This is a genomic window from Actinophytocola oryzae, assembly GCF_004364325.1.
GTDB classification, from domain to species: Bacteria; Actinomycetota; Actinomycetes; order Mycobacteriales; family Pseudonocardiaceae; genus Actinophytocola; species Actinophytocola oryzae.
Genome location: NZ_SOCP01000001.1, coordinates 859,488 through 917,158 on the forward strand (window position 1 = coordinate 859,488; position 57,671 = coordinate 917,158).

At 71.4% G+C, this 57,671-nt stretch carries 48 protein-coding genes (2 of these 48 cut by a window edge); 29 read left to right on the forward strand and 19 right to left on the reverse strand.

From position 1 onward, the window contains the following. Window positions 1-919 carry the 3' portion of a glycerol kinase GlpK gene (glpK, locus tag CLV71_RS03660; protein ID WP_133901088.1) on the forward strand. It extends 596 nt beyond the left edge of the window, so the window shows 919 of its 1,515 coding nt (coding positions 597-1,515); its start codon lies beyond the left edge, outside the window; the stop codon is at window positions 917-919. A gap of 185 nt (window positions 920-1,104) precedes the next feature. Then, window positions 1,105-2,502 (forward strand): FAD-dependent oxidoreductase, encoded by a 1,398-nt coding sequence (locus CLV71_RS03665; RefSeq protein ID WP_133901089.1) that lies wholly within the window; start codon window positions 1,105-1,107, stop codon window positions 2,500-2,502. A 6-nt stretch (window positions 2,503-2,508) separates the two neighbouring features. Here CLV71_RS03665 and CLV71_RS03670 read toward each other — a convergent pair whose 3' ends face one another. Beyond that, entirely contained in the window at window positions 2,509-2,925 is a 417-nt protein-coding gene (locus CLV71_RS03670) for a nuclear transport factor 2 family protein (RefSeq protein ID WP_133901090.1), read from the reverse strand. Window positions 2,926-3,012: 87 nt separating this feature from the next. On the opposite strand from CLV71_RS03670, the gene CLV71_RS03675 reads away from it, so the two are divergent. Both CLV71_RS03675 and CLV71_RS03680 read left to right on the forward strand, forming a co-directional pair. Beyond that, window positions 3,013-5,148 carry an ATP-binding protein gene (locus tag CLV71_RS03675; protein ID WP_166663909.1) on the forward strand — a complete coding sequence of 712 codons (2,136 nt, stop codon included), beginning with the start codon at window positions 3,013-3,015 and terminating at the stop codon, window positions 5,146-5,148. 93 nt (window positions 5,149-5,241) lie between these two features. Beyond that, window positions 5,242-6,405 (forward strand): AI-2E family transporter, encoded by a 1,164-nt coding sequence (locus CLV71_RS03680; protein ID WP_133901092.1) that lies wholly within the window; start codon window positions 5,242-5,244, stop codon window positions 6,403-6,405. An 89-nt stretch (window positions 6,406-6,494) separates the two neighbouring features. Here CLV71_RS03680 and CLV71_RS47460 read toward each other — a convergent pair whose 3' ends face one another. Continuing rightward, complete coding sequence (locus tag CLV71_RS47460; RefSeq protein WP_166663910.1) at window positions 6,495-6,650, reverse strand: DUF6131 family protein; 156 nt, start codon at window positions 6,648-6,650, stop codon at window positions 6,495-6,497. 178 nt (window positions 6,651-6,828) lie between these two features. On the opposite strand from CLV71_RS47460, the gene CLV71_RS03685 reads away from it, so the two are divergent. Continuing rightward, the gene (locus tag CLV71_RS03685; RefSeq protein ID WP_166663911.1) at window positions 6,829-7,269 is read left to right on the forward strand and encodes an ATP-binding protein; all 441 of its coding nucleotides are present in this window, start codon (window positions 6,829-6,831) and stop codon (window positions 7,267-7,269) included. A gap of 91 nt (window positions 7,270-7,360) precedes the next feature. Here the strand turns inward: CLV71_RS03685 and CLV71_RS03690 are convergent, their stop codons facing one another. Further along, window positions 7,361-7,756 carry a low affinity iron permease family protein gene (locus tag CLV71_RS03690; protein ID WP_133901094.1) on the reverse strand — a complete coding sequence of 132 codons (396 nt, stop codon included), beginning with the start codon at window positions 7,754-7,756 and terminating at the stop codon, window positions 7,361-7,363. A 330-nt stretch (window positions 7,757-8,086) separates the two neighbouring features. Between CLV71_RS03690 and CLV71_RS03695 the strand changes: the two genes are divergently transcribed. Together CLV71_RS03695 and CLV71_RS03700 are read left to right on the forward strand one after the other, a co-directional pair. Then, entirely contained in the window at window positions 8,087-8,455 is a 369-nt protein-coding gene (locus tag CLV71_RS03695) for an STAS domain-containing protein (protein ID WP_133901095.1), read from the forward strand. 119 nt (window positions 8,456-8,574) lie between these two features. Further along, window positions 8,575-9,036: an ATP-binding protein gene (locus CLV71_RS03700; protein ID WP_243866201.1), complete on the forward strand. Its 462-nt coding sequence runs from the start codon at window positions 8,575-8,577 to the stop codon at window positions 9,034-9,036. On the opposite strand, the gene CLV71_RS03705 is transcribed toward CLV71_RS03700, so the two are convergent. The 5 genes from CLV71_RS03705 to CLV71_RS03725 all read right to left on the reverse strand — a co-directional run bounded on the left by CLV71_RS03705 (window position 8,942) and on the right by CLV71_RS03725 (window position 12,821). Further along, on the reverse strand, window positions 8,942-10,312 hold the full coding sequence (locus CLV71_RS03705) for an MFS transporter (RefSeq protein ID WP_133901096.1): 1,371 nt from the start codon (window positions 10,310-10,312) through the stop codon (window positions 8,942-8,944). The two genes, CLV71_RS03700 and CLV71_RS03705, sit on opposite strands and share 95 nt — an antisense overlap. Before the next feature lie 52 nt (window positions 10,313-10,364). Continuing rightward, a complete protein-coding gene (locus tag CLV71_RS03710; RefSeq protein ID WP_133901097.1) occupies window positions 10,365-10,748 on the reverse strand; it encodes a PPOX class F420-dependent oxidoreductase in 384 nt (127 codons plus the stop codon). A gap of 12 nt (window positions 10,749-10,760) precedes the next feature. Continuing rightward, a complete protein-coding gene (locus CLV71_RS03715; RefSeq protein WP_243866203.1) occupies window positions 10,761-10,946 on the reverse strand; it encodes an NAD-dependent epimerase/dehydratase family protein in 186 nt (61 codons plus the stop codon). Then, window positions 10,943-11,548, reverse strand: a complete 606-nt coding sequence (locus tag CLV71_RS03720; protein ID WP_133901098.1) for a dihydrofolate reductase family protein — start codon at window positions 11,546-11,548, stop codon at window positions 10,943-10,945. The genes CLV71_RS03715 and CLV71_RS03720 overlap by 4 nt, the downstream gene beginning before the upstream one ends. An 88-nt stretch (window positions 11,549-11,636) precedes the next feature. Continuing rightward, window positions 11,637-12,821: a zinc-dependent alcohol dehydrogenase gene (locus CLV71_RS03725; RefSeq protein WP_133901099.1), complete on the reverse strand. Its 1,185-nt coding sequence runs from the start codon at window positions 12,819-12,821 to the stop codon at window positions 11,637-11,639. Between the two features lie 278 nt (window positions 12,822-13,099). On the opposite strand from CLV71_RS03725, the gene CLV71_RS03730 reads away from it, so the two are divergent. Further along, complete coding sequence (locus CLV71_RS03730; protein ID WP_133901100.1) at window positions 13,100-19,915, forward strand: type I polyketide synthase; 6,816 nt, start codon at window positions 13,100-13,102, stop codon at window positions 19,913-19,915. A 16-nt stretch (window positions 19,916-19,931) separates the two neighbouring features. On the opposite strand, the gene CLV71_RS03735 is transcribed toward CLV71_RS03730, so the two are convergent. From CLV71_RS03735 to CLV71_RS03745, 3 genes are all read right to left on the reverse strand, one after another. Further along, a complete protein-coding gene (locus CLV71_RS03735; protein WP_133901101.1) occupies window positions 19,932-21,635 on the reverse strand; it encodes a DEAD/DEAH box helicase in 1,704 nt (567 codons plus the stop codon). A gap of 339 nt (window positions 21,636-21,974) precedes the next feature. Next, window positions 21,975-22,679: a signal peptidase II gene (locus CLV71_RS03740; RefSeq protein WP_166663912.1), complete on the reverse strand. Its 705-nt coding sequence runs from the start codon at window positions 22,677-22,679 to the stop codon at window positions 21,975-21,977. 158 nt (window positions 22,680-22,837) lie between these two features. Next, a complete protein-coding gene (locus CLV71_RS03745; protein WP_243866204.1) occupies window positions 22,838-23,515 on the reverse strand; it encodes a GntR family transcriptional regulator in 678 nt (225 codons plus the stop codon). Between the two features lie 124 nt (window positions 23,516-23,639). Between CLV71_RS03745 and CLV71_RS03750 the strand changes: the two genes are divergently transcribed. The 4 genes from CLV71_RS03750 to CLV71_RS03765 all read left to right on the forward strand — a co-directional run bounded on the left by CLV71_RS03750 (window position 23,640) and on the right by CLV71_RS03765 (window position 26,881). Next, window positions 23,640-24,899, forward strand: coding sequence for an MFS transporter (locus CLV71_RS03750; protein WP_133901104.1), 1,260 nt, complete (start codon window positions 23,640-23,642; stop codon window positions 24,897-24,899). 25 nt (window positions 24,900-24,924) lie between these two features. Next, the gene (locus CLV71_RS03755) at window positions 24,925-26,298 is read left to right on the forward strand and encodes an acyclic terpene utilization AtuA family protein (protein ID WP_341771427.1); all 1,374 of its coding nucleotides are present in this window, start codon (window positions 24,925-24,927) and stop codon (window positions 26,296-26,298) included. Further along, window positions 26,291-26,605, forward strand: coding sequence for a DUF4387 domain-containing protein (locus CLV71_RS03760; RefSeq protein WP_133901105.1), 315 nt, complete (start codon window positions 26,291-26,293; stop codon window positions 26,603-26,605). Before CLV71_RS03755 ends, CLV71_RS03760 begins: the two co-directional genes overlap by 8 nt. Window positions 26,606-26,704: 99 nt before the next feature. Then, window positions 26,705-26,881 carry a PspC domain-containing protein gene (locus CLV71_RS03765; protein ID WP_208297379.1) on the forward strand — a complete coding sequence of 59 codons (177 nt, stop codon included), beginning with the start codon at window positions 26,705-26,707 and terminating at the stop codon, window positions 26,879-26,881. Here the strand turns inward: CLV71_RS03765 and CLV71_RS03770 are convergent, their stop codons facing one another. From CLV71_RS03770 to CLV71_RS03790, 5 genes are all read right to left on the reverse strand, one after another. Beyond that, complete coding sequence (locus CLV71_RS03770) at window positions 26,882-27,292, reverse strand: hypothetical protein (protein WP_133901107.1); 411 nt, start codon at window positions 27,290-27,292, stop codon at window positions 26,882-26,884. Between the two features lie 65 nt (window positions 27,293-27,357). Continuing rightward, complete coding sequence (locus CLV71_RS03775) at window positions 27,358-28,953, reverse strand: serine/threonine-protein kinase (protein WP_133901108.1); 1,596 nt, start codon at window positions 28,951-28,953, stop codon at window positions 27,358-27,360. 72 nt (window positions 28,954-29,025) lie between these two features. Continuing rightward, window positions 29,026-30,771 (reverse strand): glyoxylate carboligase, encoded by a 1,746-nt coding sequence (gene gcl, locus CLV71_RS03780; RefSeq protein ID WP_133901109.1) that lies wholly within the window; start codon window positions 30,769-30,771, stop codon window positions 29,026-29,028. A gap of 3 nt (window positions 30,772-30,774) precedes the next feature. Further along, complete coding sequence (locus CLV71_RS03785) at window positions 30,775-31,662, reverse strand: NAD(P)-dependent oxidoreductase (RefSeq protein WP_133901110.1); 888 nt, start codon at window positions 31,660-31,662, stop codon at window positions 30,775-30,777. Next, complete coding sequence (locus CLV71_RS03790; RefSeq protein WP_133901111.1) at window positions 31,659-32,480, reverse strand: hydroxypyruvate isomerase family protein; 822 nt, start codon at window positions 32,478-32,480, stop codon at window positions 31,659-31,661. The genes CLV71_RS03785 and CLV71_RS03790 overlap by 4 nt, the downstream gene beginning before the upstream one ends. A gap of 160 nt (window positions 32,481-32,640) precedes the next feature. On the opposite strand from CLV71_RS03790, the gene CLV71_RS03795 reads away from it, so the two are divergent. The 7 genes from CLV71_RS03795 (at window position 32,641) to CLV71_RS03825 (ending at window position 41,270) form a co-directional block, all read left to right on the forward strand. Beyond that, a complete protein-coding gene (locus CLV71_RS03795; RefSeq protein WP_133901248.1) occupies window positions 32,641-33,405 on the forward strand; it encodes an IclR family transcriptional regulator in 765 nt (254 codons plus the stop codon). Between the two features lie 257 nt (window positions 33,406-33,662). Then, a complete protein-coding gene (locus CLV71_RS03800) occupies window positions 33,663-34,676 on the forward strand; it encodes an MBL fold metallo-hydrolase (protein ID WP_166663913.1) in 1,014 nt (337 codons plus the stop codon). Between the two features lie 129 nt (window positions 34,677-34,805). After that, on the forward strand, window positions 34,806-36,284 hold the full coding sequence (locus CLV71_RS03805) for an FAD-linked oxidase C-terminal domain-containing protein (protein WP_133901113.1): 1,479 nt from the start codon (window positions 34,806-34,808) through the stop codon (window positions 36,282-36,284). 10 nt (window positions 36,285-36,294) lie between these two features. Then, complete coding sequence (locus CLV71_RS03810) at window positions 36,295-37,416, forward strand: FAD-binding oxidoreductase (RefSeq protein ID WP_166663914.1); 1,122 nt, start codon at window positions 36,295-36,297, stop codon at window positions 37,414-37,416. 149 nt (window positions 37,417-37,565) lie between these two features. Then, window positions 37,566-38,993 carry a (Fe-S)-binding protein gene (locus CLV71_RS03815; protein ID WP_208297380.1) on the forward strand — a complete coding sequence of 476 codons (1,428 nt, stop codon included), beginning with the start codon at window positions 37,566-37,568 and terminating at the stop codon, window positions 38,991-38,993. 13 nt (window positions 38,994-39,006) lie between these two features. Further along, window positions 39,007-40,770: an L-lactate permease gene (locus tag CLV71_RS03820; protein WP_133901116.1), complete on the forward strand. Its 1,764-nt coding sequence runs from the start codon at window positions 39,007-39,009 to the stop codon at window positions 40,768-40,770. A 137-nt stretch (window positions 40,771-40,907) separates the two neighbouring features. Next, entirely contained in the window at window positions 40,908-41,270 is a 363-nt protein-coding gene (locus CLV71_RS03825; RefSeq protein ID WP_133901117.1) for a hypothetical protein, read from the forward strand. Here CLV71_RS03825 and CLV71_RS03830 read toward each other — a convergent pair. Next, complete coding sequence (locus CLV71_RS03830; protein WP_243866206.1) at window positions 41,267-42,496, reverse strand: GAF domain-containing protein; 1,230 nt, start codon at window positions 42,494-42,496, stop codon at window positions 41,267-41,269. The two genes, CLV71_RS03825 and CLV71_RS03830, sit on opposite strands and share 4 nt — an antisense overlap. A gap of 130 nt (window positions 42,497-42,626) precedes the next feature. Here CLV71_RS03830 and CLV71_RS03835 point away from each other — a divergent pair, with 130 nt between their 5' ends. Then, window positions 42,627-44,456 (forward strand): NAD(P)/FAD-dependent oxidoreductase, encoded by a 1,830-nt coding sequence (locus tag CLV71_RS03835; RefSeq protein ID WP_133901118.1) that lies wholly within the window; start codon window positions 42,627-42,629, stop codon window positions 44,454-44,456. Here the strand turns inward: CLV71_RS03835 and CLV71_RS03840 are convergent, their stop codons facing one another. Beyond that, a complete protein-coding gene (locus tag CLV71_RS03840) occupies window positions 44,457-45,653 on the reverse strand; it encodes an MFS transporter (RefSeq protein ID WP_133901119.1) in 1,197 nt (398 codons plus the stop codon). Window positions 45,654-45,711: 58 nt separating this feature from the next. On the opposite strand from CLV71_RS03840, the gene CLV71_RS03845 reads away from it, so the two are divergent. The 5 genes from CLV71_RS03845 to CLV71_RS03865 all read left to right on the forward strand — a co-directional run bounded on the left by CLV71_RS03845 (window position 45,712) and on the right by CLV71_RS03865 (window position 52,581). After that, window positions 45,712-46,710 (forward strand): ArsR/SmtB family transcription factor, encoded by a 999-nt coding sequence (locus tag CLV71_RS03845; protein WP_133901120.1) that lies wholly within the window; start codon window positions 45,712-45,714, stop codon window positions 46,708-46,710. 89 nt (window positions 46,711-46,799) lie between these two features. After that, on the forward strand, window positions 46,800-49,622 hold the full coding sequence (locus CLV71_RS03850) for a PQQ-dependent sugar dehydrogenase (RefSeq protein WP_133901121.1): 2,823 nt from the start codon (window positions 46,800-46,802) through the stop codon (window positions 49,620-49,622). Window positions 49,623-49,633: 11 nt separating this feature from the next. After that, window positions 49,634-51,337: a ThuA domain-containing protein gene (locus CLV71_RS03855; RefSeq protein ID WP_133901122.1), complete on the forward strand. Its 1,704-nt coding sequence runs from the start codon at window positions 49,634-49,636 to the stop codon at window positions 51,335-51,337. Window positions 51,338-51,430: 93 nt separating this feature from the next. Continuing rightward, window positions 51,431-51,829: a RidA family protein gene (locus CLV71_RS03860; protein WP_208297358.1), complete on the forward strand. Its 399-nt coding sequence runs from the start codon at window positions 51,431-51,433 to the stop codon at window positions 51,827-51,829. Next, window positions 51,829-52,581: an SDR family NAD(P)-dependent oxidoreductase gene (locus CLV71_RS03865; RefSeq protein WP_133901123.1), complete on the forward strand. Its 753-nt coding sequence runs from the start codon at window positions 51,829-51,831 to the stop codon at window positions 52,579-52,581. The genes CLV71_RS03860 and CLV71_RS03865 overlap by 1 nt, the downstream gene beginning before the upstream one ends. 1 nt (window position 52,582) lies before the next feature. Here the strand turns inward: CLV71_RS03865 and CLV71_RS03870 are convergent, their stop codons facing one another. Beyond that, entirely contained in the window at window positions 52,583-53,194 is a 612-nt protein-coding gene (locus CLV71_RS03870) for a TetR/AcrR family transcriptional regulator (protein WP_133901124.1), read from the reverse strand. A gap of 104 nt (window positions 53,195-53,298) precedes the next feature. Between CLV71_RS03870 and CLV71_RS03875 the strand changes: the two genes are divergently transcribed. The 4 genes in view from CLV71_RS03875 to CLV71_RS03890 are tightly spaced (at most 2 nt apart) and all read left to right on the forward strand, a layout consistent with a single transcriptional unit that may run on beyond the window. Then, a complete protein-coding gene (locus CLV71_RS03875; protein ID WP_133901125.1) occupies window positions 53,299-54,663 on the forward strand; it encodes a cytochrome P450 in 1,365 nt (454 codons plus the stop codon). 2 nt (window positions 54,664-54,665) lie between these two features. Further along, window positions 54,666-55,883: an acyl-CoA dehydrogenase family protein gene (locus CLV71_RS03880; protein ID WP_133901126.1), complete on the forward strand. Its 1,218-nt coding sequence runs from the start codon at window positions 54,666-54,668 to the stop codon at window positions 55,881-55,883. After that, on the forward strand, window positions 55,880-56,845 hold the full coding sequence (locus CLV71_RS03885) for an acyl-CoA dehydrogenase family protein (RefSeq protein WP_133901127.1): 966 nt from the start codon (window positions 55,880-55,882) through the stop codon (window positions 56,843-56,845). Before CLV71_RS03880 ends, CLV71_RS03885 begins: the two co-directional genes overlap by 4 nt. Next, window positions 56,842-57,671, forward strand: the 5' portion of a protein-coding gene (locus CLV71_RS03890) for a class I adenylate-forming enzyme family protein (protein ID WP_133901128.1). Its footprint extends 685 nt past the window's final position; only the first 830 of its 1,515 coding nucleotides appear in the window; its start codon is at window positions 56,842-56,844; its stop codon lies beyond the right edge, outside the window. Before CLV71_RS03885 ends, CLV71_RS03890 begins: the two co-directional genes overlap by 4 nt.

Here is a 57,671-nt window from a genome sequence, read left to right on the forward strand (position 1 = left end):
GCTGTCGTGGGACGCCGACATCGCGGGCGAGATGGGCATCCCGCTGTCGATGCTGCCGGAGATCCGCTCGTCGTCGGAGCAGTACGGCACCGGCGGCGCGGGAGTGCTGCGGGGCGTGCCGATAGCGGGCATCCTCGGCGACCAGCAGGCGGCCACGTTCGGCCAGGTCTGCTACGAGATCGGCACCGCGAAGAACACCTACGGCACCGGCAACTTCATGCTGCTGAACACCGGCGAGGAGAAGGTCGCGAGCAAGAACGGCCTGCTGACCACCGTGTGCTACAAGATCGGCGACGCGAAGCCGGTGTACGCGCTGGAAGGCTCCATCGCGATCACCGGCGCGCTCGTGCAGTGGCTGCGCGACAACCTGAAGATCATCGGTTCGGCGAGCGAGATCGAGGCGCTCGCCGGGTCCGTCGAGGACAACGGCGGCGCGTACTTCGTGCCCGCGTTCTCCGGGTTGTACGCGCCGTACTGGCGGGCCGACGCACGCGGCGCGCTGGTCGGGCTCACCAGGTTCGTCGACCGGGGCCACCTGGCGCGGGCGGTGCTGGAGGCCACGGCGTTCCAGACCCGCGAGGTGCTCGACGCGATGAACGCCGACTCCGGTGTGGCGCTCAAGGAGCTGAAGGTCGACGGCGGGATGGTGGCCAACGAGCTGCTCATGCAGTTCCAGGCCGACATGCTCGACGTCCCCGTGGTGCGGCCGAAGGTCGCGGAGACCACCGCACTCGGCGCCGCCTACGCGGCGGGTCTCGCGGTCGGCTACTGGGACGGCCTGGACGACCTGCGCAAGAACTGGGCCGAGGACAAGCGGTGGACGCCCAACCTCGACGCGGCCGAGCGTGAACGCGTCTACCGGAACTGGAAGAAGGCCGTCACCAAGTCGTTCGACTGGGTCGACGACGACGTCAGCTGACGCCGGCCGAGGGGGGTGTGCGGAGGCCGTCAGGACCCATGGGTCCTGACGGCCTCCTTTCGTCACGCCCGGTGTCAGTACCCCCAAGGGTTTGAATGGAACAAACGTTCCCGACGCTAACCTGAGGGCGCTCACACATCCCTGTCACGCGCTTGGGTCGTGTCGACACCGGCCCCGGGAGCCGCATGCCGAACTCACCTGCCGACGTCTTCGACAGGCTCAGTACCCCGCTCACCCCCGAGGGCACCCGGCGCCTGTTCGGCACGGTCTGCGTGCTCGGCGGCGCCCTGGCCGGGCTGGTCGCGGCGCGAGTGCTGGCCGACCACGCCGACCGGGTGGTGATCATCGAGCCGGACGGTCCGGACGCGGGCTCGCACGGCGAGACCCGGCCCGGTGTCCCGCAGGGCTACCAGGTGCACGTCCTGCTCCCCGGCGGGCGAGCGCAGCTCGAACGGTTCTTCCCCGGCATCGTCGACGAGGCCGTCGCCGAGGGTGCGGCCCTGCACCCGCCGCACGCCGTCGCGTCCTACCTCGACGACGTCGAGCAGATCACCACCCCCAACACCCGGTTCGTCGCCAGCAGCCGCCCCTTCCTCGAGTCGCACGTCCGTCGCCGCACCCTCGCGCTGCCCAACGTCGCGCTCGTCACCGGCCGGGTCACGGGCCTGCGCTACACCCGTGACGCGGTCGACGCGGTGCGCTACACGACCGGCGCCGGCGAGGTCGTCGAGGCCGCCGACTTCGTCGTGGACGCCACCGGCCGGAGCAGCAGGCTCTCCGACTGGCTGGAGCGGGACGGCTGGCCCCGGCCGGAGATGGAACGCCTCCAGGTCGACGTCCGGTACCTGTCGGCGCGGTTCCGGCGCTCGAAGGACTGGACCGGCCCGCAGAACGGCATCTCCCGCTACACCCCGCCCTTCGACTCGAAGGGGCTGGCGGTCGCGGCGGTCAGCGCGATCGAGAACCAGCAGTGGACGGTCATGCTCGCCTACTTCGGGAGCCCGGCCGGGGACTTCCTCACCCGCTGCCGCGAGCTGGCGCCCATCTACGCCGAGGCGGTCGGCGGCGAGCCCCTCGGCGAGGTCGTCCCGTACCGCCACCCCGACAGCAGGTGGCGCCATTTCGAGGCCCTGGACCGGTTCCCGGCCCGTCTCGCCGTGGTCGGCGACGCCGTCGCGTCGTTCAACCCCGTGTACGGGCAGGGCATGTCCTCCGCCACGCTCCACGCGTCCTGCCTGTCGGAGTACCTGCGCTCCGGGCCGGACCTCGACGCCCCCGCTCGATTGTTCCTCGACCTGCAGAACGTCGTCGTCGACGCGGCGTGGCGCACGTCGACGGCGGGTGACGCGGCCAGGCTGGGGATCGCCCCGCCGCCCGCGACGGACCAGGAACGCAGGCAGGCGTGGGCCATGCGCCAGGTGCGGGCCGCCGCCGGGCGGGACGTGACGGTCGGCACCGCGTTCCGGGCCGTGTCCTACATGACGGCGCACCCGGCGTCCCTGTTCGCCCCGGAGCTGGTGTCGCGTGCCGCGAAGGTCAACGACGTGTCCGAGGAGGAGCTCCGGCGCGAGTTCGGCGTGTGAGCGGTCCTACTCCGCCGTGACGGTCTCGCCGCGCAGGGCGGCGGTCATCGCGGGCGTGTCGACGTACACGTGGTAGGACGTCACCAGGCCGTCGCGCAGGGTCCACGTGTGGATCTCCCGCAGGCGGAAGGTGTTGCCGTGGGCCAGCACCGTGCCCGTCGTGTGGCCGACCTCGACGATGTGGTCACCAGCGTCGTAGAGGGCCTCGATCTCCAGCGTCGGCTCCAGATGCGACAGGAGCGTCCCGAGGAACCCGAAGAAACCGTCCGGGCCGCGGTGGGTGCCGCCCCACGGCAGGCGGTCGGTCTGGGTCATCGTGAAGTCCGGCGCGATCGCCGCGCGGATCGTGTCGAGGTCGCGGACGCCGAACGCCTCGTACAGCCCGCTCACGATCTCCAGGTCGGTGCGCGTCGTGGTTGTCATGTGTCCTCCTTGCTGGGTTAACCTGCGACAACAGCCTCACCCGGGGAGCGGCGCGCCACCATGGACAGTCCTCACACACCCGCGAGTGTGCGAGTCCCGTTCGGGGTCGCGCTCCGGCGGCTGCGTGAACGTGCCGGGCTCACCCAGGAGCGGCTCGCCGAGCTGGCCGGCCTGTCGGCCAACGCCGTCAGCTCGCTCGAACGCGGCACCCGCCGCCGCCCCTACCCGCACACCCGCGACGCCCTCTACCGCGCACTCGGCATCACCGACGCGGAACGCGAAGGCCTCGAGGACGGCATCACCCCACATGCGTCGCGCCTGCCCGTGCCGCCGTGGCCCGTGCTCGGCCGCGACACCGAGATCGACACCGTCGCCGGCCTGCTCGACGGGGCACGCGTGGTGACGCTGGTCGGCCCCGGCGGCGTCGGCAAGACCCGGCTGGCACTGGCCGTCGCGGAACGGGTCGCCGTCGCGGCGGTGTTCGTCCCGCTCGCGCCGCTTCGCGACCCGGCCGACGTGCTGGTCGCCATCGCCACCGAGCTGGGGCTCCGGGAGCTGGGGAGCAGGCCGATCGGCGAGGTGCTGGCCGCCAACCTCCGCGGCCGCGCGCTGCTGCTCGTCCTCGACAACGCCGAGCACCTCACCGAGGCGGCACCGGATCTCGCCCGGCTCCTCGCCAACGCTCCCGCGGTGACCGCGCTCGTGACGAGCCGCGCCCCGCTGCGGATCCGCGGCGAGCACGTCCACCCGGTACCCGCGCTCGCGCCGTCGGCGGCGGCCGAGCTGTTCACCGACCGCGCCCGCCAGGCGGGTAACGGGGGTCCTGCCGACTCCGGCGTGGTCGCCGCCATCTGTGCCCGGCTCGACCACCTCCCGCTCGCGATCGAGCTGGCCGCCGCCCGCACCCGGCTCCTCCCGCCCGCGCGGCTGCTCGACCGGCTCGGCGCCCCGCTGTCCACAGTGGTCGGTGGGCCGAGGGACGCCCCGGAGCGGCAGCGCACCCTGCGGCGGGCGGTGGCGTGGAGCCACGACCTGCTCGACCCGCCCGCCCGCGAGCTGCTGGCGCGGCTGTCGGTCTTCACGGGCGGCTGGACGCTCGACGCGGCCACCGCCGTCACCGGGGCGGGGGAGGAGGCCGTGCTCGACGGCCACCAGGTGCTGCTCGACAACAGCCTGATCACCGCGGACGGCGACCGGTTCGGCATGCTGGAGACGATCCGCGCGTTCGCCGAGGAACAGCTCGACGGCGAGGCCACCGTCGACCGGCACGCCGGCTACTACGCCGCCCTGGCCGCCAGAGCGGGACTGTGGGAGGGCGACCAGGCGTCCCGGCTCGACGTGCTCACCGCCGAGCAGGACAACCTCCGCGCCGCCCTGCGCAGGCTCGCCGCGAGCGACCGTGTCGACGAGCTGGTCGAGGCGTGCTTCGGCATGTGGTTCTTCTGGGTGGTGCGCGGTGGTTTCCCACCCGAGGTGTCCAGTCCGGACAGTGCGCGGCCTGCGTTCGTGGCGGGGTGGGCACAGCTCCCGCGCGGCGGCTACGCGGCAGCGGTCGGCCACTTCACCGAGGCCGCCCGCCTCGCCAGGGCCACGGGCGACGACGTGGTGCTCGCGTGGACCCTGCCGTCGTGGGCGCACGCCGAGATCTACCGGGGGAACCCGGCCGCCGCCGTGCCACTGCTCGACGAGGCCCGGTCGTTCGGACTGCCGCACGTGGACAGCTGTGTGGCGATCGGCGACGCACACGTCCTGATCGCGCGCGATCGCCTGGCGGAGGCGGACCACCTCGTCGGCGCCTGTCTGCCCGAGGTCGAGGCCAGGGGCGCCGACTGGCCGCTCGCGGTGCTGCTGGGCATCCAGGGCAGGCTGGCCGCCGTACTGGGCGACCCCGGCCGCGGTGACCGCCTGCTCGCCCGGTCCGTGCGGATCTTCGCCAGGCTCGGCGACACCTGGGGCATGGTCCACCAGCTGACCCACGTCGCCGACGCGGCGGCCATGCGTGCCGACCACCGGCGTGCCGCACTGCTCTACGGCGCCGTCGACGCGATCGCCGAACAGACCGGCGCGCGGATCTTCCCCCAGTGGCAGGACCTGTCGGACCGCTGCCAGGCCGAGCTGCTCACGACGCTGGGCACCGAGACCTACCGGACGCTGCGCCAGGAGGGTCGCCGCCTCACGCCGACGGAAGTGGTGACACTGGCAACCGATCCCGGAGCCGGCTGACGGAGCGGAGTTTTGACGTCACTCCCTCGGGGCAATCCGGCCCCGAGTAGCAGTGCCCGTTCGGCGCTGCGTCAACAGAACAGAGACGACCTGATGCCGCCACCATCCCAGGACCCCGCCGCTGACGGTCATCACGACCTGGTCGGCCAGCCCCACGACGACCAGGCGGAAGGCCCGGTCGCCGAAGCCGAGGCCGAGGCCGCGCAGATCAGTGAGCCCGACCAGCCGTTCGGGGCGATCGGTAAACGCTTCAACCGCAAGTCGCCGTTCCTCATCGGCATGGCCGCCGCCGCGGGGGTCGCGGTGACCTACGGCCTGGTGCTGATGCTGGTGGGGTTGCGGGAGATCCTGATCCTCATCGGCCTGGCGCTGTTCATCGCGATCGGCCTCGAACCGCTCGTGTCCTGGCTCGTCGGCCGCCGGTTACCCAGGTGGCTCGCGGTCACCGTCGTGTTCGTGGCGGTGTTCGGCGCGATCGGCGGGTTCCTCGCGGCGGCGATCCCCGTCATCGTCGAGCAGACGACACAGCTCGTCTCGAAGGCACCCGACTACCTGCGCCAGGCACAGGACCACAACTCGTGGCTCGGTCAGCTCAACGACCGCTTCCACCTCCAGCAGGCGCTGGAGGACTCGTTCAGCGGCGGTTCCGGGCTGTTCTCGGCCGGCCTCGCGGTGTTCGGGGTCCTGACCAACCTGCTGGTCCTCATTGTCCTGACCATCTACCTCGTGGCGGCGATGCCCCGCATCCGCGCCGGGCTCTACCGCCTCGTCCCGCACTCACGCCGACCGAGGGCGATCCTCATCGGCGACGAGATCTCCGCGAAGGTCGGCGGGTACGTGCTCGGCAACCTGCTGATCTCGGTCATCGCCGGAGTGCTCACCCTGATCTGGCTGCTGATCTTCGGGGTGCCCTACGCCGTGCTGCTCGCCATCACCGTCGCCGTCCTCGACCTGATCCCGGTCGTCGGCTCGGTGATCGGCGGCATCCTGGTGAGCCTGGTAGCGCTGACGGTGTCCTTACCGGTCTGTCTCGCGACCGTCGGCTTCGTACTGGTCTACCGGTTCACCGAGGACTACCTCCTGGTCCCGAAGATCATCGGCAGCACCGTGAAGGTGCCCGCACTGCTGACGGTCGTCGCGGTACTGGTCGGCGGCACACTGCTCGGCGTCGTGGGAGCGCTGGTCGCGATCCCCATCGCCGCGGCCCTGCTGCTGTTGGTGGAGGAGGTGCTCTACCCGCGTCTGGACGGCGCGTGACCCCTGTGGACAGACCGAGGGCCGGGCACGCGCTGCCGGAACAGCGCTTACCCGGCCCTCGGTCAGTCAAAGGCACGAAATCCTGGTGCTCAGTACCAGTGCGACCGGCCACCGACCTTGCGACCCGTGCGGCCGACCAGCGCCAGCACCGCACCGACCACTACCAGGATGATCCCAATGGTCCAGAGGATCGAGATATTCGCTAAGAACCCGATGATCAGCAGAATTACACCAAGCACAATCATGAACGCCACACCTTCCGAACTTGGGTGACCGACCGGAATCGGCCGTCGCCGCGAGTCGCGGACCATCACTGCCGAGGAGCTACCCCGTCGTGAGATGCAGCAAACCTCCGAACCGTTTGTGAATGTGAATATTGCGGGGTTCGTGAGTGAACTCCACCTGTTGGGGCATCCAGCTCCTGTGAGCTACCCCGATCAGAGTCACCTGGCAGCCACGGTGCTGGCACACCGTGAGCAGCTGCCACGCCTGCGTGATCGGATGCGTCGCTGGCTCACTCGCCAGGACATCCCGGCACCACTGCGCGCCGACATCGTGCTCGCGGCCGACGAGGCACTCGCCAACTCCGTCGAGCACGCCTACCGACTCCCGGCCGAGCCGGGGACGATGGACCTCGACATCGTCGTCCACCCGGACTTCGTGTCGGTCTCGGTCATCGACCACGGCTCGTGGAAGCCCGCGACACCCGACCCCGCCAGCAACCGCGGCCGCGGCCTGCGGCTGATCAGGGCGCTGGCGCGGCACGTGGACGTCCGTCCCACACCGCACGGCACCACACTGACCGCGTACTTCTCCCGGATCCCGACGCCCCAGGCGCCGCATCCAGCCCAGCGACCGTACTGAAGGACGCCTTCAGTACGGTCGGCGTGCACCTGGTGAACGGCGACGTCCCTCCGGCACCGGCAGGGCTCCGGCACCGACAGGCTCTGGCGGTCTAGTGGCGCTCCTCGAGGCCGACCGCGTCGCGGAGGGTCCTGACCGCCTCCCGCAGCTCGGGGTCGTCGGCGGCGGACGACGTCATCAGCGCCGCCAACGCCTCGGCGAGGACGTTGACCTTCTCCTGCATGGCCTCGTCCGCGCGGCGGGACGCGTTCTCCAACAGCACGACCAGCAGCAGCGTGACCACGGCGGCCACGGTGTGGATGACCGCCTGCCACTCCTTGAGGTCCGACCACATCGGCAGGCTGACCAACCACAGCACGATGACGGCCATACAGGTCACGAACATCGGGGCCTGGCTGGCCCGCAGGTGGGCCCACTCGACGAACCGGTCGAAGGCTGACCGACGATCGCCCCGCGTGCGCGTCGCGGCGGCCGGTGTGCGCTCCATCATGCAGACAATAGCGGGGAAAACGGACACGGCGGGAACAGATGTCGATCAGGTCTTCGCACACCGCGCCTGGGTGATGCCGCACGAACCGGCGAAACACTTTCGGGGCGCTCCGGCACCCCCGTGAGGCTCGAACGAGGCCCGTGACTTCGTTGAGTAACTGTCTAGTGTCGAAATGTGGTGGTTGTCGGCCAGTGGTGTGTCCACCCGGGCCACGACAGCACTAACATGCTCAGTGAAGGGACGCGACCGCGGCCGGCGAGGGAGAGGCAGCCATCACCTATGGCCGGATCGGACAGCGGCGACCCCGTATGGACGGGCGTGAACCCCATGGCACCTGTACCGCTCGACACCCCGAACCCGACCCTCGGACAACTCGGCATCCGCGTGTACCGAAGAGGTGACGCGGAGGTGCTGGCCGTGTCCGGCGAGGTGGACCACGGCACGGCCGCCGAGTTCCGCGAGGAGATCACCCGCTGTCTCAAGACCGCGCCGCCGGTGCTCGTCCTCGATCTCCACGGCGTGTCCTTCTTCAGCTCGGTGGGGCTGTCGGCACTCGTGGAGGCGCAGGAAGGCGCGGCGCCGGACACCGCGGTCAGGATCGTCGCGGACAACCGTGCCGTGCGGCGGCCGATCGAGGCGACGGCCCTGGACCAGGTGCTTTCCGTGTTCTCCAGCGTGGACGAGGCCCTCTCGTGACACCGGGGCATCACCCGTCCCGGTGAAGCAGTCCACAATCGCGCCGATGTCCGTTTGGCCCGCGCCCGTGACGGGTAGTCCCGCGTGACCATGCCGCGCATTTCCGCGATGAGGTGAACGTGGACGAAGGCGATCTTCGCGGTGCACGTGCGTCGGGCGGTGGCCTCGGCCATCGCACGGTCCCGGACCTGTGGCTGCCCGGCATCCCCGCCGTCGTCGGCAGGCTCACCGGCGTGCGTCAGCGGCTCGTCCGCTGGGGCACCCAGGCGGGGCTGTCCGAGGAGCAGGTCGACGACGTCGGGCTCGCGACCTACGAGGCGATGGCCAACGTGGTCGACCACGCCTACCCCGACGGCACGGGCGAGTTCGACCTCCACGCGGCGAGCGAGCGCGACCTGGTCACGGTCACCGTCACCGACCACGGTCGCTGGAAGCCGCACGCCACCACGCCGGGCCCGATGTCGCTGCGGGGGCGGGGGCTCATGATCATGGAGAAGCTGTCGTCCCGGTTCGAGCTGACCCCTCGGGTGGGTGGCACGACCGTGTGCATGAGCTGGTCCCTGCCGCTGCTGGGTCGCTGATCGCGGGGGACGCCGTGCCGGTGGGTGTCGGACCGGGGTAGTCGTGCGCACCGGCCAGGGAGCCGGGAGCCGGGTTGCGCGGCGGGGTCGGCCTGTGGTGCTCGGCCCGGCGGACGGCGACCTGCGCGACGACCCCGGTGACGGTGAACAACGCGCCCATGACGTACCAGCCTGGCTGGCCCCAGGTGATGCACAGTGCGATCAGCAGGCCGGGTCCGAGTGTCTCGGCGAGGCCGAGCCCGAGGCCGAAGATGCCGAGGTACTGGCCGGTCGCGTGGTCGGGGGCGAGTGCGAAGGAGACCTCGAAGCCCGCGGCCGAGTGCCACAGCTCGCCGGTCGCGTGGACCACCACCGCGGTCAGCATCAGCGCCGCGGCGACCCAGGCGGGCACACCCGCGGTGAGGGAGATCAGCGAGCACGAGACGAGGAACGCCACGCCCGAGCGTCGGTAGGCGCGACCGCCCGCCGACGGGGTGTCGACGCCGCGGCTGGCACGTACCTGGAAGGCGATGACGATCGCGGTGTTGACCAGCATGGTCGCGGAGATGAGCCAGCGCGGGGCGGTGGTCATCCCGATCAGCCAGAGCGGCAGGGCGACCGTGAGCACCTTGAACTGGATCGACATGACCCCGTCCAGTGCGGTGACCGCCAGGTAGGGGAGATCGCGGAGGGCGACCCAGCGCGGTCCACCCGCCGCCGGGACGGGGGCGACCGGCGGCAGCCGCACCAGGAACACGGCCGACGCGGCGCAGGAGACGGCGTTGCCGACGACCAGGAGGTCGTAGGCCTGGTGTGTGCCGGTCTGGACGGCCCAGCCCGCGAGCAGGGCGCCGACGGAGATGCCGATGTTGGTCAGTGCACGCAGGTAGGCGCGGAACTCGCTGGGCCGCTCGCCGCCGTGGGCGCGGATGATCGGCGCGCGTGCGGCCTGGCCCGCGGTGTGCGCGCCGGTCGCCGCGCACACCGCGACGACGAACGGCCAGAAGGTGTCGGCCAGCAGGAAGCCTGCCGTGCCCAGCCCCCGGACGACGAGGGTGGCCGCGTAGACCCCGCGTGCGCTGCGCCGGTCCGCCAGGTGCCCGACCCCGATCCCGGCGGCGAGCGAGACGACTCCCGCGATGCCGAGCCCCAGGCCCACCTCGCCCGCCGGCAGGTGGGCGGCCTGTGTGAAGTACAGGACGCCCGCGGTGAGGTAGATGCCGCTGCCGACCGTGTTGACCAGGTTCGAGACGGCGATGACTCGCTGAGGGCCCGGCAGGGGTAACAGGCGCGGCATTGCGTCAGTCTGATGCACCCAACCTGCAATTGCAATAAGTTTGCAATAAGAGTCAGCCGACGCCGACCGTCTGTCGTTCCGGCTCGATCACGGCCACGACACGCTCCTGGCCGCGGGGATAGGGCGAGCCGGTGTACTTCGTGGCGAGCCGGTCGACGATCTCCCACGCGAGGTCACCCTCGAGCCACTCGACGACCCGGCCCCGGATGACGACCGGCTCGTAGGGGTTGTCGGCAGGCGCGATGGACAGCGCCACCCTGGGGTCGCGGCGCAGGTTCCGCGCCTTGCGCGCACCGGGACCGGTGAAGAAGACGGCCCGGTCGCCGTGGGTGCCGACGTAGACGGGAGTGGCGTGGGGCGAGCCGTCCGGCAGGACGGTGGCGAGGTGGGCGATCGAGGTGCCGTCGAGAACGCGGCGCACGTCGGTGTCAAGCATGTGGGTGCTCCATCAGCGGTGGTTGTCGGCGCGCCACGCGACGTAGTCGGCGACCGCCTCGGCGACGTCGAACCCCGCGAGGAACGACGGGACCCCGGTCCGGTGGTGGGCCGTGACGACGACCTCCTGCCCGAGGTCGGTGAGCGCGCGGGCGGTGTGGGCGCCGATCATCCCCAGCCCGCCGGTGACCAGGATCAACGGACCACCTCGTAGTGGAGGTGGGTCACGCCCGGTGCCGGGACGGCCTCGACCAGGCGGAGGCGCACGTGCTCCGGGACCGCCTGGAAGAAGGGCCGTCCGCCGCCGAGCAGGACGGGGACCTGGTGGAGGACCACCTCGTCGACCAGGCCTGCTGCCAGTGCGGAGGTCAGCGCACCGCCGCCCATGACGGAGACGTCCCTGTCCCCGGCCGCCTCGCGTGCCGCCGCGACCGCGTCCTCGATGCCCGTGGTGACCAGGGTCTGGGTCGCGCTGATCTCGGGTGCCGGCCGGTGGCTGACGACGAAGAGCGGCGCCGTGGGATGGGGCCCGCCGCCTCCCCAGTGGCTGGAGTGCTCGTAGGTGGTGCGTCCCGCGACCGTCGCCCCCACCCGTGCCGCGATGGTGTCGAAGAACCGGGCGCTCGGCTCGCTCAGCCTGAACCCGTCGAACACCCGGCTCTCCGTGTCCCCGTCCAGGTACCAGTCGAAGAGCACGGGCGCGTCACCGAGACCGCGCCCGAACTCCTCGGCGCCGTCCGGGGTGCGGCCACTGATGTAGCCGTCCACCGAGACGGCGTGGGCGCTGAAGACCTTGCTCATGTCCCTCCTCGCTCCCTGAGTCGGGTCGACGGTATGTGCCGCGCGACCACGGGTCTTGAACGAATCGCGCAGGGGAGCACCGGGGCGGTCACGGCTTGAGCAGTACCTTGATGGCGCCGTCCCGCTTCTGCTGGAAGATCTCGTACCCGCGCGCCGCGTCGGCGAGCGGCAGCTGGTGGGTCGCGAGGTCCTCGGTGCCGAGCGGGTCGTCGTCGCCGGTGACGAGCGGCAGGATGTCGTCGATCCAGCGCCGCACGTTCGCCTGGCCCATCCGCAGCTGGAGCTGCTTGTCGAACAGCTCCATCATCGGGATCGGGTCGATCATCCCGCCGTACACACCGGACAGTGACACCGTGCCGCCGCGCCGGACCGTGTCGATCGAGGCCAGCAGCGCGCCGAGCCGGTCGACCCCCGCCTTCTCGGTCATCTTCGCGGCGACCGCCTTGGGCAGCAGGGTCGTGAGCTGCTGTGCCATCCGCCCGCCCGGCGACCCGTGCGCCTCCATCCCCACGGCGTCGATCACCGAGTCCGTGCCCCTGCCGTCGGTGAGGTCCCTGATGGTGGCCGCCGGGTCGGTGTGGTCACGGAGGTCGACCGTGGTCACGCCGTACCTCGCGGCCAGCGCGATGCGTTCGGGTACCAGGTCGACACCGATCACCTGTCCGGCGCCGAGGTGCCTGGCGATCCGGCACGCCATCTGGCCGATCGGCCCGAGGCCGAACACCGCGACCGAGCCGCCGTCGGGGACCGCCGCGTACCGCACCGCCTGCCACGCCGTTGGCACCACGTCCGACAGGTACACGAACCGCTCGTCCGGCGGTCCTTCGGGAACCTTGACCGGGCCGTAGTGCGCCTGCGGCACGCGGAGGTACTCCGCCTGGCCGCCCGGCACCTGCCCGTACAGCTTGGTGTAGCCGAGCAGCGCCGCGCCCTTGCCCCTGTCCCGCACCTGGGTCGTCTCGCACTGCGACTGCAGTCCTTGCGCACACATGAAACAGTGGCCGCACGAGATGTTGAACGGCACCACCACCCGGTCGCCCGGCCTGATGTGGTGCACCTCGGCGCCCACCTCCTCGACCACGCCCATCGGCTCGTGGCCGAGCACGTCACCCGGGTCGATGAACGACCCGAGCACCTCGTACAGGTGCAGGTCCGAGCCGCAGATGCCGGTGGAGGTCACCCTGATCACGGCGTCGGTCGGCTCGGTGATCTTCGGGTCGGGCACGGTCTCGACCCGCACGTCCCGCCTGCCCTGCCATGTGACGGCTCTCATCGCTGTCCTCCCCGCGACCTCGTGTCCTGACCGCGACCGGTTACCCGGGGGTCCCCGGGCCCAACCCCGCCACTCCTGTGATCAACTGGGGAATTGCACAAGTCGTCGTTCACGTAGCATTCCGGGCGGCTTCGTGACACGTGCGGGTGAATCATTCGATCTGGTTTGGCGCTGCTGATGCGGCTGTAGCAGGATACCTGTGCGATGAGGCCGGTCGGTCAATACGTGGCCAATAATGCATATTTGCATGGCGTTCACTCTATTGTCTGGAGTACTACGTGGAATCACCCGTCCAGGAGCCAATCGCGATCGTCGGACTGGATTGCCGCTTCCCTGGTGGTTGTGATTCCCCCGCCTCCTACTGGAAGTTCCTCGACGAGGGACTGTCCTCCCGCGCCGGACTGCCCGGCGACCGTGGCTGGGACCTGGCGCGGTTGACGTCACACGACAAAGGCGCCGTCGGTGCGACATATGTACGGTTCGGTGGATTTCTGGACGAGATCGGGGACTTCGACGCCGGATTCTTCGGAATCGGCCCCCGCGAGGCAACGGCAATGGACCCGCAGCACCGGTTGTTGCTCGAATGCGCGTGGCGCGCGGTCGAGGACTCGCGAATCGCGCCGCACACGCTGTCCGGCAGCGCGACCGGGGTGTACGTGGGAATCAGCACCAGCCGGTACCTCTCGCGGCTGGGCAGGCTGGACGCGGAGATGGAGGCCTACCTGCCGACCGGCCTGTCGGCCAGCGGCGCCGCGGGCCGGATCGCCTACGTCCTCGGGCTCGCCGGACCGGCGTTGTCGGTGGACACGGCGTGTTCCTCCGGGCTGACCGCGGTGCACCTCGCGGTGCGCGCGTTGCGGGCGGGGGAGTGCGACACGGCCGTCGCGGCGGGCGTGTGCGTGATGGCCGAGCCCGACGTGGTGGTCGACTTCGCGCGGCTGGGCGCGGTGACCTCGGACGGGCGGTGCAAGTCCTTCGCGGCGGACGCCGACGGGTTCGCCCCCGCGGAGGGCGTGGCGTCACTGGTGTTGATGCCGCTGACCCTCGCCCGTGCGCGGGGACACCGCGTGCGGGCCGTGATCCGGGGCTCCGCACTGAACGAGGACGGGGCGAGCGAGAGCTTCACCGCGCCGAGCGGCCAGGCGCAGCGGACGGTGATCGCGAAGGCCCTCGCGGACGCCGGTCTGCACGCGCACGAGGTCGACCTGGTCGAGGCACACGGGACGGGGACCGCGGTGGGGGACCCCATCGAGGCCGGGTCCCTTCGCGACGCCTACGCGGCCGGCCGCTCGCCCGACTCGCCGCTGTGGGTCGGCTCGGTCAAGTCGAACATCGGGCACACGCAGGCCGCCGCCGGACTCGCGGGCCTGGTGAAGGTGGTGCTGGCGCTCGAGCACGAGCGGATGCCCGCCACCCTGCACGCCGCGCGGCCGACGACCGCGGTGGACTGGTCGGACGGCCGGATGCGGTTGCTGCGGGAGGCCCGCCCGTGGCCGAGGACCGCGCGGCCGCGGCGGGCCGGGGTATGCGCGTACGGGATCACCGGCACCAACGCGCACGTCGTGGTGGAGGAGGCGGCCGAGCAGGAGCGCCGCGCGTCCGGTGGTTCACGCACGCCGCGGCTGTGGGCACTGTCCGCGGCGAGGTCGTCCGCGCTGCCCGCACAGGCCGGGGCGCTGGCCGCACACGTCCGGGCCGGCGACCTCGACGCCGACGCGGTCGCCCACTCCCTGGCAGGCACCCGCAGCCCCCTGACCGACCGTGCCGTCGTGGTCGGTGCGGACCGCGCCGCGCTCGTGGCCGGTCTCGACGCCCTGGCGGCAGGCGGGACCGGGCCCGAGGTGGTTCGCGGGCGTGCGGTCGAGGGACAGGGCCCGGTGTTCGTGTTCCCCGGACAGGGCGCGCAGTGGCAGGGGATGGGGGCACGGCTGCTCGCCGAGTCGCCCGTCTTCGCCTCGACCGTGGCCGAGTGCGCCGCGGCGCTGCGCCCGTGGACCGGCTTCGACGTCACCGACGTCGTGCGGGACGGCACCCGGCCGCTCGAGACCCCCGACATCGTGCAGCCCGCGCTGTTCACCATGTACACGGCGCTGGCCGAGGTGTGGCGCGAGCACGGCGTGCACCCGGCCGCGGTGATCGGGCACAGCCAGGGGGAGATCGCCGCCGCGTACGTCGCGGGCGCGTTGAGCCTGCCGGACGCGGCCAGGGTGGTCGCGTGCCGCAGCAGGCTGCTGCGCTCGGTCGCGGGACGCGGGTCGATGGTGGCGCTCGGCCTGCCCGCGGTGAAGGCCGCCGCGCTGCTGGCACGCTGGCCGGGACGCCTTCAGGTCGCGGTCGTGAACGGCCCCGCCGCCACCGTGGCCGCGGGCGACGACCACGCCGTGCGGGAGCTGCTGGAGGTGTGCGAGGCCGAGGGGATCTGGGCCAGGGGCGTCCCGGTGGACTACGCGTCCCACAGCCACCACGTCGAGGGCCTCCGCGAGGACCTGGTCCGCGAGCTGGCAGGCACGCCCGCCAAGCCGCCCGCCGTCCCCATGTTCTCCACGGTCACCGGTGAGCCGGTCGACGAGGCGGACCGGCTGGGTGCCGAGTACTGGTACCAGAACCTGCGCCAGCCGGTCCTCTTCGAGCCGGCCGTGCGGCACGCCGTCGAGGCCGGGTTCCGGCACTTCGTCGAGGTCTCCCCGCACACCGTGCTGACCGGCGCGCTGACCGACATCCTCGCCGACACCGCGGTCGAGACCTGTGTCGTCGGCACCGTCCACCGTGACGACGGCGGGATCGCGGACCTCTCGCGGTCTCTCGCCGCCGCGCACGTCGGTGGGCTCGAGTGGGACCGGGAGGTCGTGTGCCCCGGCGACGAGGTCGACCTCCCCACGTACCGTTTCGAGCGTCAGCGCTACTGGCCCGAACCCGCCGACGACACCGGGCTGGCCTCGGCGGGGCTGCGGGGTGCGCGACATCCGTTCCTGAGGGCGTCCACCGACCTGCCGGACGGCGCGACCCTGCTGACCGGGCGACTGTCCATCGAGGACCACCCGTGGCTCGCCGGCCATGCCGTGCACGGCGTGACCCTGTTGCCCGCCACCGGCATGGTCGAGCTGCTGGTGCACGCCGCGGCCCGCGCCGGGCACGAAGGACCGGTCGGCGACGTCACCTTCTTCGCCCCGCTGGTCGTGCCGGACGGTGCCGTGGACCTGCAGGTGCACTGTGCCGCCGACAGTGGCGAGGGTGCCGGCATCACGCTGTACTCCCGCAGCCACAACGGCATCGGGCCCTGGGTCCGGCACGCCGAGGCGGTGACCGTCAGGCCGGGGAAGACCTCTCCTCCGGCCCGCGTGCCGTGGCCACCCGAGGGCGCGGATGTCGTCGACGTGGCGGAGTGCTACCGGGAGCTCGCCGAACGCGGCTACCACTACGGCCCCGACTTCCGGAACCTGACCGGCGCCTGGCGCGAGGGCGCCACCGGCTTCACCGAGGCCCGGCTGGCGGTCCGCGACGACGGCTTCACCGTGCATCCCGCGCTACTCGACGCGCTGCTGCACGCCCTGCCGACGGCCGAGTCGTCCGGGCGCACGATGCTGCCGTACTCGATCGGCTCGGTCGAGGTCCTCGCGGCAGGCGCCACCGCGTTGCGTGCCGTGCTCACCCCGACGGGCCGCGACGCCTTCCGCGTCGAGGCGACGGACATCGACGGCAATGCCGTCGTGCGGCTGGACGAACTGCGCCTGCGCCCCGCGGCCGGGCACCAGCTGCGTGCCGCGGTCACCGCGGCGGACGCCACCGTCTTCGTGCCGGTGTGGCGACCGGTGTCGACACCGGACCCCGTTGAGCCACAAGGGGAATGGGCGTACCTCGACGAGGGTTCCCCTGCCACGCGCTCGTTCGACCGTCCTCCCGCGGTGCTCGTCCTCGACCTGCGTACCGGTTCCCGGATGACCGGCCCGGCCCGGCTCCAGGCCACCCTCTCGCGCGTACTCGCCGACCTGCGCGCGTTCCTCGACCGCGACGACCTGTCCGACACACGCCTGCTCGTCCTGACCCGCGGTGCGCACAGCTGCGTGTTCGGCGACACCGTCGACGACCTCGCAGGCGCCGCGTGCGCGGGCATGGTCCGCTCGGCGCAGAGCGAGCACCCGGACCGCATCGTCCTGGTGGAGACCGACACCGGCACGCCGGACCGTGCCGTGCTCGCGGCGTTGCTCGACGCAGGGCACGCCCACGTCGCGCTGCGTGGCGAGCAGGTCCTGGTCCCACGCCTCGTCGCCGCGCACGACGACGACGGGCTCACCCTGCCCGACACGCCGTGGGTGCTGACGCCCCCAGCCGCCGGGACCCTGGACAGCATCAGGCCGGTCCCGCTGACGGACACCGACCGGCCCGTCCGCCCCGGTGAGGTCCGCGTCGACGTGCGTCAGTCGGGCATGAACTTCCGCGACGCCGTGGTGTCACTCGGCATGGTCGAGGGGACCGCCATCGGCTTCGAGGTGACGGGCACCGTCGTCGCGGTCGGTGACGGCGTGACCGACCTGGTGCCTGGCGACCGCGTCGAGGCGGGGCTGACCTCGGGCGGCGGCTACGCCACCGTCGTCGACGCCGACCGCCGCGACGTCGTCCGCCTCCCCGAGCACTGGAACACGAACCGTGGCGTCGGCATCACCTCCGCCTACCTCACCGCCTACTGCGCGCTGGTCGAGCAGGCGGGACTGAAGGCGGGCGACAACGTCCTCGTGCACGCGGCGGCGGGCGGTGTCGGCACGGCCGCCGTGCGTCTGGCCCAGGCGCTCGGCGCCCACGTCCACGCCACGGCCAGTGAGGGGAAACGGTCTCTCGTCGCCGACATGGGCGTCCGGCCGGACCGCATCGCCGACTCCCGCACCCTCGCGTTCGAACACGACCTGCGCGCCGCGACCGGTGGTGCGGGATTCGACGTGGTGCTGGGCAGCCTTTCCGGTGAGTTCGTCGACGCGTCCCTGCGCCTGCTCCGCGACGGCGGCCGGTACGTGGAGATCGGCGCGACGGACCTCCGCGTCCCCGACGAGGTGGCGACGCGTCACCCGGGGGTCCGGTACAGCACCCTCGACATCCGCGAGATCCCCGACCGCGGCCGGATGCTGGGGCTCATCACAGACCTGCTCGGCGACGGGACACTTCCCCCGCTGCCGGTCCGGTCGTTCAGCATCCGCCAGGCGCGGCAGGCCCTGCGTCACCTGAGCCAGGGTCGCAGCACCGGCAAGCTCGTCCTCACCCAGCCGCCCGCACTGCGTCGGGACGGCACGGTCCTGATCACCGGCGGCACCGGCACGCTGGGCACACTGCTGGCGCGCCATCTCGTGACCCGCCACGGCATCCGCCACCTGGTGCTGGTGAGCCGCCAGGGCGGTGACGCACCGGGCGCCCGTGAACTAGTGACGGAACTCGCCGCGGACATCACCTTCGCGGCCTGCGACGTCGGCGACCGCGCCGCGCTGGCCGACGTGCTCGCCGCCATCCCCGCACGCCACCCACTGACCGCGATCGTCCACGCGGCGGGCGCGCTGGACGACGCACCCGTCACGGACCTGGACGAGGACCGGCTGCGGCGGGTGCTGCGTGCGAAGGCGGACGCGGCGTGGCACCTGCACGACCTCACCCGTGACACCGACCTGGACGCGTTCGTCCTCTACTCCAGCATGGCCGGGGTGATCGGCACGGCAGGCCAGGCGAACTACGCGGCGGCCAACACCTTCCTCGACGCGCTCGCCCACCACCGCCGGGGGCTCGGACTACCCGCGACGGCACTGTCCTGGGGGCTGTGGCAGGAAACCAGCGGGCTGACCGCGCACCTGCAGGCCACCGACCACACGCGACTCGCCCGCCACGGCCTGTTCCCGCTCACCACGAAACAGGCCCTGGCCGCGTTCGACACCGCGCTCGTCATCGACCAGCCGCACGTTGCCGTCACCGCCGTCTCGGCCACCTCGTCGCACGCCCCACACGAGCTGCTCGCCGACGTGGTCCGAAGTGGACACACGAGGTCGGGCGCGAAGGGCTCGAACGCCGACCGCACCCGGCTCTCGACGCTGCCGGCGGCCGAACGGCTCCCGGCACTGCTGACCCTGGTCCGTACCGAGGCCGCGGCGGTACTGGGACATCCCGGCCCCGACGCCGTCCCCGCCGACCGGCGCTTCCGCGACCTGGGTTTCGACTCCCTGGGCTCGGTCGAGCTGCGCACGAGGATCACCAACGCCAGCGGTGTCCGGCTCGCCACCACCGCGGTCTTCGACCATCCCACGCCGACCGCGCTGGCCCGCCACCTCGACACGCTCCTGTCGCCCGCCGCCGCGCCGAACACCGACCTCGTCGCCGCTCTGTACGACGCCTGGCAGGCCGGGCCCACCGAGGAGGGCACGCGGCGCCTGAGCGGCTTCGCCGAGGGCCGCGCCACCGCCCACCGCGGCGCCGACCTGACGGTGGCACCCTGGCGGCAGCTGGTCCACGGCTCCGACGAGCCGCCGATCCTGTGCCTGCCGTCCCTTTTCGCCGTGCACGAATGGGACCTGTACGTGCCGCTCGCGGCCCACTTCGCCGGGCGGCGCGCGATGTGGACGACGAACCTGCCCGGTTTGGACGGCAGCCCGCTCCCGGCGAACCTGTCCGTGCTGGTCGACGCCTGGGTCACCGCGTGCGTCGCGCTGACCGCGGGCGGGCCGTGCGTGATCATGGCTCGCTGTTCCGGGTCCCCGCTCGCACACGCGCTGGCCGAGGGGATGGCCGAGCGGGGACACCCGGTGGACGCACTGGTACTGATAGACCCCCACCTGGCCTACGACGTCCCGCCCGCCCTGGCCACCGAGGTCATGAACCGCAGCGACCTGGAGGTCACTCCCGTCCGGGTGTCGACCGCCGCCGCCTACGTCGGCATGCTCGCGGACTGGTCGTCCCAGCCCCTCGCCAGTCCGACGCTGGTGGCCCACCCGGACGGCAACGAGCGCCGGTGGCCCCTGCCCCACACGGCGATCACGGTGCCGGGCGACCACTTCTCCATGGTCGCCGACCATGCCGCCAGCACCGCGCAGGCCATCGACGACTGGCTGCGGTCGTCGGTGGCGTGACCGGCCTCCGGAGGGATCAGCCCCGGCGCGGCTTCGTCCGGGGCGAGGACTGGTAACGCTCCCTGCGGACGATCGCCCGCCGCCCCTTGATGCTGCTGCCCTTGAGCGCGGCGATGACCTCGTCCGCCGCGGTCTCCGGCACCTCCACCAGCGAGAAGCGGTCGGCGATCTCGATCGCGCCGATGTCTCGGCCGGTGAGCCGGGACTCGCCCGCGATCGCACCGACGAGGTCCTGCGGTCGGATGCCCGCCGAACGCCCGGTGCCCACGTAGAGGCGGGTCATGCCCTCGCGGACGGGCTTGCCACCCCGCCGGTCGCGGCCACCGGGGGAGCGCCGGCCCGCGCGGTCGTCCGGGTCCACCGGCGCGACCTCGGGGATGTCCTCCTCGTCGTTGGCGGCGCCGCTGGCCTCGTGCGCCAGCTTGACCGCGGCGAGCGCGACCTCGACGAGGTCGAACTCCTCGGCGAGGGGCTCCACCACGGCACGGAACCGCTCCAGGCCGTCCTCGAGGAGGCTCTCCCGGAGGGCGGCGCGGGTCAGCTCCAGCCGGCGGGAACGCAGGTCGGCGACGGTCGGCAGTGTCTGGACGGGAATGCGCCTGCCGGTCACCCGCTCGATCGTCTTGATCATCCGCAGCTCGCGGGGCTCGGCCAGCGTGATGGCCACCCCCTCGCGCCCCGCGCGACCCACCCGGCCGACCCGGTGCACGTAGGACTCGGGCGCGCTCGGCACGTCGTAGTTGACGACGTGGGTGAGCTGCTCGATGTCGAGGCCCCTCGCCGCGAGGTCGGTGGCCACGACGAGGTCCAGCGTGCCGGTCCGCAGGCGCCCGACGACACGGTCACGCTGCCCCTGGTCCATGCCGCCGTGCAGTCCCTCGGCGCGGTAGCCACGCCCGTTCAGCTGCTCGGTGAGCTGGTCGACCGCCTCACGGGTGCGGCAGAACACCACCGCGGCCGTCGGCGCCTCGATGTCCAGCACCCGACCGAGTGCGGCGGGCTTGTGCCCGCGCGGCACGACGTAGGCGCTCTGGCGCACGAGGGCGACGTCGTCCTTGGTGGACTCCGCCTTGCCCAGCTCGATCCGGTCCGGCTCACGCAGGTGGCGGCGGACCATGCCGTTGATCCTGGCGGGCATGGTCGCGGAGAACAGCAGGGTCTGCCGGTTCTCCGGGGTCTCCTGGAGGATCGCCTCGATGTCCTCGGCGAAGCCCATGTCGAGCATCTCGTCGGCCTCGTCGAGCACCACCATCGCGAGGCTCCCGAGGCGGAGCGTGCCCCGTGCGATGTGGTCGAGCACGCGCCCGGGGGTGCCGACGACCACGTCGACACCACGACGCAGCGACCCGAGCTGGCGCCCGATCGGCTGACCGCCGTAGACGGGGACGACACGTGCGCCGAGGTCATGCCCGTACCGGTGCGTGGCCTCGGACACCTGGACGGCCAGCTCCCTGGTCGGCACCAGCACCAACGCGAAGGGGTCGGCCTCGGTGCGCGGCCACGGGATGCGCTGGAGCACGGGCAGCGAGAACGCGGCCGTCTTGCCCGTACCCGTGGCGGCCTGGCCGACGAGGTCACGGCCCGCCAGCAGCGGCGGGATGGCCAGGCGCTGGATCGGCGTCGGCTCCTCGTAACCCAGCCGGGTCAGGGCCTTGACGAGCTCAGGCCGCAGCTCGAGCTCGGCGAAGCCGTTCACGTCCTGGCTCATGTTCGCGGTCATGGTCGGCATCCTCCTCGTGGCACCGCTGCGGCAATATCCATCGTCAGCGTGGTCACGCGCACGCACCACCGCGGGTATCTCTGGGTCTTCTCTGTGAGCGGCACTGCCCGCGTCCGGACCACCTCGACGACGGACATCGTCACGGACCGTCATGTGGTCCCGGGCGTCGCCAACCGGAATCGACCTCCCTGAATGTTATCCGGCCGCGCGTCACAGGCGCTCAGGTGGTCGCCCCTCCGCGCCCCGACCCCGTGCACTGAAGGACGCCTTCGTAACGCTGGGCGTACTGAAGGGAGCCTTCATGACGCGGGGCGGACCGGCGCGGGCGCTGGAACGACGTCATGGCTGACCCCACGGCGCGATCCTGACCCGGCCCGAGGACGGGTTCGGCGTGGTCACGCCGCCGTAGTTCACCGCGCCGAACGCGACGACCACGACGAGGCACGCTGCGGTGGCGACGCCGGACAACCACGTCCTGCGCCGACCCTGCCGCGTCGGCGGGGGATGGGGCGTGGCCACGGACCGGTTCACGGACAGGGCGTTCGCGGTCACGGCGACCGTGAACAGGAGCGTCCCGCAGACGATGAACACGTCCGCGAGGTTGTAGCGAATGGGGCCGAGCGGGATGAAGTCGACCGCCCCGCGCACGCTGCCGGGAGCGGTCACGAGGTGCAGTCCCAGGCGGTCGAGGAGGTTGCTGATCCAGCCGCCCACCATCAGGCCGCCCGGCACGAGGGTGGCCGCCGGTGGCCGCAGGCGGATCAGGACGAACGCCGCCGTGCTCAGCAGGCCGAAGTCCACCAGGTCGAGCAGCGCGCCGGTGGCGGGGTCGGCGTACCAGTCGCTGATCGTGTCACCGACGAAGATGTTGCCGCCGTAGTTGATCTTCGCGAAGGGGGCGTGGCGCCAGGCCCACCACTTGCCGAGCTGGTCCACCAGGATGACCGCCGCCAGCAGGGCGAGTACCGCGGGCCGGTGTCCCGACCCGCGTGCCCGCGTCGCCCGGACCTGGCGGACAGCGGTGGTCGTCGACTCGTAGCTCATGATCGCTCCCCCGACGGTAGCTATCAGTGTGCTTCTCATCGCCCAGGGTGAAGGCCGTTGGTTGCGGAATCTTTACGGTTGATAACCGTCTGTGTGCCAAAGGTAGAACTGTCCTCTGGTGAACCACTGGTGCGGGTGTAGGCCGCCCCGGACCAGGGTCAGCTGGAGAGCAGTTCGGCCAGTCCGCCGCGGGCGTCGTCGATGACGATCGCCTCCGCCCTGGCCGCGTCGCCGGCACGCAGAGCGGCGACGAGCTCGCGGTGTCCCGCGTAGCGGTCGAGACCGAACCGGTCGTTCGTCGCGACGTGTTCGAGCAGGCGGGTGCGGCGCTCGTCGCGGGAGAACACACGGGTCTGCTCGAGCAGCCGGACGAGCACCGGGTTGCCCGCACAGGTGTTCACGGCGTCGTTGAACCGCGCCATGGTGTCGAGGAGCCGGTTGACGTGGCGGTCGACCGGCTGTGCGTCCGCGTGCCGTTTCTGGACGACGATCAGCAGGTCGTCGGCCTCGTCGAGGATGGCGTCCAGCTCGTCGAGCCGGCCGGGGCTCGCGTGGCGGGCGGCGAAGCGTGCGACCAGGCCGCGCAGGGCGATCTCGACCTCGGCCAGTTCCTGGACCGCGCCGTCACCCATCGTCGCGACGACGACCGTGCGCGGGCCGGTGCGCTCGATGAGCCCGTCCTGCTCCAGCCTGCGGATCGCCTCCCGGACCGGGGTGGGGCTGACGGCGAAGCGCTCGGCCAGGCCCCGCTCGGTGACCTTCTCGCCCTGGCGGAGCTCACCGGCGGCGATGGCGTCCCGCACGGCACGGTAGGTGCGGTCGGCGAGCGTCTCCATGCGCGTGATCATATCAGCGCTATGGCACAGTCTTATGCAACTGTTGACAGTTTTGCTATAGCATAATTAGGGTCCTCCCCGACGCCGTCGCGACGACGCGGCAGCGGTTTCCCGGAGGACGACGATGACCGCAGTGGAACCGCCCCGGACACGGGCACGTGGACGCCGCATCACCTTCTACGTCGCCCTCGCCGCCTTCGCGCAGGAGTCGACGTGGAACTTCTACGACGCCCAGGTCCCGCCGCTGCTCCGCGAGCATCTGAGCAGCGCCGCCCTGATCGGCCTGCTGATGGGCATGGACAACATCCTGGGCATCGTCATCCAGCCCTGGATGGGCAACCGCTCGGACAACACGCGCACCCGCTGGGGCCGCCGCATCCCCTACCTCGCGGTCGGCATGCCGGTGGCGGCCCTGCTGTTCGCCACCATCCCGCTCGCGTCGACCCTGCCCGTCCTGATCGCGCTGATGTTCGCGTACACGTTGGTGGCCAACAGCTTCAAGCCGGTGGGGGACTCGCTGCTGCCGGACTTCATCCGCCCGGAACGCCGCAGCCGCGCGAACGCCGTGGTCAAGATCGCCATCAGCCTCACGGTCATCGTCTCGGCGTTGATCAGCACGTTCCTCGTCGACTCGCACCCGGTGCTGTCGTTCTGGATACCGTCGGCACTGATGCTCGGCTGCGCCGCGGTGCTCGTGCTGCGGGTGCGGGACAACACCTCGCCCGCCTACGAGGCGGCGGTCGCGGAGGAGCGGCGGCCGGACGCCGGGGACTCGGCACGGATGCGCGAGGTCCTGCGGGACATCGCCGTCGACCCCGACCGGGGCAGGGTGCTGGTGATCCTCGTGATCTTCCTGTTCGGCTGCGCCTGGTTCTCCTCGCGGTCGCTGATCACCACCTACGGCATGGAAACCCTCGGCCTGTCGCGAGGGGACGCGGGCGGGCTCACCCTGCTCAGCGGAGTGGCCTACCTGCTCGCCGCGTTCCCGCTCGCGCTGCTGTCGGAGCGGGTCGGACGGCTGCGGGTGATGGCGTTCGGCATGGCGCTGTTCGCCGTGTCGCTGGTCGCGGGCACCCTCGTGCACACCGAGACGGGCACGGTCGTGGCGCTGTGCGCGGGTGCCGCGGGCGCCGCCGGGTTCGCGATCAACGGCGCGGTGGTCCTGTGGAACATGGCTCCGTCGAGCCGGGTGCTCGGCACCTACACCGGGCTGTACACGGTCGGCTGGATGAGCGGCGGCTTCGTCGGGCCCGCGGTGGTCGGCGGCGTCGTCGACCTCACCGGCTGGCGCTTCATGCTCGTCGACACCGCGGTGCTCGCGGCACTCGCCGTCGTGGTCGCGTTGCGGATCCAGGCCTCGCGGCGCGACGGCGCGACGCTGTGAACGTCAACCATCCCAGGGAGAAGCAGTGAACGACACCGAGGTACGCGTCCTCGTACCCACCGGCATGATCGGCGCCGGGTTCACCGAGGAGTCGGTCGAACGCGGGCTCGCACTCGGCGCCGACGTCATCGCCGTGGACGGCGGCTCCACCGACTCCGGCCCGCACTACCTCGGCTCCGGCACCCCCAAGACCTCCGCCGCCGCGGTCGCACGCGACATGCGGGTGCTCCTGCGTGCCGCCGCCAGGGCCGGTATCCCCGTCGTCGTCGGCTCCTGCGGCACCAGCGGCGCGGACAGCGGTGTCGACTGGCTGGCCGGCATCACGACCGGGATCCTCGCCGACGACGACCTGCCCCTGACCGTCGCGACCATCCACAGCGACCAGGACCCCGCGTACCTGAAGGAACGCCTCGCCGAGGGCGCCGTCCACCCGCTGCCCCCGCACGGCCCGCTCGACGCCACGACCATCGACGGCTGCGTGCGCATCGTCGCCATGATGGGCCACGAGCCCATCGAGGCCGCCCTGCGGGCGGGTGCCGACGTCGTCCTGGCGGGCCGTGCCACCGACACGGCCGTCGCGGCCGCGTTCCCGCTGATGAAGGGCCTGCCCGCCGGACCGGTCTGGCACGCGGCCAAGATCGTCGAGTGCGGCGGTCAGTGCACCACGAACCCACGTTCCGGCGGGGTGCTGGCCACGGTCGACCGGACCGGCTTCACGATCGAGCCACTCGACCCCGCCGTGTCGTGCACACCGACCTCCGTGGCCGCGCACATGCTGTACGAGACCGCGGACCCGTTCAGGATGCGTGAGCCCGCGGGCACGCTCGACGTCACCCACGCGGTCTACGAGGCGGTGGACGACCGGGTCGTCCGCGTCGAGGGCTCGGTCTTCGAACCCGCGGAGCAGCACACGATCAAGCTCGAGGGAGCCAGGATCAGCGGCTACGAGACGATGTCGTTCACCGGCATCCGCGACCCGCACATCCTCGCGAACATCGAGGAGTGGGCCGCGTTGCTGGCCAAGCTGCTCACCGACCGTGTGCACCAGACGCTCGGGCTCGGCGACGGCGACTACGACTTCGACGTCAGGCTCTACGGCCACAACGCGATCCTGGGTGCCCTCGATCCCGCGACCGGGCCCGCCAGGGAGGTCGGCGTGATGCTGCTCGTGCGCGCGGCCGACCAGGCGACCGCCACCGCCGTCGCGAAGATCGCCAACCCGCTGATGCTGCACCTGCCCACGCCGGACATGCCCTACCTGCCGAGCCTGGCGTTCGCGACCTCACCGGCCGAGACCGAACGCGGCGCGGTGTACGAGTTCGTGCTCAACCACGTGGTCGATACCGCCGACCCGTCGGCGATGTTCCGCACCGAGATCAGGAGGGCACACGATGCATGAGGTCCTGCAGGACCTGGCGACGGAGGTCCGGTCGAAGAACGCGGGCCCGTTCTGGGTCACGCTCGAGGTGTTCCTGCGCGACGAGGCGGCCTACGCGGTCGCGGCGGACCCGGGGTTCCTCGACGGCGAGGTGGTCGCGCGCCTGTACGGCGTCGCGGCGGCAGGCGTGCGGATCTTCCGCGTGCCGTCGCTCAACGTCGTCAAGATCTCGTTCCCCCGGCCGGTCGCCCAGGGAAGCCTGCGCGACCGCGACATCCACGCCGGCCAGCACCACGTCCCACTGGCTCTCCTGCCGCTGCCTGCGTGATCCGCCCTAAGGGGCATGGGTTCACCACATCAGGGGTATCCCAGGGTTTGCAGGGATGCCGTGGAACCCACGCGAGGGAAGGGTTGAGTCATGACCACGATGACGAGGACACGGGACGACAAGGTGATCGCGGGCGTGTGCGCGGGGATCGCGCGGCGCTACGGCTGGCGGCCGGGCAAGGTCCGCCTGATCTTCGTGCTGTCCTGCCTGCTGCCCGGCCCGCAGTTCATCCTGTACATCATCCTCTGGTGGCTGATGCCCAAGAGCTCCTACTGATCAGTAGTCGTCGCGGCCGGTGAACCGGCGTTCCAGCTGTTCGGCGCCGGACGCGACGAGGTCGAGCGGGTCGGTGAACTCGTTGATGTCGAGGTTGATCAGCGGCAGGGAGTGACGAAGCACCACGTAGTCACCCATCAGCACGATCCCGCCGACCACGATCGTGTTGCCTGCCTCGGTGAGCACCTCCTGCAGGTCGACCTGCTCGATCCGCGCGAACGGGGTGGCGATCTGGACCCAGTCCTCGCGCTCGTCGAGGACCTCGTGCGCCACGACCATGATCTGCCTGCGCCCGAGCAGGTCGTCCTCGTCGTCGGCGAACGACACGCGGATGCGAACCTCGTCCGGCTCGTACTTGATCACGTCGTAGCTCTGCCTGATGTAGGTGACCAGATCGCCCCAGTCCGCCACGCGAGTCTCCGTTCGTCCCCTCAGTGCCCCAGGCGGAGTCTAGTCGGGGACGGAACCATCTCCACTCAGCCGCCGCGGGGGAACATCTCGACCACCTCGCCCGCGAGGTTCGCGAGCAGGTAGGCGCCGCCGTAGTCGTCGGAGAGGTAGAGCTTGAGCGACGGGGTGCCGTCGATGATGTCGGTGTCCACGATGACGTAGCGCATGGTCGGCTGCGGGACGCCCAGCTCCTTCTCCGCCCGCTCCCACAACGCGGGCAGCGCGTCCCAGTTGACCGTGTTCAGGTCCAGCACCGCACGGTCGGCGTCCACGGTGTCCGGGCCCTTCCTGCTGGCGGTGCCGTCCCGGTAGGTGAAGTCGTCGAAGCCGTTGGGCACCTTCGCGGCCGGTGCGGTCGCCGTCGCGCTGTCGGTGTAGAGGGTGAAGTCGGAGACCTTGCTGCCGCCCATCACCTGGGTCAGCGCGCTGACCACGGCACGTGCGCCTGCCGGGCTCGTCAGGTCCTCCGGCGCCGCGCCTGTTGTCGTGGCCCCGGTGGTCGACCCGTCCGGCAGCGAGACGACCTCGGTGCCCCTGGGCGTCGAGCCCGTGTCCGACGGGTCGTCGGCCTGGAAGCTGTTGACAAGGAACGCGACCGCGGCGATCACCACCACGGCGCTGACCGCGTACGCCGCCGCCACCCCGAGAACACGGTTGCGCGAGTGCGCGGGCGCCGGGGGAGGGGTCGGGTACGCCGAGTACCTCGGCTGGTACTGCGGACCGCTGTGCTGCGCGGGAAACGCCGGGCCAGCCGGGGTGGCGGGGCCGAGCGGCACGACCGACCCCTGCTCGGCGGCCATGAGCAGCCGGTCGAGCTGTTCGCCACCGGGCCGGGCGGCCGGGTCGCGGACGAGGACCGCGCTGAGTGCGGGACCGAGTGCGCCTGCGCGTCGCGGCGGCGGGACCGGGTCGGTCATCACCGCGGCGAGGGTGGCCATCGTGGTCGCGCGGCGCATCGGGTGGTGGCCCTCGACTCCCACGTACAGCAGCATCGCGAGCGACCACAGGTCTGACGCGGTCTTCGTCTCGTCCCCGTGCAGCCGTTCCGGGGCGATGTACTCCGGCGAGCCGATCAGCTCACCGGTCGCCGTCAGCTGGGTGGAGTCGTGCAGTGCCGCGATGCCGAAGTCGGTGAGCACGGCACTGCCGTCCGGTCGCAACAGGACGTTGCCCGGCTTGACGTCACGGTGCAGGATGCCCGCCGCGTGTGCCGCACGCAGTGCCCCGAGCACGTCGCGCCCGATGCGGGCCGCCTCGGCCGGGGCCAGGAGCCCGTCACGGAGCCTCGCGTCCAGCGACGTGCCGCGGACCAGCTCCATGACGATCCACGGGTACGGCGACTCGGGCGACTCGATGATCTGGTAGATCGACACGACGTTCGGGTGCTGCAGCCTGGCGAGGGCGCGGGACTCGCGCAGCACGCGCTCCCGCTGCTGGGCGGCCAGCGCCGGGTTGTTCTCGAACGTGGCGGCATCGACCGGGCGCACCTCCTTGATGGCGACCTCGCGGTGCAGGCCCACGTCGCGGGCGCGCCACACCGTTCCCATGCCGCCGCTGCCCAGCCGGTCCAACAGCTCGAACCGGCCACCGACCAGGCGCCCGACCTCTCCTCGCTCTGACATCGCGCACACGCTAGCAACCAGGCCCACGTGGACACTCGTCCGGAGCCCGGCTGCTTCGCACTGGTGAACGCCTCAGGTCGGGAGGATCTCGTGGTCGGCGAGGTCCTCGAACTCCGTCACGTTGTCCAGCTCGGTGCCCATGGCGATGTTGGTGACCTTCTCGAGGATCACCTCGACCACGACCGGCACGCGGTACTCGGCCATCATGGCGATCGCCTTCTCGAACGAGCCCGCCAGCTCCTCGGGGTCGCGGACCCTGATCGCCTTGCAGCCGAGCCCTTCGGCGACCTTCACGTGGTCGACGCCGTAGCCGCCGAGGTCGGGGGAGTTCACGTTCTCGAACGCGAGCTGCACGCCGTAGTCCATGTCGAACGCCCGCTGGGCCTGGCGGATCAGGCCGAGGTAGGAGTTGTTCAGCACCACCTGGATGTAGGGCAGCTTGAACTGCGCCCCGCACGCCAGCTGCTCGACGAGGAACTGGAAGTCGTAGTCCCCGGACAGGCCGACGACGACCGAGTCGGGGTCGGCCACGCACACGCCGAGCGCGGCGGGCACGGTCCAGCCGAGCGGCCCGGCCTGGCCCGCGTCGATCCAGTGCCTCGGCCGGTACACGTGCAGGAACTGCGCGCCCGCGATCTGGGACAGGCCGATGTTGCTGACGTACCGCACGTCGCGGCCCAGCGCCCCGTTCATCTCCTGGTACACCCGCTGCGGCTTGATCGGGACATCCGGGTAGTCGGTGCGCCGGTGCATCGTGCGTTTGCGCTCGCGGCACGACGCCGCCCACTCGCCGTAGTCCGGCAGGTCCGTGCGCTCCCTCGCCACGTCCAGCAGTCGCGCCAGGAAGGCACCCGCGTCGGACACGATGCCCAGCTCCGGGGTGAGGATCCGGCCGATCTGGGTCGGCTCGACGTCCACGTGCACGACCGTCCGCCCGGCCCGGTACGCCTCGACGCTGCCCGTGTGCCGGTTCGCGAACCGGTTGCCGACACCGAGGATGAAGTCCGACTCGAGCACGGTCGCGTTGGCGTAGCGGTGCGCGGTCTGGATGCCCGCCATACCCGCCATCAGCGGGTGGTCGTCCGGGATCGTGCCCCAGCCCATCAGCGTCGGCACGACCGGCACGCCGAGCAGCTCGGCCACCTCGACCAGCAGGTGCGCGGCGTCGGCGTTGACCACGCCGCCGCCCGCCACGATCAGGGGCCGCCGGGCCGCGACGAGCAGGTCCAGCGCCCTGGCCGCCTGGTCGCGGGTCGCCTCGGGCCTGACCACCGGCAGCGGCTCGTAGGCGTCGACGTCGAACTCGATCTCCGCCTGCTGCATGTCGACGGGCAGGTCCAGCAGCACCGGACCGGGGCGGCCGGAACGCATGAGGTGGAACGCCTGCTGGAGCGCGCCGGGCAGCTGCGCGGGCTCCAGTACGGTGGTCGCGAGCTTGGTGACCGGCCGCGCGATGGCCGCGATGTCGACGGCCTGGAAGTCCTCCTTGTGCAGCTTCGCCACCGGCGCCTGGCCCGCAAGCACGAGCAGCGGCACGGAGTCGGCCGACGCCGAGTACAGCCCGGTGATCGTGTCCGTGCCGCCCGGCCCGCTGGTGACCAGGCAGACGCCGATGTTGCCCGGCGTCGCGCGGCTGTAGCCCTCGGCCATGTGGACGGCACCCTCGACGTGGCGGCCGAGGTAGTGGTCGATGCGGGCGCGTGCGCGCAGCGCCGAGTACAGCGGGTTGATCGCCGCGCCGGGCACCCCGAACGCCTTGGTCACGCCCTCGCGTTCGAGGATCAGGGCGGCCGCGTCGACCGCACGCATGCGGGCCATGCCTCAGCCCTCCTCTGCGCGGCCGGACAGCTGCTCGACGATCCTGAGCAGCGCGCCGTGGTCGAGGTCGCCGTGGCCCTGCGCGTGCAGGGCCGCCACCAGACCGGCGACGTGCGCGCCGAGCGGGATCGCGACACCCGCCTCGCGGGCGGCGGCGGTGACGATGCCCATGTCCTTGTGGTGCAACGCGATCCGGAAGCCGGGGGCGAACTCGCGGGCGACCATGGCGGCACCCTTGCGGGCCAGGACCGTGCTGCCCGCGAGGCCGCCGCCGAGCACCTCGAGAGCCGCCTCGGTCGACACGCCGTGTGCTTCGAGGAACACGATCGCCTCGGCCACCAGCTCCAGCGTGCCCGCCACGATCAGCTGGTTCGCCGCCTTCACGGTCTGCCCGGCGCCCGCCGGTCCCACGTGGACGACGGTCTTCCCGACCTTCTCCAGCACCGGGCGGGCGGCGGCCACGTCGTCGTCGGCGCCACCGACCATGATGGACAGCGCCGCCTCCTTCGCGCCCGCCTCGCCGCCGCTGACCGGCGCGTCCACCACCGCCACTCCGGCACGCGCACCCTCCTCGGCGAGCTGCCGCGCGACGTCCGGGCGGATGGTCGAGCAGTCGACGTGCAGCGTGCCCCGCCGCGCGTTGGCGTAGATGCCGTCCTGGCCGAGCGCGACGGACGCCACGTCAGGGCTGTCCGGCAGCATCGTCACCACCACGTCGGCGTTCGCGACGGCCTCGGCGACACTGCCGCCGTCCGTCCCACCCGCCTCGACGAACCGGTCGACCGCGGCCCTGCTCCGGTTGACGCCCAGCACCTCGTGCCCGGCGTCGACGAGGTGTCGTGCCATGGGCGCACCCATGATGCCGAGACCGACGAACGCGATGGTGCTCATGCGTGACTCCCTGTCGAGCGGCGTTCCCGTGGTAGCCAGTCCAGTCCGTCCACAGTGGCGCCCTGCGGCGCGTACTCCAGGCTGACCCAGCCGGTGTAGCCGGCCGCCTCCAGCTCGTCGAGCTGTGCCTGCAGCGGGATCGTGCCGGTGCCCGGCTCGTGCCTGCCGGGTGCGTCGGCGATCTGCACGTGCCCGATGCGCGGGGTGTGCGTGGCGATGACCGCGTCGACGTCGTTGCCGTTGACCGTGAGGTGGTAGAGGTCGGCGAGCAGCCGGAGGTTGTCCGCCTCGGTCACGCGGTCGACGACCGTCAGCACGTCCTCGGCCGTGCGCAGCGGGTACCTCGGCGCGCCACTGACCGGTTCGACCAGGACGGTCGCGCCGATCCGCGCCGCCTCGGCCGCCGCGACGGCCAGGTTCGAGACGGCCAGCTCGTCCTGCTCCTCGGCCGCCGCACCCTCGACGCGGTTGCCGTACAGGGCGTTGAACCCGGTCACGTCGAGCTGCTCGCCGATCCCGACCGCGACGTCGACGGCGTCGGCGAACTCGCGCTCGCGACCGGGCCAGCTGACGAGGCCGCGGTCGCCCGCGGGCATGTCGCCCGCGAAGAAGTTCAGCCCGACCAGCCGCACGCCCGCGTCCCGCACGGCTCGCACGAACGCGTCGACCTCCGCGTCGTCGGGCACGGCGACCGGGAACGGCCACCAGAACTCCACCGCGTCGAACCCGGCCGCCCTCGCGGCGTCGGGTCTGGCGAGCAGGGGCAACTCGGTGAACAGCAACGAACAGTTGGTTAGATAGGGGAGCCGGTGGACCACGCGCCGTCCCTCCGTCCGCGAACTCGTGGACAGGTGTGCTCATATTCCGTAATATGAAAGAGTACTTCTGCCGAATGGAAGCGTAAGCCTCGTCGGCTCCTCGTTCAAGTAACGCGACACGGTCGTCGTGAGATTTCGCAGGGTGGAACCGGAGGCGGCGATGGAGAAGACGGCGAGCGGGGTCCAGTCCCTCGACCGGGCGCTGAACCTGCTGGAGCTGCTGGCCGACGCGGGTGGCTCGATGCGCCTCGCCGAGCTGGAGGCCGCGACCGGGCTGCCACTGCCCACCATCCACCGGCTGATCAAGTCGCTCGTGCACAACGGCTACGTGCGCCAGGAGCCCTCGAAACGCTACGCGCTCGGGCCCCGGCTGATCCGCCTCGGCGAGACCGCGAGCCGCGCGCTCGGCTCGTTCGCGGGCCGCCACCACCTCGCCGCGCTGGCCTCGGGCATCGGCGAGACGGCCAACATGGCGGTGCTCGAGGGCGACGCCGTCGTCTACGTCGCGCAGGTCCCCTCCGAGCACTCGATGCGCATGTTCACCGAGGTCGGCCGCAGGGTGCAGCCGCACTGCACCGGTGTCGGCAAGGCCGTGCTCGCGCAGCTGCGCGACGACCAGGTGCTCGCACTGCTGGCACGCACCGGCATGCCCGCCAAGACGACCAGGACCCACACCGACCCGCACGCGCTGCTCAGCGAGCTGAACGAGGTCCGGGACCAGGGCTGGGCACTCGACGACGCGGAGCAGGAGATCGGCGTGCGCTGTGTGGCCGTGCCGCTCACCGGCGCCCCGACACTCGCCGCCATCTCGGTGTCCGGTCCGTCCGGCCGGATCACCATGGGCCGCATCTCCGAGATCGTCCCGGTGCTCCAGGAGGCCGCCGCGCGCCTCACCGACGACCTGCGCGGCGATCGCCAGCGCTGAGTGCGTTTTCCCGCCACGGAACGGCCGGGTACCAACCCGTCCGTGGCTCTCGCGCGCCCCGGGTCGGGTGGACAGGCTCGTTACCGCCTCTTGACACGGCTCTAACACGCGCGCATTCTTCCATCATTCGGTAGGTGCGTATCGAGTAATGGAGTTTTTAACGGCGCTAACTTCTTTGGAGCAACCGAATGATCCTCCGCAAGAGATCCCGCCTTGCGTTATGCCTGACCGCTTTCCTCCTCGCCGGAGGTGGGGTGGTGGCCGCGACGACAGCCGAGGCCCAGCCCAAGCCTGCCCGTGACTACGACGCCGAGATCCACGCCGCACAGGTCGCCGCGAAGAGCGCGGCGGGCCTCGAGCACCTCGGAACCCTGAACCGGACGTGCTTCCTGCCGCCGGTCAACGGTGCCCCCGACACCACCGACGTCGCCCCCGCCTACATCGACGACCCGTCGAAGGCGCCCGCGAAGGCCACCTGGTACGCCGACTCCGCCCAGGTGTTCGACGACCTGTACTTCGTGGGTGGCTCGATCCACAGCGCCTGGCTGCTCAAGACCAGCGCCGGCCTGATCCTGATCGACTCGGGCTACCAGTACAGCGCGTCCACGCTGATCCTGGACGGGATGAAGAAGTTCGGCTTCAGCCCCACGGACATCAAGTACATCATCATCTCCCACGCCCACTCCGACCACATCGGTGGTGTGCAGGTGGTCCAGGAGGCCACGAACGGCGCGCCCGTCGTCATGGGCACGAAGGACTGGCAGACGGTCAAGCAGTTCCCGAACCGCTACAAGGGCCAGACCCCCGACTTCAAGACCGGCATCAAGGTCCCGGACAACAAGGACTACGACCTGAAGCTCGGTGGCACGACCGTGCACATCGTGCCGACGCCGGGTCACACCCCCGGCACGCTCTCCATGATCTTCACCGTCCACGACTTCGGCACCGCGCACACCGTGTCGTACTCGGGCGGCACCGCGTTCGGCTTCCAGAACGACAAGCCCAACCCGGGTCTGAAGAACTACGACACCTACATCAACTCGGCGCGGAAGATGCAGGCGGAGTCCACCAACGCCAAGGCGGACGTCCTGCTGTCCAACCACTCCGAGTTCGACAACGCGGTCACCAAGACGCGTGAGCTGGCGAGCCGCGGCTTCGGCCCGAACCCGTTCGTCAACGGCGCCGACTCGGTGAAGGCCTACTACGACGTCACGTCGAACTGCGCACTCGCGGCCCGTATCGGTCTCGAGAAGTCGGCGGCAGGTCAGTAGGAGCGACACCGCCCGGGTGGTCGGCCCCGACCGGCCGCCCGGGTACGTGCGGAGAAAGTCACCTTCTCCGCGGCGCGCATCCCGGTCCGGCCTTGCACCATGGTCAGTATGAGTTCCCCAGGAGATGTCATGAAGATCGCGGAGCAGGCATCGCCGCGGACGCTTGAGCTGGCCGAACGGTTGCGGGCCGCGATCGGCGCGGCGAAGGTGCTGACCGATCCCGCACAGCTGCGCACCTACGAGTGCGACGGGCTGGAGGCGTTCCGGGTCCGCCCGGGCGTCGTGGTCCTCGCCGAGCACCGCGACGACGTGGTGCGGACGGTGAAACTGTGTGCCGAGGCCGGTATCCCCTTCGTGGCAAGGGGATCCGGCACCGGCCTCTCCGGCGGCGCGGTGCCCGTCTCGGACGGCGTGCTGATCGTGCTGTCGAGGCTGCGCGGCATCGTCGACGTCGACCCGGACAACGCCAGGATGGTGGTCGAGCCCGGCGTGATCAACCTGTGGGTGACCCGCGAGGCCGCCCCGCACGACCAGCTCTACGCGCCCGACCCGTCGTCCCAGCAGGTGTGCAGCATCGGCGGGAACGTCGCGGAGAACTCGGGCGGCGCGCACTGCCTCAAGTACGGGTTCACCGTGAACCACGTGATGGGCGCGGAGGTGGTGCTCGCCGACGGCGAGGTCGTCCACCTCGGCGGCAGCGCGCCCGAGCACCCCGGCCTCGACCTGCTCGGCGCGTTCGTCGGCAGCGAGGGCACGCTCGGCGTCGTCACCGAGGTGACGGTCCGGCTGCTGCGGGTGCCCGAGTCCGTGCAGACCATGCTCGTCGGCTTCCACTCCGTCGCCGACGCGGCGGGCGCGGTCAGCGACATCATCGCGGCCGGGATCCTGCCTGCCGCCATCGAGATGATGGACGCGCTCGCGATCGAGGCCGCCGAGGCCGCGGTGCAGTGCGGCTACCCCGAGGGCGCCGAGGCCGTGCTCGTGATCGAGCTGGACGGCCCCCAGGTCGAGGTGGACGAGCAGTTCGAGCAGGTCGAGACCCTCGCCAGGGCCAGGCACGCGTTCGAGACCCGCATCGCCGCCGACGCCGAGGAGCGGGCGCTGATGTGGAAGGGCCGCAAGTCCGCGTTCGCCGCGGTCGGGCGGATCAGCCCGTCCTACTACGTGCAGGACGGCGTCATCCCACGCACCAGGCTGCCCGAGATCCTCGCCGACATGAGCACGCTCGCCGACGCCGCGAACCTGCGCGTGGCCAACGTCTTCCACGCGGGCGACGGCAACCTGCACCCCCTGATCCTGTTCGACGACGCGGTACCCGGCGCGCCGAAGGCCGCCGAGGACCTGGGTTTCGCGATCCTCGACCTCTGCATCCGGGCAGGCGGCTCGATCACCGGCGAGCACGGTGTCGGACTGGAGAAGAAGTCCAAGATGGCCGGTCAGTTCACGCCGGAGGACCTCGACACGATGCAGCTCGTGCGTTGCGCGTTCGACCCGGCGGGCCTGGCCAACCCGGGCAAGCTCTTCCCCACCCCTCGGCTGTGCGGCGAGCGGCCGGGTGTCCGCACCGCGGACACCGCACCCGACCCGGCGCTGGGGGAGGTGTTCTGACGTGGCGGCCGTGAGTTCTCATCCGATCGCCGGTGTCACGCCGTCCGAGGTGGTCACGCCTGCCTCGGCAGGCGAGGTCGCCGACGTCCTGCGGTCCACGACCGGCACCGTCGTCCCCGTCGGCGCGGGCACCAAGACCGGCTGGGCGGCGCCGCCGACGTCCTGCGACCTGTTGCTGCGCACGACCGAGCTGAACCGGATCGTCGAGCACGTGCCCGGCGACCTCGTCGTGGTCGCCGAGGCAGGCGTACCGCTCGAGACGCTGCAGGCGCGGCTGGCCGAGCACAACCAGATGCTCGCCCTCGACCCGCCCGAGCCGGGCGCGACGCTCGGCGGGATCGTCGGCGCGAACGCCTCCGGCCCACGGCGCCTGCGGTACGGCACCGTGCGCGACCTGCTCATCGGCGTCACCGTCGTGCTCGCGGACGGCACCACGGCCCGTTCCGGCGGCAAGGTCGTGAAGAACGTCGCCGGCTACGACCTCGGCAAGCTCTACACCGGCGCGCACGGGGCACTCGGCGTGCTCGTCTCGACGACCTGGCGGCTGCACCCGCTCCCGGCCGCGGCAGGCACGGTGACCGTCCCGGTCGCGGACGCCGCCGAGGCCGGCCGACTCGCGAGCCTGCTCGTGCGGTCCACGCTGACCCCGACCGCGGTCGAGCTGCGCTGGGACGGCGGCGCGGGCGAGCTGGTCGTGTTGTTCGAGTCCATCCCGGCGTCGGTCGACGCGCAGTCGGCCGCGGCCGTCGAGCTGCTCGGCCCCGGCGAGCGGGGGACCGAGCCGCCGCCGTGGTTCGGCGAGCGGCCGACCGGGGGAGTGGTGCTGCGCCTGGCCTACGAGCCACACGCCCTGCCGCGCGTACTGGCCGCGCTGCCCGCCGAGGCGTCCGGCACCGCGTCGGCGGGCACCGGGGTGGCGTACATGGCGGTGCCGGCGGACACGGATCTGGCCGCGTTGCGTGCGGCGATCGCCTCCTACGACGGGTCGGCGGTCGTCCTGGACAGACCGGCCGACGCCGACATCGACCACTGGGGACCGGTGCCCGACTCGTTCGGGCTGATGACCCGCGTCAAGGACCAGTTCGACCCGGGACGGCGCCTGTCGCCCGGCCGCCTGTTGGGAGGGCTGTGATGAGCGCCGACGCAGGTCAACTTCCCGAGGGTGCCAGCCGCGCCACCGACCAGGCCGCCGCCGAGGTCGTCGGCGCCCGCAGGCCCGTCGACCTCGGCCAGGGCGGCCCGATCGCGGCCAGCGCGCCGGGGGCGACCGTGGGACTGGGCATGCCGGGCAGCGGGCCGCCGAAGGGCAGCGTGTTCGACGAACACCACCCGCCGGACCCCGCGCTGCTGAGCGACTGTGTCCACTGTGGATTCTGCCTGCCGACCTGTCCCACGTACGTGTTGTGGGGCGAGGAGATGGACAGCCCGCGCGGCCGCATCGACATCATGAAGGGTGCGGTGGCGGGCGACGCGTTCGACGCGAACAGCGTGCGGCACCTCGACCAGTGCCTCGGCTGCATGGCGTGTGTGACCGCGTGCCCGTCGGGTGTGCAGTACGACAAGCTCATCGAGGCCACCCGCGCGCAGCTGGACCGGCGCGTGACCCGGCCGCCGTCGCAGCGGTGGCTGCGCAGGCTGATCTACGGCCTGTTCCCGTACCCCCGGCGCCTGAAGGCACTGCGTGGGCCGCTGCGGGCCTACCAGGTGAGCGGGCTCGGCAGGCTGATCGCGTGGAGCGGGTTGCGGGACAGGCTGCCGGAACCGTTGCAGGCCATGGAAGCCCTCGCGCCCAAGCTCGGCAGGGTCGAGAAGCTGGCGGAGCGCACCCCGGCCACCGGCACGAAGCGGCGTACGGTCGGCCTGCTGACCGGCTGCGTGCAGGGCACGTTCTTCCCCGACGTCAACGCCGCCACCGTGCGGGTGCTCGCCGCGGAGGGCTGCGAGGTCGTCGTGCCGAAGGCGCAGAGCTGCTGCGGCGCGCTGTCCGCGCACGCGGGCCGCGAACCGGAGGCACTCGCGTTCGCCAGGCGCGTGATCGAGACCTTCGAGGCCGCCGGAGTGGACAACGTCGTGGTGAACGCGGCGGGCTGCGGCTCCAACCTCAAGGACTTCGCCCACCAGCTGCGGGACGAGCCGGAGTGGGCGGCACGCGCGGAAGCGTTGTCCGCCAAGGCACGTGACGTCAGCGAGCTGATCGACGAGCTGGGCCCGGTCGCACAGCGCCACCCGCTGCCGATGACCGTGGCCTACCAGGACGCGTGCCACCTCGCGCACGCGCAGGGCGTGCGTGGCCAGCCACGGCGGCTGCTGCGCGGCATCCCCGGCGTCGAGCTGAAGGAGCTGCGCGAGGCCGAGATCTGTTGCGGCAGCGCGGGAACGTACAACATCCTCAACCCGGGTCCGGCTCGTGAGCTTGGCGAGCGCAAGGCGAGCGCGGTGCTCGCCACCGGCGCCCAGGTGATGGTCACGGCCAACCCGGGGTGCTGGATGCAGGTCGCGACGACGCTCGCCAGAATGGGGCGGCGGATGCCCGTGGCACACACCGTGCAGGTGCTGGACGCCTCGATCCGCGGCGTGCCCGTCGCGGCGTTACTCCAACGGGCGCTTGACGGCCCGGGTACCGTCGTGTCCACTGTGGACGCACGGGACACCTCCCCGAACGCGACGGGAAAGCGCTCCCGTGCGAACCACACCTCCCCGTCAGCGTAGAAGGGGTTGTTCGATGCACTTAGCCGACTACCACCAGCAGTACAGTCCCATCGGCGGGTCGCTGGGACTTACCTCGCTGTTCGCCATCCTGCCCCTCCTCGTGTTGTTCATCCTCCTTGGTGTGCTGCGGATGCGGGCCTGGCTCGCCTCGCTCATCTCCCTCGCCGTCTCGGTGGTCGTCGCGGTCGCCGTGTACTCGATGTCACTGCCGGACGCGCTCAACAGCGGCCTGCTCGGTGCCGCGTTCGGGTTCTTCCCGATCATGTGGATCGTCATCAACGCGATCTGGGTCTACAACCTGACCGTCGAGACAGGACATTTCGACGTGCTGCGCCGGTCGTTCGCGAAGATCAGCGACGACCAGCGCGTACAGGCCATCATCATCGCGTTCTCGTTCGGCGCGCTGCTGGAGGCACTCGCCGGGTTCGGCACGCCGGTGGCGATCAGCTCGGTCATGCTGATCGCGCTGGGCTTCCGGCCGTTGAAGGCGGCGGGCCTCGCCCTGGTGGCGAACACGGCGCCGGTGGCGTTCGGCGCGATCGCGGTGCCGATCACGACACTGGCGACGGTGACCGGCCTGCCGGTCGACGACCTCGGCGCGATGGTCGGCCGACAGACTCCGATCCTGTCGGTGATCGTCCCGCTGGCACTGGTGTTCATCGTGGACGGCAGGCGCGGGCTGCGCCAGACGTGGGCGCCGGCGCTGGTCTGCGGCCTGACCTTCGGCGTGTTCCAGTACCTCTCGTCGAACTTCTGGTCGGTGCCCCTGTCGGACATCATCGCCTCGCTGGCCTCCGCGCTGGCGGTGCTGCTGTTCACCAGGGTGTGGCACGCCAAGGAGAGCTACGTCGAGTCCGACGTGGACGACGAGGCCGAGGTGGACGGCGGCGTCGGCGGTGCGACCACTCCCCGTGGCCCGCGCGACGGCGTCCGTGCCGACGGTGACACGGTCGTGGCGACCAGGACCCGCAGCGAGGCCGGTCCGGAGGTGCGTGACACCCCGATGGAGGTGTTCCGCGCCTACGCGCCGTACCTGATGATCATCGTGGTCTTCGTGCTGGCCACCCGTGTCCCGGCGATCACGGGCAAGCCACCGGCGAAACCGGGTCAGTCCGGTACGGGGCTGGAGGCGGTCACCCAGATCATCAACTGGCCGGGCCTGCACATCTACAACGCGAGTGGCAAGGTGGTCGCGACCACGTTCAAGCTGAACTACCTGTCGGCGGCGGGCACGCTGCTGCTGATCTCCGGCATCCTGACGCTGCCGATCCTCAAGGTCGGTCTGGGCAGGGCACTTCGTGCCTACGGCAAGACGCTCGACCAGCTGAAGTTCGCGATCCTGACCGTGATGCTGGTGCTGGCACTGGGTTACATCATGAACGAGTCCGGCGCGACCACCACGCTCGGCCTGCTGGTGGCGGGTGCGGGCGGCGCGTTCGCGTTCCTGTCGCCGATCCTCGGCTGGCTCGGCGTCGCGGTGACCGGCTCGGACACGTCGTCGAACTCGCTGTTCGGCGCACTCCAGATCACCGCGGCGGGCCAGGCGGGCCTGTCCACGACCCTGATGGCCGCGGCCAACTCGTCCGGCGGCGTGCTCGGCAAGATGATCTCCCCGCAGAACCTGGCCATCGCCGCGTCCGCGGTGGGCATGCAGGGCAAGGAAGGCGTGCTCTTCCGCAGGGTGATCGCGTGGAGCCTGGTGTTCCTGCTCGGCATGTGCGTCCTGGTGTTCCTGCAGAGCACACCGGTACTGAGCTGGATGGTGGTCGGACAGTAGCCGGCGCACCCCGGAACAGGGGCGGCGACGAACGTCGCCGCCCCTGGAGTGCGTGGGACCTGTCGTCCCGGACCGAGGTCGTCACTGTCCGAAGAGGTCGTCGTGTTTCGCGCTCCGCGGGGCGCAGACTGTCGGGCATGACCACGTTGGGTGAGAGGTTCGCGAGGGCGCTCGCGGCCAAGGACGAGGAAGGGGTCCGTGCCGTCACGGCCCCGGACGTGAACTTCCGCGCGATGACGCCGGGCCGGTTCTGGGAGGCGGCCTCCCACGAGGACCTGGTCGACATCCTGTTCGCCAACTGGCTGGAGCCGAGCGACGAGGTGGTGGCGCTCGTGTCCGTCTCGGACGGTGAGGTGTCGACGCGCCGGCACGTCACCTACCGCCTGCACCTGCGCAACGCGGACGGCGACTCGCTGATGGAACAACAGATGTACTACGACGTCGTCGGCGACCGGATCAGCTGGGCGCGCGTGATGTGCTCGGGGTTCGTACGCACCTAGTGCCCGCGCGGTGGGTCCTCGTCCGTGGTGAGGCGCACGTCGCTGTCGAAGCGGTAGGGCGCGGTCGTCACCAGGGGACCGACGAGTCTGCGCAGCCTGCTGATCTCGGCCCGCACGGTCACCTGGTGGTCCCCGTCGCCGAACAGGCGCTGGCTGAGGTCGGCCGCGGTCAGGCCGTCGGGGCCGGCGCGGCGCAGTGCGCGCAGGACCTCCGCGTGCCTCGGCGAAAGCCTGGTGCGCCAGTGCCGTTCGGCCGGGCCGTGGGTCGAGTGCACGTCCAGCACGGCCCCGCCACCGGCGCCGGTGGACAGGTGGGCGCTGATGGTCTGCCTCGACCCGGCCTGGCGGACGAGCCACCCGCCGGGCAGCCGTTCCGGCACGCACAGCCCGAGCCCCGGCACGGCGAGCGGACGCCCGTCAGCGGGTGCGGCGATCCGGTCGCGACCGGCCACCCCGGACTGGTGGGCCACCCAGCCGTCGTCGTCGACCACCAGCAGCGGCCCGGACACCGTGGCCAGCAGGTGCTCGGCGCCGGCACGCAGCCGGTCCAGGCGCAGCCGGTGGTGCTGCCAGAGCCGCATCTCGGCCAGCCGGGTGGCGCTTTGGATGAGGGCGCCGATCGCGGGGTGCAGGGTCAGCGCGGGACCGCTGACGTCGACGACCCCGAGCAGCTCGCCGGTACGCGGGTCGTGCACGGGCGCCGCGGTGCAGTACCAGGGGTGCTGGCCCAGTTCGAAGTGCTCGGCCGCGAACAGCTGCACCGGCGCCCTCTCGGCGAGCGCGGTGCCGATGGCGTTGGTCCCGACGTGGTCCTCGGTCCACGTCGCGCCCTCCTCGAAACCGAGTGTGTCGGCACCGAGGAGCACCCGGGGCGCGCCCTCCCGCCACAGGATCACGCCGTCGGCGTCGATGACCACGCTGATGAAGTGCGACGCGTCGGCGACGCCACTGAGCACGCCGCGCAGCTCGTCGACCACGAGCCCGAGCGGCGAGCAGGCACGGCGGCGTTCGACCTCGTCGCGGGACACGCCCTCGCGGGTGTTGGGCCGGGACGGGTCCAAACCGAACCCCAGCACACGGGACCACGACCGGGTCACGACGGAACGTAACGAGGTGGGCGGCGCGGCACCGCTCATCACCGCGTCGTGCGCTCGGTGCAGCACCCGGGAGTGCCGCACCAGGTCGGTGCCCGGCAACACCGCCGTGGCGCCGTCTGCGCTGGTCACACTGCCTCCCGCTACGGCTTCCCACCCAGCATAAGCCGGTGACCCGTGCCACGGGCAACATCGTGCAACGGTTGCCGAGTAGCTCGGTCGGCGGTTCACTCCATTCGACGGAGCCCCCGGGAGGACAACGATGACCGACACCCTGGAACGTCCGGCCGAGGCGTCAGCCGCGGCGACCCGTGCCGACGCCTGGCTCAGCGCGTTCTCGGCGGCGCTCGCCACACGCGACATCGACCGCGCCGCCGCCATGTTCGCCACCGAGAGCTACTGGCGCGACCTGATCGCGTTCTCCTGGAACATCACCACGGTCGAGCACCGGGACGGGGTGCGTGATCTGCTCGGCGCGACCCTCGAGCGGACCGCCCCGGAGCCGTTCGTGCGCGAGGACGACGCCGAGGAGGCCGACGGTGTCGTCACCGCGTGGTTCCGGTTCGAGACGGCCGTCGGCCGAGGCCGTGGCCTCGTGCGGCTGGTGTCCGAGGACGGCGCCGATCGGGCGTGGACGTTCCTGACCACGATGTACGAGCTGAAGGGCCACGAGGAACCCGCGCGGGACCGCAGGCCGATGGGCGCGGAGCACGGGGCGAACAAGGGCCGCACGACCTGGGCCGAGCGCCGTGCGCACGAGGCCGAGACCCTCGGGGTGTCGGAGCAGCCGCACGTGCTGGTGGTCGGCGGCGGCCAGGGCGGCATCGCACTCGGCGCCCGGCTGCGCCAGCTCGGCGTGCCCGCGCTCGTGGTCGACAAGCACACCCGGCCGGGTGACCAGTGGCGCAAGCGGTACAAGTCGCTGTGCCTGCACGACCCGGTTTGGTACGACCACCTGCCCTACCTGAAGTTCCCGGAGAACTGGCCCGTGTTCGCGCCGAAGGACAAGATCGGCGACTGGCTGGAGTCCTACGTCGCCACGATGGAGGTGCCGTACTGGCCCTCGACCACGGCGACGTCGGCGACGTGGTCGGCGGAGGCCGGCGAGTGGACGGTCGAGGTCGAGCGCGAGGGCACCCCGCTGACGCTGCGACCCAGGCAGCTGGTGTTGGCCACGGGCATGTCCGGCAAGCCGAACGTCCCCGAGATTCCCGGCACGGACGTCTTCCGGGGCGACGTGCACCACTCGTCGGCCCACCCGGGTCCGGACGCCTACGCCGGCAGGCGCGCGGTGGTGGTCGGCAGCAACAACTCCGCCTTCGACATCTGCGGCGCGCTGTGGGAGAACGACGCCGACGTCACGATGGTGCAGCGCTCGTCGACCCACATCGTGCGCAGCGACAGCCTCATGGACATCGGTCTCGGCGCGCTGTACTCGGAGCAGGCGGTGGCGGCCGGGGTGACCACGGAGAAGGCCGACCTGATCTTCGCTTCGCTGCCGTACCGGATCATGCACACCTTCCAGAAGCCGCTGTACGAACAGATGGCCGAGCGGGACAGGGACTTCTACGAGCGACTGGAGAACGCCGGCTTCTGGCACGACTGGGGCGACGACGGGTCCGGCCTGTTCATGAAGTACCTGCGGCGCGGCTCCGGCTACTACATCGACGTCGGCGCGGCGGACCTGGTGGCAGACGGGGCGGTCAGGCTGGTCCACGGCCAGGTCACCCACCTCACCGAGGACGCCGTGGTGCTGGCCGACGGGACCGAGCTGACCGCGGACCTGGTCGTGTTCGCCACGGGCTACGGCTCGATGAACGGCTGGGCGGCCGACCTGATCAGCCAGGAGGTCGCCGACCGGGTCGGCAAGGTGTGGGGCCTCGGCTCGGACACCACGAAGGACCCGGGCCCGTGGGAGGGCGAGCAACGCAACATGTGGAAGCCGACCCGGCAGGACGGGCTCTGGTTCCACGGGGGCAACCTGCACCAGTCCCGGCACTACTCGCTGTACCTGGCACTGCAGCTCAAGGCCCGCTACGAGGGCCTGGACACGCCGGTCCACAACCTGGCGGAGGTGCACCACACGTCGTGACTACCGCGCCCCGGCTCCCGCGAGCCGGGGCGCGGCCGGTCGCGGCACCCGCAGGCCCGGTGCCAGTGCCAGGGTGACCGCGACCGAGGCCGCCGCCATCACTGTCATCGCCACCGCCGGGGAGGTCAGCTCCGCGACCCCACCGGCGAGACCCGCGCCGACGCCCTGCATCGTGAGCATCCCGGAGCTGTGCAGCCCGAGCGCGTGCCCGGACAGGCTTTCGGGCGTCAGCGCCATCAGCCGCTCCTGCAACAGGAGCGTCGCCGAGTACCCGACCGACGCGAGCGTCACGACGACCGACGCCACCGGCAGCGGCGGGTACAGGGCGAACACCAGGTACGGCGCGGCGAGCAGCAGCCGCATCGCCGGACTCAGCCGCCGACGCCACGCCGGGGACACGAACCGGCCCGTCACCGTGTCACCCAGCAGCATCCCGAACGCCGCCAACGCGAACAGCCATCCCGCGTGCGTCGGCGAGTACGGCACGAACAGCGACTCGCAGCCCACGATCAACCCGTTCGGCACCCACATCGCGACGTACACGTACCGCCGAGGCACCGACGACCACAGCTCACCGTTGTTCCGCCACGTCGCGGCCACCGACGGGCGCCCGGCGGCCCGTGGCGGCCTGCGGCTGAGCCCGGACCGTGCCGCGAGGGCCGCGAGCAGGTACAGGCCCGCCGCCACGAGCAGGGTCACGCCAGGCGACAGGAACGAGACCAGCACCCCGCCGACCGCGAACCCGCAGATCTGCATCAACCCCACCGACATGTTCAGCACCGAGCGGCCGAGCAGGTAGGCGTCGCGCGTGAGGATCTCGTTCAGCAGCCCGTACCGCACCCCGCCGCCGAGCGACGCGAACGGGCCGAGGCCGAGCACGACGGTGAACAACGCCCACACCGGCAGCCCGGGCACGGCCAGTACCGCGGATCCCACGGCGAACAGGACCGCGAGACCCGTCATGGCCGCGCGTGGCGGCAGGCGGTCGGCCGCCGACAGCAGCACGGTCGCGCCGAGCACCTGCGCGAGCGACGGGCCGAACATGGCGAGCGCGGACAGCAGCGGCGAACCGGTCGCCGAGTAGACCAACGTGCCCAGTGCCAGCCCGTTCACGGTCTGGCCCGCCGTCTGCAGGGAGCTGGTCGTGAACAGCGGCGTGAACTCCGGTGTCCGGAACAGCTCGCGGTAGGTGCGCATGACCGGAAGTCTCAACAGGAATCCCCGGCCCGGTTAGAGTTTCGCGTGGAGGCGAAACATGGGCTGGTGGCAGATCTCGGCGGACACGCTCGCGAACAGCCGGTTCGTGGTCTCGCCGCTGTCCGAGGCGCTCGCGAGCCTGCGGGTCCTCTACCGGGGCACCGCCGCGCACCCCGGCGAGCGCGCGTGGCTCGACACCCACCTCGCCGCGTTCCGCGACCGTCTCGCCGCCGACCCGGTCACCGCCCTGCTCCTGCGGGCCGCGTTCGGCCGCACGTGGACCGCCGACTTCCTCACCCCGCCGCCGACCGGCGACCAGTCGTTCGAGGAGGAGCTGGCCCGGCTGTGGGACACGCCGCCCGACGCCGCCCGCGAGCAGCTGGCCTACTCGTCCGGCGGCTCGCTGCCGAACGAGCTGCACCGCGACGACCTGCCCGCCCGTGCCGTCGACCTCGTCGGGTGGGTGTGGACGCGGACGGTGCGGCCCGACTGGTCGCGGCGCCTGCGGATCATCGAGGCGGACATCGTCGCGCGGACCGCGCAGCTCACCCGCGGCGGCTGGGCCAGTGCGCTGGACGACATGCGTGCCGGGATGCGCTGGCTCGGCGAGAGCAGGCTGCAGATCAACGCGTATGACTACCCGCCGATGGATCTCACCGGCGCGCGGTTGGTGTTCGTCCCGGTCACGCCGAGCTGGCGCGGCTGGGTCGCCTACGACAGCAGCGAGCACCACGCGATCGTCTACCCGTGCTCAGGAGTGCTCGCCGACGTCGACCGGGCGGCGGCTCCGGCCTCGCTGCGACGGTTGCTCGGACCCGCCCGTGCCGGGGTCCTCGTGCTGCTCGGCACCCCGAAGAGCACCACCCAGCTGGTGGCGCTGACCGACCAGGGACTGGGCTCGGTCGGCAGGCACCTACGCGTGCTGCTCGACGCGCACCTGATCGGCCGGCGCCGGGCGGGCAGGTCGGTTCTGTACTACCGAACGGCCGTGGGCGACCTGCTCGTGAGCGAAACCAGCGGGACTATCGCTGCCAATGTGCAAACTTTTGCTGACTAGTTGCACTCTTTCGCCGAAAGTAGACATATGATCCAGCTCACAAAGTCACGCTCCTCCCCTGCCATCAAGACCACGGAACGGGACCCACCATGCGAAGTACCCCGAGGTGGCGCGCTGCCGCCTGCGCCGGACTGCTGGTTGCCACCAGCGCGGTGACCATCCTTGCCACCACCCCCGCCCAGGCCCACCCCGTCAACGCCGCCGACTACCAACAGGTAGAGCTGGCCAAGGGTGTGGGCGAGATGGGTGAGCCGATGTCGCTCGCGGTGCTGCCGGACCGCTCGGTCCTGCACACGTCCCGCAACGGCGAGCTGCGGCGCACCGACGCGAACGGCACCACGACGGTGATCGGCACGCTGTCGGTCTACTCGCACGACGAGGAGGGCCTGCAGGGCGTCGGCGTCGACCCCGGCTTCGCCACCAACCGGTTCATCTACCTCTACTACGCGCCACCGCTGTCCACCCCGGCGGGCGACGCACCCGCGAGCGGCACGGACTTCTCCGCGTGGAACGGCGTGAACCGGTTGTCCCGCTTCACCCTCAACGCCGACAACACCCTCAACACGGCCAGCCAGGTCACCGTCCTCGACGTGCCCGCCAGTCGGGGCATCTGCTGCCACGTCGGCGGGGACATCGACTTCGACGCCGCGGGCAACCTCTACCTGACCACGGGCGACGACTCCAACCCGTTCGACTCCGGCGGCTTCTCGCCGCTCGACGAGCGCAGCGGCCGCAACCCTGCCTTCGACGCCCAGCGCAGCGCGGGCAACACGAACGACCTGCGCGGCAAGGTGTTGCGCATCAAGGTGAACGCGAACGGCTCGTACTCGATCCCGTCGGGCAACCTGTTCGCGCCAGGCACCGCGAGGACCCGCCCCGAGATCTACGCGATGGGCTTCCGCAACCCGTTCCGGATGAGCGTGGACAAGGCGACCGGCGCGGTCTACCTCGGCGACTACGGCCCGGACGCGGGTGCCGCCGACGCGAACCGCGGCCCCGGCGGGCAGGTCGAGTTCAACCGGATCACCTCCGCCGGCAACTACGGCTGGCCCTACTGCACCGGGTCGGCCACGACCGCCGAGACCTACAACGAGTTCACGTTCCCGTCCGGCCCCTCCGGCGCGCGCTACAACTGCGCGGGCGGCCCGACCAACAACTCGCCCAACAACACCGGCCTGACCACCCTGCCGCCCGTGCGGCCGGCGTGGATCAAGTACGACAACTGCTCGGTCGCCGCGTTCGGCTGCGGGTCGGAGTCGCCGATGGGCGGCCCCGTCTACCACTACGACGCGAACCTGAACTCGTCGGTGAAGTTCCCCGCCGTCATGGACGGGCACGTCTTCCTCGGCGAGTACGGCCGCAGGTGGCTGCGCACCGCGCACGTCAACAGCGACGGCAGCGCGGGCCAGATCGACACGTTCCCGTGGACCGGCACCCAGGTCATGGACATGGCCTTCGGCCCGGACGGCGCGCTGTACGTGCTGGACTACGGCACCGGCAACTTCGGCGGCGACGCCAACTCGGCCCTGTACCGCATCGAGTACAACCCGGCGGGCAACCAGGCACCGACCGCGGCGGCGAGCGCGAACCGGACCTCCGGCACCGCGCCGCTGACCGTGAACTTCTCCTCGGCGGGCTCGTCCGACCCGGAGGGCGGCGCGCTCGGCTACCTGTGGAACTTCGGTGACGGCACCACGTCCACCGCGGCCAACCCGACGAAGACCTACACCACCAACGGACAACGCACGGCGACGCTGACGGTCACCGACTCGGGTGGCCGCACCGGCAACGCCACCGTCGTGATCACCGTGGGGAACACCGCGCCGTCGGTCACCCTCACGACACCGGCGAACGGGTCGACGTTCAACTTCGGTGACACCGTGCCCTACACGATCACCGTGTCCGACCCCGAGGACGGCGCGATCGACTGCGCCAGGGTGAAGCTGACCTACATCCTCGGCCACGACAGCCACGGCCACCCGATCACGTCGAAGAACGGCTGCTCCGGCACGATGACCGTCCCGGTCGACGGTGAGCACGACACCGCCGCGAACCTGTACGCGGTGTTCGACGCCGAGTACACCGACAACGGCGGAGGCGGCCAGCCCGCGCTGACCACCCACTCGCAGAACAGGTTGCAGCCCGCGCACCGGCAGGCCGAGCACTACAGCAGCCAGTCGGGCACCACCCAGATCACCAAGGCCGAGGCGGAGGGCGGCAAGACCGTCGGCGACATCGACAACGGCGACTGGATCGCGTTCCAGCCGTACGCGCTCGCCGGCATCGCCCGGGTCTCGGCGCGGGTGTCCTCCGGCGGCGTCGGCGGCACGCTCACCGTGCGGTCCGGCTCGGCGACCGGCACCGTGCTCGGCACGATGGCGGTGCCGAACACCGGCGGCTGGGAGACGTTCACCGACGTGGCGACGAACCTCGGCAACGTGCCGGCAGGCACGACGACGCTGTACCTGACCTTCTCCGGCGGCACGGGGGCGTTGTTCGACATGGACGCCTTCACCTTCTCGAAGACGGCGGCAGGCGGCCAGGGCCCGATCCGGGGCAGCGGCAAGTGCGTCGACATCTCCGGCGCCGGCACCGCGGACGGCACGAAGATCCAGCTGTACACGTGCAACAACACCGCGGCGCAGTCGTGGACGGTCAACGGCGCCACCCTTCGCGCACTCGGCAAGTGCATGGACATCCAGGGCGGCGGCACCGCGGACGGCACCCTCGTGCAGCTCTACACCTGCAACAACTCGGGCGCGCAGAACTGGGCGGCCAACGCGGACGGCACACTGCGCAACCCGCAGTCGGGCAAGTGCCTGACCCCGTCCGGCAACGGCACGGCGGACGGCACCCAGCTGGTCATCGCCACCTGCACCACCGCCGCCACCCAGCGCTTCACCCTCCCGTGAGAGGAAACGACATGAGACACACCGTTCGCTCGGTGCTCGCGGTGGCCGCCGCCACCGCGACGATCATGGCCGGTACCAACGGCCCGACCGCCAGCGCGGCGGACGCCCCCTACGACGTGCTGGTGTTCTCCAAGACCGCGGGCTTCCGCCACGACGCGATCCCGATCGGGATCCAGACCATCCGGGAACTGGGCGCCGCCAACAACTTCACGGTGACCGCCACCGAGGACGCGGGCGCGTTCACGACGAGCAACCTCGCGCAGTACGAGACGGTCGTGTTCCTCAACACCACCGGTGACGTGCTCAACGCCGCCCAGCAGACCGCGTTCGAGTCCTACATCCGGGGCGGACACGGGTACCTGGGCGTGCACGCGGCAGCCGACACCGAGTACGACTGGCCGTTCTACGGCGAGCTGGTCGGCGCCTGGTTCTCGTCGCACCCGGCGATCCAGCAGGTCACCGAACGGGTGGAGAACCGCGCGCACGCGGCGACCGCACACCTCGGCCAGACCTGGGTCCGTACCGACGAGCTGTACAACTACCGCACCAACCCGAGAAGCAGCGCGCGGGTACTGGCCACTCTGGACGAGTCGACCTACTCCGGCGGCACGATGGGCGCCGACCACCCGCACACGTGGTGCAAGGCCTACCAGGGCGGCCGGTCGTTCTACACCGGCAACGGCCACACCCAGGAGAGCTACGCCGATCCGGCGTTCCGCTCGATGCTGCTGGGCGGACTCCGTTACACGGCAGGCAGGTCGAAGGCCGACTGCCGCCCGGAGACCGGCTACACCAGCCTGTACAACGGTTCCACGGCCGGCTGGTCGCAGGCGGGCCCCGGCAACTTCACGAACTCGGACGCCACCCTGACGTCGGTCGGCGGCATGGGCCTGTTCTGGTACAGCACCAAGGAGTTCCGATCTTACTCGCTGAAGCTGGACTGGCGGATGGCCGGTGACGACAACTCCGGGGTGTTCATCGGGTTCCCGTCGAGCACCGACCCGAACTCGGCCGTGAACAACGGCTACGAGATCCAGATCGACGCGACCGACACGGCCGACCGCACGACCGGTTCGGTGTACGGCTTCAAGTCGGCCGACATCGCGGCGAGGGACGCGGCGCTCAACCCGCCGGGGGAGTGGAACACCTACGAGCTGCTGGTGGAAGGGGAGCACCTGCAGGTGTTCCTCAACGGTGTCAAGATCAACGACTTCACCAACACCGTCCCGGCCAGGTCGCTCACCTCCGGCTACGTCGGCATCCAGAACCACGGCACGGGTGACGACGTGTCGTTCCGGTCCGTCCGGATCAAGGAGCTGGGCGGCACCAACCCGAACCCGGGGGTCGGGCCGATCACCGGCAGCGGCAAGTGCGTCGACATCTCGGGCTCCGGCACCGCGGACGGCACCAAGATCCAGCTCTACACGTGCAACCAGACCGGTGCGCAGATCTGGACGGTGTCCGGCTCGACGCTGGTGGCGCTGGGCAAGTGCATGGACGTCGCGGGTGGCGCGACCGCCGACAACACCCGTGTGCAGCTGTGGACCTGCAACGGGAGCGGCGCGCAGAGCTGGACGGCCCAGTCCGACGGCACGCTGCGCAACCCGCAGTCGGGCAAGTGCCTGACCCCGCAGAGCGGCGGCACCGCCGACGGCACACAGCTGGTCATCGCGCCGTGCACCGGCGCCGCGAACCAGCGGTGGACGATGCCCTGACCGTGCTCGGGCGCCGCGGAGCTCACACCCCCGCGGTGCCCGGCACACGGTAGGTTCGGAGTGGACCACCATTCCTTCCGCTCAGGGGAAACCGTGACACAGTCGGAAAGCGACGGCAGGCGCCGGGTGCACACAGAGGACGCGCCCGCGCCGGCAGGCAGCTACTCGCAGGCGGTCGTCGCGGGCGGCTTCGTGTTCCTGTCCGGACAGACCCCGCGCCTGCCGGACGGCACCAGGCTCACCGAGGCGCCGTTCGACGTCCAGGCACGGCAGGTGCTGACCAACCTGGAGGCCGTGGCTCGTGCGGCCGGCACGTCACTGCGGAACGCGACGATGGTCACGGTGTACCTGCGCGACCTCGGCGACCGCGCGGCCTTCGACGAGGTCTACCGCGAGTTCCTGGGCGACCCGTTCCCGGCGCGGGTGATCCTGCCGTGCGACCTGGTCGGCATGGCGGTCGAGGTGTCGGCGACAGCGCTGGTGGTGGCGTGATGTCGCGAGGAGTGGTCGTCACCGGTGCCGCGCAGGGCATCGGACGTGCCGTCGCCACGGCGTTCGCCGAACAGGGCGACCGGGTGGCCGTGCACTACTCGACCAGTGCGGCGGCCGCGGAGGCGACCGTGGCCGCGCTGCCTGGCGAGGGACACGTCGTGATCGGCGGTGACCTGACCGATCCGGCGCGGGCCGGGTCGGTGGTCGCCGAGGCTGTCGCCGCGCTGGGCGGCCTTGACGTGGTGGTGAACAACGCGGCGGCCATGATCCGGCACCCCCTGGCCGAGACGTCCTATGCGGACTGGCAGGAGGCGTGGCGGGAGACGTTCGCGGTGAACGTGCTGGCGGCGGCGAACGTGAGCTACTGCGCGGCCCGGCACATGATCGACACCGGCCGCGCGGGCCGCATCGTGAACGTCGGCTCGCGCGGTGCCTTCCGGGGCGAGCCCGACTATCCCGCCTACGGGGCGAGCAAGGCGGCCCTGCACGCGATGGGGCAGTCGCTGGCCGTGTCGCTCGCGCCGCACGGCATCGTGGTGGCGTCGGTGGCCCCCGGGTTCGTCGAGACCGAACGTGTCGCGGACGTGCTCAGTGGTCAGCAGGGCGCGGACATCCGTGCGCAGAGCCCGTTCGGCAGGGTGGCAACCCCGGAGGAGGTCGCCGCCGCGGTCACCTACCTCGCCTCACCGGGCGCGACCTGGTCCTCCGGCGCGATCCTGGACCTCAACGGGGCGTCCTACCTGCGTACCTGACTCAGCGGTACAGACCGAGCAGCGCGCGGGACGCGGCGTCGACGATCTCGTCGGCCGTGGCCGTGAGGGTGCCGTCCAGCCACGCGGTGACCAGTTCGGCCATGCCGCCGATGAAGAGCAGGCCCGCGGTCTCGTCCTCGTTCTCGCTGCGGCCCGAGGAACCGAGCCATTCGCGGGTCTCGATCGCCGCCTGGTGGGCCAGGTGCCGGAGCAGGTCGGTCCTGCGCTGTCGCAGCTTCGGCACGGCGACGGACTCCACGATGGCGACCCGGCCCTTGCGGGGATCCTCGATCAACAGGCCCACGAACGCGCCGATCGACGCACGCACCCGTGCTTCCGGCTCCTCGCCCGCCTGCTCGGCCGCGTGTCTGCTGGTCTCCTCGATCTCGGCGGCTATCTCGTTCATCACCGCCTCGAGCAGTGCGTCGAGCCCGGAGAAGCTCTCGTAGAAGTAGCGCTCGGACAGGCCTGCCTCGGCACACACGGCCGTCATCGTGGTGCGGGTGTCCGGGTCGGCCCACACCGCGAGCGCGGCGTCGACCAGCCTGACCCGGCGCGCGGCGGCACGCTCGACGGCGCTGACGCCCCGGTAGACCCCTGACTGCACGGCCATGGTGCTCACCATGCCACAGCCCTCGCGGCAGACAAGGTTGACAGGACGCTCTTCCTGAATCAGGCTGGGGGTGACCGCTGCCACACCAGCGCGGAGGAGAGCCAATGACGGCCGAGGTTCGGGAACCGCGTGACAACAGGTCGGCACCGCGGCCCATCCCCACACTGCGCCGCGACGACCGCGGCCTGCCCTTCGTCGGCCAGCTCCTGGAGTACGCCAAGGACCCGGTCGGCCTCTACCGGCACCACTGGGAGCGTTACGGCCCCGTCGCCCCCTTCCGCACGGTCGGCAGGGACGCCGCGATGCTCCTCGGGCCCGACGCGTGCGGCGAGGCGTTGCAGAACAAGGACAAGGCGTTCGCCAACGGACCGGCGTGGTCGCAGCTCGTCGGCCCCTTCTTCAACCGCGGCCTCATGCTCATCGACTTCGACGAGCACCACGGCCACCGCCGGATCATGCAGGAGGCCTTCGTCCGGCCACGGCTGGAGGCCTACACCCGCCGGCTGCACCCCGCCATCGAGCAGGGCATGGCGACCTGGACCGCCGACGAGGAGTTCCCTGCCCACTGGCGGCTCAAGCAGCTGACACTGGACATCGCCGCCGATCTGTTCATGGGCGGCGCCCGCGACACCAGCCAGGCCGAGATGGACCGGGTCAACAGGTCGTTCATCGCGTGCGTCCAGGCCGCCGCGGGGATCATCCGCGCGAACGTGCCGTTCACCAGGTGGGGCCGGGCCTACCGGGGCCGCGGGGTGCTCGAGTCGTTCCTCCGCCACTACCTGCCCGCCAAGCGCGCGACCCAGACCGACGACATCTTCTCCGTGCTCTGCCACATCGAGACCGACGACGGCGACCGGTTCGGCGACGACGACGTCATCAATCACATGGTCTTCCTGATGATGGCCGCGCACGACACCTCGACGATCACCACCTCGACGATGCTGCAGTACCTCGGCCAGCACCCCGTCTGGCAGGAGCGCTGCCGCACCGAGGCACTCGCGCTCGGCCCGGCGCCGTCGGTGGCCGAGCTGGAAGGGCTCGTCTCCCTCGACCTGGTGATGCGCGAGGCGCTGCGGCTGCGCGCGCCCGTTCCGGTGGTGGTGCGCCACACCGTCAAGGAGACTGTCGTTCAGGGCGTCCGCATCCCGGAGGACACCGGCGTCGCGCTGGGCATCCAGTTCACCCACCTCATGGAGGACTACTGGACGAACCCGACGGCCTTCGACCCCGAGCGGTTCTCGCCGGAACGCCGCGAGGACAGGTCGCACCGGTTCGCATGGGAGCCGTTCGGCGGTGGCGTCCACAAGTGCATCGGGATGTACTTCGCGGGACTGGAGGTCAAGGCGATCATGCACCGGCTGTTGCGCGAGTACCACTGGAGCGTCGACCCGGGCTACGTCCCGCCGATGGACAACCACTCGCTGCCGTTCCCCAAGGACGGCCTCCCCATCACTCTCACCAGGAACTGAGCATGGACTTCGACGACACCCCGGAAGAGGCCGCCTGGCGGGCGGAGGTGCGCTCGTTCCTCGAGCAGCACCGCGACGAGCTCGGCTCCCGCGACCTGGACACGGCCAGGGCCAGGGCCAGGCAGGCCACCCTCTACGACGCCGGTTTCGTCGGCGTCACGTGGCCCGTCGAGGCGGGCGGCCGCGGCGGCACGCCGATGCAGCAGGCGATCATCGACCAGGAGACGGCCAGGCTCGACCTGCCTCCGTTGATCAACCTCATCGGCATCGGCATGTGCGGCCCGACCGTGATCGTGCACGGCAGCGACGACCAGAAGAACCGCTACCTCAGGCGGCTGCTCCGCGCGGACGACGTCTGGTGCCAGCTGTTCAGCGAGCCCGCCGCGGGCAGCGACCTGGCCGGGCTGCGCACGAGGGCGGTCCGCGACGGCAACGAGACCTGGCGCGTCGACGGCCAGAAGGTCTGGACGACCCGCGCCCAGCTGTCCGACTACGGCATCCTGCTCACGAGGACCGACCCGGACGTGCCCAAGCACCGGGGGCTCACCATGTTCGTCGTCGACATGAAGGCCAGGGGTGTCACGGTGCGCCCGCTGCGGCAGATGAGCGGCGGCGCGGACTTCAACGAGGTCTTCTTCGACGACGTGGTCATTCCCGACACCGAGCGCCTCGGTGACGTCGGCGACGGCTGGCGGGTCGCGCTGACGACGCTGATGAGCGAGCGCCTGTCGCTGGGTGGCGGCGGCACCGGCATCGGCCCCAGCCCGGAGGCCGTGGCCAGGCACGTGGCGGGGCATCTCGACGCGCTGTCGCCCGACCGGCAGGTGCTGGCCCGCCAGACGCTGGGCCGGGCCTACGTCGCCGCGCTCGGCAGCCGGTACACCGGCTACCGCCAGCTCTCGAAGCTCAGCCGCGGCGAGTTCCCCGGCCCGGAGGCGTCGGCGGGCAAGCTCTCCGGCACCAGGACGGCACGCGACTTCGCCGACCTCGCGGTGCGGGTGCTCGGGGACGACGCACGCGTCGCGTCGTCGGGCGACGGCGTCGGCTGGCAGGAGCTGCAGGCAGGCCTGCCCGGCATGGCCATCGCGGGCGGCACCGACCAGGTGCTGCGCAACATCATCGGCGAGCGCGTCCTCGGGCTGCCCGCCGAGCCGCGCGCCGACAAGGGCGTCACCTTCCGGGAGAGTCTCGCCGCCACCAGCGAGAGGACGAGGCCATGAACTTCGACCTGGACCAGCACCACCTGGACCTGGCCGACGCCGCGCGCGACTTCCTGTCGGCCTCCGCCTCACCGGCCGCGGCCAGGGCGTCGCTCGACGAGGGCGCCGGCGTCCAGCCGGGCCGCGCGGAGCTGGTCAAGAGCGGCTTCGCGACGATCACGGTCCCCGAGAGCGCAGGCGGGGGCGGCGGCAGCGTCCTGGACCTCGCCGTCGTGGCCGAGCAGGCCGGCCGCGTGCTCGCGGGCCCGTCGCTGGTGAGCTACGCACGGGCGGCGGTGCTGCTCGGCGGCGATCCCCGGTCGGCCGAACTCGTCGGGGGCGACGTGGCGGTGGCGGTCGTCGACAGCGGTCCCGTCCTCGACGCCGTCGGCGCCGACACGTTCCTCGCGCTGCGCGACGGCGCGCTGGTCTGCGGGCCGGGCACCGTCACGGCCCGCGAGCCGATCGACGCGACCCGCGGCCTCGGCGACGTCACCCTGGGGGAGACCTCGGTCCTGGTGCCGGACGCGACCGAGCTGTGGTCGCGGGCCGAGCGTGTCGGCCGGACGATCCTCGCCGCCGAGGGCCTCGGCGCCGCCGCCCGCATCCTGGAGATCGGCGTGGCGTACGCGAAGGAGCGGCACGCCTTCGGCCGTGCCATCGGCTCCTACCAGGCGGTCAAGCACATGCTGGTCGACGTGTACGTGGAGGTCGAGCAGCTCCGCTCGCTGGTCTGGTGGGCGGCGTGGGCCGCCGACCACGCGCCGGACGAGCTGCGGCTGGCCTCGGCAGCCGCCAAGGCCGCCTCGGCCACCACCCTGGAGCACGCGGCCGAGACGGTGGTCCAGGTGCACGGCGGCATCGGGTTCACGTGGGAGCACGACGCGCACCTGTACTGGCGCAGGGCCAAGGTGGACCGGTTCCTGCTCGGCGACGACGTGGCCGCCTACGACGAGGTAGCCCGTCTGGCGATGACGTCGTGAGTCCAGGCGAGCACAACCTCGCCGTCCTGGCGGAGCGGGCCTTCGACCGTCTCGGCGACTACGAGTCGCTGTTCTTCGAGGGCAGGTGGCTGACGTCGGGGGAGCTCCACGAGCGTTCGGCCAGGGTCGCGGGCGGCCTGCGCGCACACGGTGTGGCGCCGGGGGACCGGGTGGTCGTGCTGATGATGAACACGCCGGAGGTGTTCATCTCCTACCGGGCGATCTGGCGTGCGGGTGCCGTGGTGACTCCGGTGATCTTCCTGCAGACCGCGCCGGAGCTGCGCCACATCCTGACCGACTCCGGTGCGACGGCCGCGATCGTCAGCTCGGAGCTGGTGGGTCTGTTCGGGGGCGCCGCGGAAGGGCTGGACATCACGACGTTCGTGGTCGGCGACGGCGCGCCGGAGGGCACCACCCCGTTCTCCGCACTGGAGAGCGGCGAGCCCGCCGGGATCGAGCCGCGCGCCGACGACGACCTCGCGGGCCTGCTCTACACGGGCGGCACGACCGGCCGGGCGAAGGGCGTCATGCTGAGCCATCGCGGGCTGTGGGAGGCGGGCCGGGGCATGGACCTGATCGCCAGGACGATGACCTCGACCCGGTCGCTGCTGCCCCTGCCGCTCTCGCACGCCTACGGCCTCAACATCACGATCGCCGCGTTCCACTCGGACCGCAGGCACGTCTCGGTGCTGCAACGCTGGTTCGACCCGGTCGGCTGGCTGACGCTCGTCGCCGAGCACAGGCTGGAGTCCAGCGCGGTCGTCCCCGCCATGCTCCAGCTGCTGCTCGCCCAGCCGATCGCCGACTACGACCTGTCGTCGCTGCA

Coding starts and splice junctions, on each gene's coding strand:
- CLV71_RS03880 (WP_133901126.1), top strand. CDS start 54,666: ATGGACTTCGACGACACCCCGGAAGAGGCCGCCTGGCGGGCGGAGGTG.
- CLV71_RS03855 (WP_133901122.1), top strand. CDS start 49,634: ATGAGACACACCGTTCGCTCGGTGCTCGCGGTGGCCGCCGCCACCGCG.
- CLV71_RS03775 (WP_133901108.1), bottom strand. CDS start 28,953: ATGTCAGAGCGAGGAGAGGTCGGGCGCCTGGTCGGTGGCCGGTTCGAG.
- CLV71_RS03870 (WP_133901124.1), bottom strand. CDS start 53,194: ATGGCCGTGCAGTCAGGGGTCTACCGGGGCGTCAGCGCCGTCGAGCGT.
- CLV71_RS03865 (WP_133901123.1), top strand. CDS start 51,829: ATGTCGCGAGGAGTGGTCGTCACCGGTGCCGCGCAGGGCATCGGACGT.
- CLV71_RS03725 (WP_133901099.1), bottom strand. CDS start 12,821: ATGAGAGCCGTCACATGGCAGGGCAGGCGGGACGTGCGGGTCGAGACC.
- CLV71_RS03840 (WP_133901119.1), bottom strand. CDS start 45,653: ATGCGCACCTACCGCGAGCTGTTCCGGACACCGGAGTTCACGCCGCTG.
- CLV71_RS03815 (WP_208297380.1), top strand. CDS start 37,566: ATGCCGGGCAGCGGGCCGCCGAAGGGCAGCGTGTTCGACGAACACCAC.
- CLV71_RS03670 (WP_133901090.1), bottom strand. CDS start 2,925: ATGACAACCACGACGCGCACCGACCTGGAGATCGTGAGCGGGCTGTAC.
- CLV71_RS03885 (WP_133901127.1), top strand. CDS start 55,880: ATGAACTTCGACCTGGACCAGCACCACCTGGACCTGGCCGACGCCGCG.
- CLV71_RS03680 (WP_133901092.1), top strand. CDS start 5,242: ATGCCGCCACCATCCCAGGACCCCGCCGCTGACGGTCATCACGACCTG.
- CLV71_RS03845 (WP_133901120.1), top strand. CDS start 45,712: ATGGGCTGGTGGCAGATCTCGGCGGACACGCTCGCGAACAGCCGGTTC.
- CLV71_RS03710 (WP_133901097.1), bottom strand. CDS start 10,748: ATGCTTGACACCGACGTGCGCCGCGTTCTCGACGGCACCTCGATCGCC.
- CLV71_RS03805 (WP_133901113.1), top strand. CDS start 34,806: ATGAAGATCGCGGAGCAGGCATCGCCGCGGACGCTTGAGCTGGCCGAA.
- CLV71_RS47460 (WP_166663910.1), bottom strand. CDS start 6,650: ATGATTGTGCTTGGTGTAATTCTGCTGATCATCGGGTTCTTAGCGAAT.
- CLV71_RS03720 (WP_133901098.1), bottom strand. CDS start 11,548: ATGAGCAAGGTCTTCAGCGCCCACGCCGTCTCGGTGGACGGCTACATC.
- CLV71_RS03820 (WP_133901116.1), top strand. CDS start 39,007: ATGCACTTAGCCGACTACCACCAGCAGTACAGTCCCATCGGCGGGTCG.
- CLV71_RS03735 (WP_133901101.1), bottom strand. CDS start 21,635: ATGACCGCGAACATGAGCCAGGACGTGAACGGCTTCGCCGAGCTCGAG.
- CLV71_RS03785 (WP_133901110.1), bottom strand. CDS start 31,662: ATGAGCACCATCGCGTTCGTCGGTCTCGGCATCATGGGTGCGCCCATG.
- CLV71_RS03665 (WP_133901089.1), top strand. CDS start 1,105: ATGCCGAACTCACCTGCCGACGTCTTCGACAGGCTCAGTACCCCGCTC.
- CLV71_RS03705 (WP_133901096.1), bottom strand. CDS start 10,312: ATGCCGCGCCTGTTACCCCTGCCGGGCCCTCAGCGAGTCATCGCCGTC.
- CLV71_RS03745 (WP_243866204.1), bottom strand. CDS start 23,515: ATGGAGACGCTCGCCGACCGCACCTACCGTGCCGTGCGGGACGCCATC.
- gcl (WP_133901109.1), bottom strand. CDS start 30,771: ATGGCCCGCATGCGTGCGGTCGACGCGGCCGCCCTGATCCTCGAACGC.
- CLV71_RS03695 (WP_133901095.1), top strand. CDS start 8,087: ATGGCACCTGTACCGCTCGACACCCCGAACCCGACCCTCGGACAACTC.
- CLV71_RS03795 (WP_133901248.1), top strand. CDS start 32,641: ATGGAGAAGACGGCGAGCGGGGTCCAGTCCCTCGACCGGGCGCTGAAC.
- CLV71_RS03740 (WP_166663912.1), bottom strand. CDS start 22,679: ATGAGCTACGAGTCGACGACCACCGCTGTCCGCCAGGTCCGGGCGACG.
- CLV71_RS03690 (WP_133901094.1), bottom strand. CDS start 7,756: ATGGAGCGCACACCGGCCGCCGCGACGCGCACGCGGGGCGATCGTCGG.
- CLV71_RS03760 (WP_133901105.1), top strand. CDS start 26,291: ATGCATGAGGTCCTGCAGGACCTGGCGACGGAGGTCCGGTCGAAGAAC.
- CLV71_RS03875 (WP_133901125.1), top strand. CDS start 53,299: ATGACGGCCGAGGTTCGGGAACCGCGTGACAACAGGTCGGCACCGCGG.
- CLV71_RS03825 (WP_133901117.1), top strand. CDS start 40,908: ATGACCACGTTGGGTGAGAGGTTCGCGAGGGCGCTCGCGGCCAAGGAC.
- CLV71_RS03765 (WP_208297379.1), top strand. CDS start 26,705: ATGACGAGGACACGGGACGACAAGGTGATCGCGGGCGTGTGCGCGGGG.
- CLV71_RS03835 (WP_133901118.1), top strand. CDS start 42,627: ATGACCGACACCCTGGAACGTCCGGCCGAGGCGTCAGCCGCGGCGACC.
- CLV71_RS03750 (WP_133901104.1), top strand. CDS start 23,640: ATGACCGCAGTGGAACCGCCCCGGACACGGGCACGTGGACGCCGCATC.
- CLV71_RS03850 (WP_133901121.1), top strand. CDS start 46,800: ATGCGAAGTACCCCGAGGTGGCGCGCTGCCGCCTGCGCCGGACTGCTG.